This is a genomic window from Cytobacillus firmus, assembly GCF_023715565.1.
GTDB classification, from domain to species: domain Bacteria; phylum Bacillota; class Bacilli; order Bacillales; family Cytobacillaceae; genus Cytobacillus; species Cytobacillus firmus_C.
In genome coordinates this window covers 1-57,671 of sequence record NZ_JAMBOJ010000015.1, presented here as the reverse complement: position 1 = coordinate 57,671, position 57,671 = coordinate 1, and the positions used below count along the sequence as shown (strand labels likewise).

Annotated in this window: 54 protein-coding genes, 1 pseudogene and 1 riboswitch (1 of these 56 running past the window's edge); of the genes and pseudogenes, 8 read left to right on the top strand and 47 right to left on the bottom strand. The window is 41.9% G+C overall.

What is annotated here, in order from left to right; all coding sequences use genetic code 11:
* The 4 genes from M3205_RS08100 to M3205_RS08085 all read right to left on the bottom strand — a co-directional run.
* Positions 1-435, bottom strand: the 5' portion of a protein-coding gene (locus M3205_RS08100; RefSeq protein ID WP_159863065.1) for a hypothetical protein. Its footprint begins 258 nt before the window's first position; the window shows 435 of its 693 coding nt (coding positions 1-435); its start codon is at positions 433-435; its stop codon lies off the left edge, out of view.
* Between the two features lie 65 nt (positions 436-500).
* Positions 501-1,784 carry an ABC transporter substrate-binding protein gene (locus M3205_RS08095; RefSeq protein ID WP_159863066.1) on the bottom strand — a complete coding sequence of 428 codons (1,284 nt, stop codon included), beginning with the start codon at positions 1,782-1,784 and terminating at the stop codon, positions 501-503.
* A gap of 101 nt (positions 1,785-1,885) precedes the next feature.
* Positions 1,886-2,587 carry a response regulator transcription factor gene (locus M3205_RS08090; protein ID WP_159863067.1) on the bottom strand — a complete coding sequence of 234 codons (702 nt, stop codon included), beginning with the start codon at positions 2,585-2,587 and terminating at the stop codon, positions 1,886-1,888.
* Complete coding sequence (locus M3205_RS08085) at positions 2,565-4,400, bottom strand: sensor histidine kinase (RefSeq protein ID WP_159863068.1); 1,836 nt, start codon at positions 4,398-4,400, stop codon at positions 2,565-2,567. Before M3205_RS08085 ends, M3205_RS08090 begins: the two co-directional genes overlap by 23 nt.
* 319 nt (positions 4,401-4,719) lie before the next feature.
* Here M3205_RS08085 and M3205_RS08080 point away from each other — a divergent pair, with 319 nt between their 5' ends.
* Positions 4,720-5,004 (top strand): hypothetical protein, encoded by a 285-nt coding sequence (locus M3205_RS08080; RefSeq protein WP_159863069.1) that lies wholly within the window; start codon positions 4,720-4,722, stop codon positions 5,002-5,004.
* Between the two features lie 252 nt (positions 5,005-5,256).
* Here the strand turns inward: M3205_RS08080 and M3205_RS08075 are convergent, their stop codons facing one another.
* From M3205_RS08075 to M3205_RS08065, 3 genes are all read right to left on the bottom strand, one after another.
* Positions 5,257-5,487: a hypothetical protein gene (locus M3205_RS08075; RefSeq protein WP_159863070.1), complete on the bottom strand. Its 231-nt coding sequence runs from the start codon at positions 5,485-5,487 to the stop codon at positions 5,257-5,259.
* A gap of 46 nt (positions 5,488-5,533) precedes the next feature.
* Entirely contained in the window at positions 5,534-6,421 is an 888-nt protein-coding gene (locus M3205_RS08070; RefSeq protein WP_159863071.1) for a helix-turn-helix domain-containing protein, read from the bottom strand.
* A gap of 302 nt (positions 6,422-6,723) precedes the next feature.
* Positions 6,724-6,876: a hypothetical protein gene (locus M3205_RS08065; RefSeq protein ID WP_159863072.1), complete on the bottom strand. Its 153-nt coding sequence runs from the start codon at positions 6,874-6,876 to the stop codon at positions 6,724-6,726.
* Positions 6,877-7,199: 323 nt separating this feature from the next.
* Between M3205_RS08065 and M3205_RS08060 the strand changes: the two genes are divergently transcribed.
* The 3 genes from M3205_RS08060 to M3205_RS08050 all read left to right on the top strand — a co-directional run bounded on the left by M3205_RS08060 (position 7,200) and on the right by M3205_RS08050 (position 9,672).
* On the top strand, positions 7,200-8,078 hold the full coding sequence (locus tag M3205_RS08060) for a helix-turn-helix domain-containing protein (protein ID WP_159863073.1): 879 nt from the start codon (positions 7,200-7,202) through the stop codon (positions 8,076-8,078).
* A gap of 144 nt (positions 8,079-8,222) precedes the next feature.
* Positions 8,223-9,272, top strand: coding sequence for a C40 family peptidase (locus M3205_RS08055; RefSeq protein WP_251169443.1), 1,050 nt, complete (start codon positions 8,223-8,225; stop codon positions 9,270-9,272).
* Positions 9,273-9,372: 100 nt separating this feature from the next.
* A complete protein-coding gene (locus M3205_RS08050; RefSeq protein WP_159863075.1) occupies positions 9,373-9,672 on the top strand; it encodes a hypothetical protein in 300 nt (99 codons plus the stop codon).
* A gap of 39 nt (positions 9,673-9,711) precedes the next feature.
* Here the strand turns inward: M3205_RS08050 and M3205_RS08045 are convergent, their stop codons facing one another.
* From M3205_RS08045 to M3205_RS07935, 23 genes are all read right to left on the bottom strand, one after another.
* Positions 9,712-10,926 (bottom strand): efflux RND transporter periplasmic adaptor subunit, encoded by a 1,215-nt coding sequence (locus tag M3205_RS08045; RefSeq protein ID WP_159863076.1) that lies wholly within the window; start codon positions 10,924-10,926, stop codon positions 9,712-9,714.
* A gap of 14 nt (positions 10,927-10,940) precedes the next feature.
* Positions 10,941-11,603, bottom strand: coding sequence for a hypothetical protein (locus M3205_RS08040; RefSeq protein ID WP_159863077.1), 663 nt, complete (start codon positions 11,601-11,603; stop codon positions 10,941-10,943).
* A gap of 512 nt (positions 11,604-12,115) precedes the next feature.
* Complete coding sequence (locus M3205_RS08035) at positions 12,116-13,333, bottom strand: hypothetical protein (RefSeq protein WP_251169442.1); 1,218 nt, start codon at positions 13,331-13,333, stop codon at positions 12,116-12,118.
* Between the two features lie 137 nt (positions 13,334-13,470).
* Positions 13,471-14,577 carry a tartrate dehydrogenase gene (locus tag M3205_RS08030; protein WP_159863079.1) on the bottom strand — a complete coding sequence of 369 codons (1,107 nt, stop codon included), beginning with the start codon at positions 14,575-14,577 and terminating at the stop codon, positions 13,471-13,473.
* Between the two features lie 11 nt (positions 14,578-14,588).
* Complete coding sequence (fabG, locus tag M3205_RS08025; protein ID WP_251169441.1) at positions 14,589-15,350, bottom strand: 3-oxoacyl-ACP reductase FabG; 762 nt, start codon at positions 15,348-15,350, stop codon at positions 14,589-14,591.
* An 11-nt stretch (positions 15,351-15,361) separates the two neighbouring features.
* Positions 15,362-16,324 (bottom strand): NAD(P)H-dependent flavin oxidoreductase, encoded by a 963-nt coding sequence (locus M3205_RS08020; protein ID WP_251169440.1) that lies wholly within the window; start codon positions 16,322-16,324, stop codon positions 15,362-15,364.
* Positions 16,321-16,734: a PaaI family thioesterase gene (locus M3205_RS08015; RefSeq protein ID WP_251169439.1), complete on the bottom strand. Its 414-nt coding sequence runs from the start codon at positions 16,732-16,734 to the stop codon at positions 16,321-16,323. Before M3205_RS08015 ends, M3205_RS08020 begins: the two co-directional genes overlap by 4 nt.
* A 5-nt stretch (positions 16,735-16,739) precedes the next feature.
* Positions 16,740-17,741 carry a hydroxyacid dehydrogenase gene (locus M3205_RS08010; protein WP_251169438.1) on the bottom strand — a complete coding sequence of 334 codons (1,002 nt, stop codon included), beginning with the start codon at positions 17,739-17,741 and terminating at the stop codon, positions 16,740-16,742.
* A gap of 21 nt (positions 17,742-17,762) precedes the next feature.
* The gene (locus M3205_RS08005) at positions 17,763-18,956 is read right to left on the bottom strand and encodes a thiolase family protein (protein WP_251169437.1); all 1,194 of its coding nucleotides are present in this window, start codon (positions 18,954-18,956) and stop codon (positions 17,763-17,765) included.
* Positions 18,957-18,959: 3 nt separating this feature from the next.
* Positions 18,960-20,120: an acyl-CoA dehydrogenase family protein gene (locus M3205_RS08000; RefSeq protein ID WP_251169436.1), complete on the bottom strand. Its 1,161-nt coding sequence runs from the start codon at positions 20,118-20,120 to the stop codon at positions 18,960-18,962.
* Positions 20,121-20,133: 13 nt separating this feature from the next.
* Positions 20,134-20,913: an enoyl-CoA hydratase/isomerase family protein gene (locus M3205_RS07995; protein ID WP_251169435.1), complete on the bottom strand. Its 780-nt coding sequence runs from the start codon at positions 20,911-20,913 to the stop codon at positions 20,134-20,136.
* Between the two features lie 11 nt (positions 20,914-20,924).
* Entirely contained in the window at positions 20,925-21,770 is an 846-nt protein-coding gene (locus M3205_RS07990; protein ID WP_251169434.1) for a 3-hydroxyacyl-CoA dehydrogenase, read from the bottom strand.
* Positions 21,771-21,781: 11 nt separating this feature from the next.
* A complete protein-coding gene (locus tag M3205_RS07985) occupies positions 21,782-23,749 on the bottom strand; it encodes a TRAP transporter permease (RefSeq protein ID WP_251169433.1) in 1,968 nt (655 codons plus the stop codon).
* A 30-nt stretch (positions 23,750-23,779) separates the two neighbouring features.
* Complete coding sequence (locus tag M3205_RS07980) at positions 23,780-24,778, bottom strand: TAXI family TRAP transporter solute-binding subunit (RefSeq protein ID WP_159863087.1); 999 nt, start codon at positions 24,776-24,778, stop codon at positions 23,780-23,782.
* Between the two features lie 13 nt (positions 24,779-24,791).
* Complete coding sequence (locus tag M3205_RS07975) at positions 24,792-25,448, bottom strand: 3-oxoacid CoA-transferase subunit B (protein WP_159863088.1); 657 nt, start codon at positions 25,446-25,448, stop codon at positions 24,792-24,794.
* Positions 25,435-26,121 carry a CoA transferase subunit A gene (locus M3205_RS07970; protein ID WP_159863089.1) on the bottom strand — a complete coding sequence of 229 codons (687 nt, stop codon included), beginning with the start codon at positions 26,119-26,121 and terminating at the stop codon, positions 25,435-25,437. The genes M3205_RS07975 and M3205_RS07970 overlap by 14 nt, the downstream gene beginning before the upstream one ends.
* A complete protein-coding gene (locus M3205_RS07965) occupies positions 26,096-27,514 on the bottom strand; it encodes a CoA-binding protein (RefSeq protein ID WP_251169432.1) in 1,419 nt (472 codons plus the stop codon). The genes M3205_RS07970 and M3205_RS07965 overlap by 26 nt, the downstream gene beginning before the upstream one ends.
* Positions 27,511-29,550 carry a sigma 54-interacting transcriptional regulator gene (locus M3205_RS07960; RefSeq protein WP_251169431.1) on the bottom strand — a complete coding sequence of 680 codons (2,040 nt, stop codon included), beginning with the start codon at positions 29,548-29,550 and terminating at the stop codon, positions 27,511-27,513. Before M3205_RS07960 ends, M3205_RS07965 begins: the two co-directional genes overlap by 4 nt.
* A 382-nt stretch (positions 29,551-29,932) precedes the next feature.
* Positions 29,933-31,195, bottom strand: coding sequence for a PTS ascorbate transporter subunit IIC (locus M3205_RS07955; RefSeq protein WP_251169430.1), 1,263 nt, complete (start codon positions 31,193-31,195; stop codon positions 29,933-29,935).
* A 409-nt stretch (positions 31,196-31,604) separates the two neighbouring features.
* Positions 31,605-31,874, bottom strand: coding sequence for a PTS sugar transporter subunit IIB (locus tag M3205_RS07950; protein WP_251169429.1), 270 nt, complete (start codon positions 31,872-31,874; stop codon positions 31,605-31,607).
* Positions 31,875-31,887: 13 nt separating this feature from the next.
* A complete protein-coding gene (locus M3205_RS07945; RefSeq protein ID WP_251169428.1) occupies positions 31,888-33,750 on the bottom strand; it encodes a BglG family transcription antiterminator in 1,863 nt (620 codons plus the stop codon).
* Positions 33,656-33,949 (bottom strand): HTH domain-containing protein, encoded by a 294-nt coding sequence (locus M3205_RS07940; RefSeq protein ID WP_251169427.1) that lies wholly within the window; start codon positions 33,947-33,949, stop codon positions 33,656-33,658. Before M3205_RS07940 ends, M3205_RS07945 begins: the two co-directional genes overlap by 95 nt.
* 201 nt (positions 33,950-34,150) lie before the next feature.
* Positions 34,151-34,714: a hypothetical protein gene (locus M3205_RS07935; protein ID WP_251169426.1), complete on the bottom strand. Its 564-nt coding sequence runs from the start codon at positions 34,712-34,714 to the stop codon at positions 34,151-34,153.
* A 131-nt stretch (positions 34,715-34,845) separates the two neighbouring features.
* Here M3205_RS07935 and M3205_RS07930 point away from each other — a divergent pair.
* Positions 34,846-35,069 (top strand): annotated as a pseudogene (locus tag M3205_RS07930) (transposase-like zinc-binding domain-containing protein); the annotation flags it as partial.
* 55 nt (positions 35,070-35,124) lie between these two features.
* Here the strand turns inward: M3205_RS07930 and M3205_RS07925 are convergent.
* The 3 genes from M3205_RS07925 to M3205_RS07915 form a co-directional block, all read right to left on the bottom strand.
* Positions 35,125-35,520: a DUF5412 domain-containing protein gene (locus M3205_RS07925; protein ID WP_396105366.1), complete on the bottom strand. Its 396-nt coding sequence runs from the start codon at positions 35,518-35,520 to the stop codon at positions 35,125-35,127.
* Positions 35,521-35,653: 133 nt separating this feature from the next.
* Positions 35,654-35,830 (bottom strand): hypothetical protein, encoded by a 177-nt coding sequence (locus M3205_RS07920; RefSeq protein ID WP_251169425.1) that lies wholly within the window; start codon positions 35,828-35,830, stop codon positions 35,654-35,656.
* 11 nt (positions 35,831-35,841) lie between these two features.
* Entirely contained in the window at positions 35,842-37,068 is a 1,227-nt protein-coding gene (locus M3205_RS07915; RefSeq protein WP_251169424.1) for a YHYH domain-containing protein, read from the bottom strand.
* Between the two features lie 455 nt (positions 37,069-37,523).
* Here M3205_RS07915 and M3205_RS07910 point away from each other — a divergent pair, with 455 nt between their 5' ends.
* The 3 genes from M3205_RS07910 (at position 37,524) to M3205_RS07900 (ending at position 39,073) form a co-directional block, all read left to right on the top strand.
* Complete coding sequence (locus M3205_RS07910) at positions 37,524-38,489, top strand: nuclease-related domain-containing protein (RefSeq protein ID WP_251169423.1); 966 nt, start codon at positions 37,524-37,526, stop codon at positions 38,487-38,489.
* Positions 38,490-38,552: 63 nt separating this feature from the next.
* On the top strand, positions 38,553-38,813 hold the full coding sequence (locus tag M3205_RS07905; protein WP_251169422.1) for a CGCGG family putative rSAM-modified RiPP protein: 261 nt from the start codon (positions 38,553-38,555) through the stop codon (positions 38,811-38,813).
* Complete coding sequence (locus M3205_RS07900) at positions 38,798-39,073, top strand: hypothetical protein (RefSeq protein WP_251169421.1); 276 nt, start codon at positions 38,798-38,800, stop codon at positions 39,071-39,073. The genes M3205_RS07905 and M3205_RS07900 overlap by 16 nt, the downstream gene beginning before the upstream one ends.
* Positions 39,074-39,432: 359 nt before the next feature.
* Here the strand turns inward: M3205_RS07900 and M3205_RS07895 are convergent, their stop codons facing one another.
* The 14 genes from M3205_RS07895 to M3205_RS07830 form a co-directional block, all read right to left on the bottom strand.
* Positions 39,433-39,597, bottom strand: coding sequence for a hypothetical protein (locus M3205_RS07895; protein ID WP_251169420.1), 165 nt, complete (start codon positions 39,595-39,597; stop codon positions 39,433-39,435).
* 63 nt (positions 39,598-39,660) lie between these two features.
* On the bottom strand, positions 39,661-40,053 hold the full coding sequence (locus M3205_RS07890) for a hypothetical protein (protein WP_251169419.1): 393 nt from the start codon (positions 40,051-40,053) through the stop codon (positions 39,661-39,663).
* A gap of 226 nt (positions 40,054-40,279) precedes the next feature.
* Entirely contained in the window at positions 40,280-42,280 is a 2,001-nt protein-coding gene (locus M3205_RS07885) for a methyl-accepting chemotaxis protein (protein WP_251169418.1), read from the bottom strand.
* Positions 42,281-42,297: 17 nt separating this feature from the next.
* Positions 42,298-43,266: a methyl-accepting chemotaxis protein gene (locus M3205_RS07880; RefSeq protein WP_251169417.1), complete on the bottom strand. Its 969-nt coding sequence runs from the start codon at positions 43,264-43,266 to the stop codon at positions 42,298-42,300.
* Between the two features lie 193 nt (positions 43,267-43,459).
* A complete protein-coding gene (locus tag M3205_RS07875) occupies positions 43,460-44,917 on the bottom strand; it encodes a CoA-acylating methylmalonate-semialdehyde dehydrogenase (RefSeq protein WP_251169416.1) in 1,458 nt (485 codons plus the stop codon).
* Between the two features lie 21 nt (positions 44,918-44,938).
* Positions 44,939-46,288 (bottom strand): GntP family permease, encoded by a 1,350-nt coding sequence (locus M3205_RS07870; protein WP_251169415.1) that lies wholly within the window; start codon positions 46,286-46,288, stop codon positions 44,939-44,941.
* A gap of 15 nt (positions 46,289-46,303) precedes the next feature.
* On the bottom strand, positions 46,304-47,500 hold the full coding sequence (locus tag M3205_RS07865) for an iron-containing alcohol dehydrogenase (RefSeq protein WP_251169414.1): 1,197 nt from the start codon (positions 47,498-47,500) through the stop codon (positions 46,304-46,306).
* A gap of 152 nt (positions 47,501-47,652) precedes the next feature.
* Complete coding sequence (locus M3205_RS07860) at positions 47,653-49,452, bottom strand: sigma 54-interacting transcriptional regulator (RefSeq protein ID WP_251169413.1); 1,800 nt, start codon at positions 49,450-49,452, stop codon at positions 47,653-47,655.
* Positions 49,453-49,863: 411 nt separating this feature from the next.
* A complete protein-coding gene (locus tag M3205_RS07855) occupies positions 49,864-51,285 on the bottom strand; it encodes a YfcC family protein (RefSeq protein WP_251169412.1) in 1,422 nt (473 codons plus the stop codon).
* Positions 51,286-51,297: 12 nt separating this feature from the next.
* Complete coding sequence (locus M3205_RS07850) at positions 51,298-52,413, bottom strand: mandelate racemase/muconate lactonizing enzyme family protein (RefSeq protein WP_251169411.1); 1,116 nt, start codon at positions 52,411-52,413, stop codon at positions 51,298-51,300.
* Positions 52,414-52,507: 94 nt separating this feature from the next.
* Positions 52,508-53,788, bottom strand: coding sequence for a hypothetical protein (locus M3205_RS07845; protein ID WP_251169410.1), 1,281 nt, complete (start codon positions 53,786-53,788; stop codon positions 52,508-52,510).
* Between the two features lie 561 nt (positions 53,789-54,349).
* Entirely contained in the window at positions 54,350-55,174 is an 825-nt protein-coding gene (locus M3205_RS07840; protein WP_251169409.1) for a MetQ/NlpA family ABC transporter substrate-binding protein, read from the bottom strand.
* Positions 55,175-55,197: 23 nt separating this feature from the next.
* Positions 55,198-55,863, bottom strand: coding sequence for a methionine ABC transporter permease (locus M3205_RS07835; RefSeq protein WP_251169459.1), 666 nt, complete (start codon positions 55,861-55,863; stop codon positions 55,198-55,200).
* Positions 55,853-56,866, bottom strand: a complete 1,014-nt coding sequence (locus M3205_RS07830; RefSeq protein WP_251169408.1) for a methionine ABC transporter ATP-binding protein — start codon at positions 56,864-56,866, stop codon at positions 55,853-55,855. The genes M3205_RS07835 and M3205_RS07830 overlap by 11 nt, the downstream gene beginning before the upstream one ends.
* An 80-nt stretch (positions 56,867-56,946) precedes the next feature.
* Positions 56,947-57,051, bottom strand: a riboswitch (SAM riboswitch).
* Between the last annotated feature and the right edge of the window lie 620 nt (positions 57,052-57,671).

Below are 57,671 nucleotides of genomic sequence, written 5' to 3'. Positions count from 1 at the left end.
AAGCGCAGTTATATCCAGAGACTTTAACTGCCCCATCTTCTCAATATCGTAATCTGATGAGATGGCAAAGGTTTTTTCCATACCGGCAAGCTTCATCATCCAGCTTGGCATGTGGTGAGCATAGATTGAAAAATAATTGAATCCAGCTTGAGAGAGCAGGTTCAATTCACTTTGTTTGATTTCCTCAAAAGAGCCACCAGGTACAATTCCAAGCGGACCGGTATATTCCGATCGTATTTGCCGGAATACTTCCATATAAGATTCTGTCGGGCGGAACATATTACCTGAAGCACGATGATTCACATTTACATGCATTTTCACAGCATCTGCACCTTCACTTAATGCAGCCTGTGCCAATTCGAGATTATTCTCAGGCAAGCTCACAATTAGCGTAACTTCTTTCTCACTAAGATAACTGCTTAAAGAAGAATTCATACTATCACCTCTTATGAATAGGCAAGCGGTTAAGCCTAATGAGGATTAACCGCCTGCTAAACAGTTTATTTCAAAATCGGATCGATTTTTTTATCCATTCCATCGAGAATTTCTTCTGGTTTCTTTAACTGTCCAAACAGTTCATCGAATCCGAATTGAATTGCGTTATCAATTTTCTGCCATTCCATATGGCCTTCCTGCAGTCTTGCATTGTCCATCTCATCAATAACAGCACGCTGAATACTTTCAGCCGGCGGATTGTTAGGCTGATTTACAAACTCATCAGAACTTAGGACAGACTCACGCGGCGGTACAAAGAAGGTAGATGAAGCCGTGATTCCCTCTTGACTCGTTAAAAACTTTAGGAGTTCCTTGGCTTCTTCAGGATGCTTGGACCCTGCAAACATCGTGTAGCCAGCCTGGCCCAGCATTGGGAATCTTCCCTCAGGGCCTTCCGGCAGAGGTGCGATATCCCATTTGAAATCTTTTACTTCGCGGGCACGTGATACATAGCTGTAGACATCAAAGAACATTCCAATTTTGCCGGATTCAAAGCTTACTTGTTCACCAGCTTTCGGATGAGACTTGTCTTTAAACATCATGCGATCGAGCATTTCCAGTGTTTCAACCCCTTGTGGGCTGTTCCACGTAAACTCAGTTGTTTCTTCATTAAATAGGCTTCCTCCGTTGCTCCACGTGTGTGAAAGCAATGCAATCCAAGTATTCCAGTCACGGAAGAAATTAGCTCCATATGTGCCGCTTGCTGAGATTGCTTTTGCGGATTTTTCAAATTGCTCCCAGTTCCATGTTCCAGCTTCCATATGTTCATTTGGTGTCTTTTCACCTGCTTTTACAAACAGGTCCTCGTTATAGAAAAGAACCATAGGAGGCGTTGAAAACGGGAGACCGTATAACTTTCCGTCCTTTTCAAACAGCTCTAAAGTAGATGGAAAGAAATCATCCATGTTATATTCTTTATCTTCTTTAAAAGAAGATACATCTTCTAAAATACCATTTTCTATAAATTGAGGGACCATCCGTTCAGCTGCCCAGCCGATATCAGGCAATTCTCTGCCCGCTGCTAAAACGGTTATTTTTTGCTGGTAATCCGGAAATGGCACACTCTCTAAATTCACCTTGATGTTAGGGTGGGTCTCATAGAATTTTTCAAGGAGCTTATTATACATCTCCTGATGAGCTTCGTTTCCCCATATCATAAAGGTAAGTTCTACTGGTTTATCATTCTTTTTCGAATCTCCGCCTGAGCTGGATGGTTCTGCTTTATTGCTGCAGGCAAATGTAAACGTTGTCATTAAGAAAATTAAAAAAATCACACCTAGCTTCTTCATCTTTTTCCCCCTCTCCTTTGACTCTAATTGTAGAAGGAATAACTCATTCAAAATATCCCTTTGTTCAAAGAAAAAGTATGATTTTAATAGTTGTTGGAATCTTAAGATAACTTTCTGTACTCTTTAGGTGTTACCCCGACTTCCTGTTTAAAAAGTGCCATAAAATGCTTGGGGCTCTTATAACCTGAGAGCTGAGCTACTTCATATACCTTTAAGTTGGTGTTCTTCAGCAGATTTTTCGCTCTTTTTAAACGTTCATCCGTTAAATAGTCTGTAAAAGTCTGATTTAATTCGGCTTTAAACAATTGCCCTATGTATTGGGGATGGAGAAACATATGATCAGCAATGTGTTTAAGTGTTACTTCCTGACCAATATGATCGTGAACGTACTGAAGAATTTTTTGAAACTGTCCGGATACATCTGTATAGGTCTCTTCTTTATCTTTAAAAATACTGGTAATTATAGTAGATAGCTCAACCCGATTAACCGGTTTAAGCAAGTAATCCGTAACACCATATTTAAGAGCTGCTCTTGCATATTCAAAATCACTGTGCCCGCTCAGGATAATAACGGGTACATTCTCAGAGACTTGCCTTACCTTTGAAATAAAGGCTAACCCATCCATTCCTCCCATACGTATATCCGTAACAATTAAATGCGGGATCTGCTGCCGAACCCGCATCAGGCCTTCCTCACCGCTTTTTGCTTCCCATACTTGAATCTCTCCGCTTATGGCCTCTAGTAATACCTTCAACCCTTGTCTAATAATTGATTCATCTTCAACCACTAATACGTTTTTCATCCCATTTTTCCTCCTCCCAATATAGCGGTAAAGAAACAGAGACAGAAAACCCTTTATGCTCTTCACTTTGGATATCCAAGCCGAAATCACTTCCATACAGCAGCTGAATCCGTTCATGTATATTCGGCAATGCCACACCATGATGTGATTCGTTGGAAAGGCTTGGTTTCCGAGCTGTAATAATTTGTTTTAATTCTCTTAATTCCTCTTTATCCATACCCGCTCCATTATCCGAAATGATTATTTTTAATTGTTCACCTATTTTAGAAGCCTGTATTTTTATCTTTCCCCCTGTATTGCGTAATCCGTGGACAATTGCATTTTCAATAATGGGCTGAAGGATTAGCTTGGGTATGACTGCATCCCTTAATGAATCTGGAATGTCCTCAATATAATGCAGTTTCTCTCCTATTCTTACTTTTTGAATGGTGATATAAGAGCTAACGAATGCCGCCTCTTCCTCTAGCCTGACAATTTTCGCTTTGTTGTCCACCGTATACCTGAGCAGCTTACCTAATGAAGCGACCATATCCGATACTTCAAAATTCCCCCTGGTAATCGCCAGCATATTAATAGACTCTAACGTGTTATAGAGGAAATGAGGATTCATCTGGCTTTGCAGAGCCCTAAGCTCCGCATCCTTCTCTCTCAGATTCGTTCGATAGACTTCGGTAACCAAACGGTCAATTTCACTAACCATTAAATTGAACCCTTTCCCAAGATCACCAATTTCGTCATTTGATTGAACCATTACCCGCTGGGAGAAATTCCCCTTTTTGACTCCCTCCATTGCTTCTCTCAGTCTATGAATGGAGCCAACAAGAGGCTTTGATAATATAAAACCTAAAATGAATGCTATTAAAATACCGGCCATAATCACAACGAGAAGTACTTTCCGAAGATAGTTCACTTCGCTAAAAATTTCAGATTTGGGTATGAGCATAACAATATTCAGTCCCGAGTACTCAGATTGATTATAAACCATCATATAATCTACACCTTCAATCGGGATATTGGTATAATTATTAACTTTTATATTTTCAATTTTGGGCAATATGCTGGGAGAAATATCATTTTCCTCACTGTTTGGATAAATGATTTCCTGTTGGTTGTTTACAATGAAAATTTGGCTCTTTGTCTTTGTATTCTTAACCATCTCCTGGATCAGCTCTTGCTTCAAATCTATTTTAATAATACCAAGCGGTGTTTGATCTGATGGATCCCTTATTAATCTAGCGACCGAAAAGACAGCTGTATCCTTATTTAAGTAATAGTTCGGATAATGCAGCGGAAGAATCACATGTTCACCATCTGCTTCTACTATTCTTTGAAGCCACTCGTTATTTTGTTCAAATACTTGAAGCATAATGGTATTGGAATCGAGATTACTGAATATATTCCCATCATTGGCCAGGATGTGTATACCACGAATTTCGTTTCTCATATGAACAAAACTCGAAATATATCGCCAGATTTTTATTCTCTCATTTGCTGGCGGAAAGGGGGCCGCTACCTCTGAAGCCTGGTGATTCTTTAATATATTTATTACTTCTTGATCATATAAAGGGGATAAAGAAATGATCTGCATTTCTTTAATATACCGGTCCAGATTCCGATTGATTTGATCAGCAAGCTGTATAGAATATTCTTCTGCGTTCCTTTGGCTTGCTCCGCCAAATTGATAGTAGATGATACTGCCAAGAATTGAGGCGGTCAGTAAGATTAAGAAGGAGAAAACCAGAATGAGCTTAATGCGGTAAGGAAGAGAGAGCAGCTTTGCTTTACAGGATTTTCTTATTGTTTTTAGATTCATGAAGATTCCCCTTTGTCTGGAACTTTTGCTCTATAGGGAGATGTTCTTCTTTTCTTTCATAAATCCTTCTTTCATTTTAAATGCAACTTTTGTCTTAGCCTTAAATAGAAAAGGACAGAAAAATTCTGCCCTTGAATGAAACTGTTCCTTATTATCAAGCCAAAAAAGAAAATATTAAGGTAAAATAAGTAAAATTTAGAAAAAAATCAAAAATACCCTAGTTTACTCTCGCGCTATTAGGTATAATATCATAGTAATTATTACTTATTTTTCCCGATGATAAGATGCTATTTTTAATTAAAAGTTTGGAGGTGAAATTATGGCTAAAGTAAAGTTGAAAAATCAAGGTGGAGTGGTGAAAGAATTAAAGGTCGGATTCTCGTGGACTACTTTCTTCTTCGGCGGCTGGGTCGCAATGTTTAGGGGGCAGTGGGGAGAAGTAGCAAAATGGTTCTTTTTAAATCCTATTACTCTTGGAATTTGGGGATTAGCACAGTGCTGGACTGCCAATAAAAAAACTGTAATCAGTTATATTGAAAAAGGATACGAGCCTGTTAGTGACAACGATAAAACATTATTGGTGCAGAAACAAATTGTTGCCTGATCCGCATTAATTGATTTCTATATTAATAGATTTACAGACAAAGGATTAATCCATACATATTGGCAATAAAATCCTATTCTTTGAATAGGATTTTTGCTATCTTACATAATAAAAATTCAACAAGATTCTAATAATACATTTTTCCTTTTTTGTGGAAAAAAGTTTAACTTATACCAATATTTTAGCTGGGTTATTTTTAAGCATAACGCAAAACAAAAAAAAGCGGGGATATCCCCCGCTTGTAAATCAATTTTAATGCTCTGACGGAATACCCGTTGTAGAAAATGCAGGACTATGTTCTGAAGGAATACCGGCTAACTCAATCGTTTTGCCAACACTATGTTCTGATGGAATGCCTGCCAACTCTACAGGTGTGACAACACTATGCTCTGATGGAATGCCTGCCTCCTGGTTCCCAGCAAAAGATGCTCCAGCTCCAATTACCCCTAATGCCAATGCTCCAGCTAAAACTAATTTTTTCATGACATTGACTCCTCTCTTATTCAAAATTTATTGAATTATTTTTATACTAACATTTATTGAGTAATTTTTCCATTTCGGATTCTACAATTTGGATAAATTTTTTATTATTTTGCAGTTTCAGTATATAAATAGCTTTTTGAAGAAACTCTACTCCGTTTTCTTTATCGCCTAGTTTTATATAATTCTCCCCAGTTTGATAATGTAAATTGGCAAACAGATATTGGATTTCTTCATGGATGCAAATATCAATTCCCTTTTGGCAATAAATGAGGGATTCCTGGAACTCCCCAATCTCTGTCAAGGCCTGGGATAACCCAAATAGGATCCTGACTTTCCCCCTGCTTTCAAGGATATGCGGCAGCTTTTCCAAATCATTAAGTGCCTTTTTGAACATCGAGATGGCTTCATGGTAATGGTTTTTATCTTTATATAAAATAGCGATACTTGCTAATATTTCGACTTCTCTTTCCGATAAGTTTACTCTTTTTTCGTTGGTAAGATCTAAGGCAGCATGCAATATCTGGATTGCTTTATCAAAATCCTTCTCAAGATAAAAAACACAGATTCCCTGATGCCAAATTAAGAATTGCTTCAGCATGACAGGCTGAAAAATGGGATTATCCAGTTCCTTTTGCACAATCTCGTATATGGCCTGATAATTCCAATTCCGCTTGTGCTTATTAATAATCTGCATAACAGCTGTAGAATAATTTATGGTGGATTTCGAGGCAATATTAAAGAAGTACGTAAGATCAATATTCATTTTATTTGCTAATTGGTTCAGTGTTTCCAGACTTGGATACGCTTTCTCTCTTTCAAAAGAAATAAGATCATCCTCAGAACATATGCCCTCTGCCAACTCCTTAACACTTAACCCTTTATACTGACGAAAAGATTGTAAGCTGTCGCCAATTAAATACTCACTTAAATTCATCAGCTTTCCCTCACTTAGTATGATTAATAGTATTACTTTACCACAAAAAGTATAATAAAGTTTTAATAAAGATTCAGGCGTGTACAGGAACAGAATCAGTTTCAGGCGATGCATTGGATGTTCCAATATATATATTCGATAGTTCCAGCAAATATCCTTTTATTTATAAAAAATTTGTAATCACTTTTTCCTAAAATCAGATTCTTTACTGCCATTCATTCAGCAGTAATTTACGCAAAATAAAAACCCTGCTAAAAAGAGGGTTAATCTAACATTATTAGTCTATTTAATGGTTTCTGCGTTTAATTACCCACTAATTTTCTTAAGTCATTTTCAATCTCTGATAGAAGCTTATTAACGCTCATTTCTTTTTCGCCAACACCAATTTCATATACCTTTGTAAGCATCTCCAAAAAAAGTGCATTTATTGTCTTATGATCTTCATTATCCAGCAACTTTGTAACTCCTCCTATTTTCCTATTCATTCCTATGACATTATTCTATTTCCTTTTTGGTTATTTGACAATATTTTTCCAATAAAAAAGAACCGCCTCCTGCTATGGAAAGCGGCTAAAATTGGAGATTTAAAAGGATGTTCCATTCGTGCAAATAGGGTTATTGCCTGATGCACTTCCTATTTTTATTAAAGCATTATTACGGAATCTATGCTTTCTTGATTATTTATCGTTTTCCATTGGTTTCAAAGTGAATCCTCTTGTTTATAAAGATTTTTAATAGTAAATATAACTATAAGAATATTTTTTCAGGAGGATTTCAATTGGACTTTTCTGCTATAGGTAAAAAAATACGAGAGCTGAGAAAATCAGCAGGCCTTTCTCAAAAGGATCTTGCTAAGGATATATGTACTCAGGCGCAAATAAGCAAAATTGAAAAAGGGGATGTCCTCCCTTTGGCGTCTACTTTATATTTCATCTCTCAAAAGCTAGGGGTTGATATTAATTATTTTTTCGAGCATGGAACAACACCGAGGCTTGATTATATACAGGAAGTTAATAACCAGCTTAGGATAGCGAGGCGCAGACTTGATTACCCCCTCATAAAAGAGATTGTGGAAACGGAAGAACGGAATCCGCTTTTTACATCCAATAAGAGAAATTACCAGATCCTTCTCTGGCATAAAGGGATTTACAAATATCATGTCGATCAACTGCTTGAAGAAGCTCTTCTATATATGGATAGAGCCATCGATTTGACACTCGAGAAAGTGTGGAGTGAAAAGGAAATTGAGATTTTGAACAGTAAAGGAATTCTACTATATGAAGTTGGGAGATACAAGGAGGCTATTGATGTATTCCTTCATGCCTTAAATCATTTAGGAGGGATCATTTATTTAAATGATGAAACAGTCCGCATCAGGCTCCTTTATAACACGGCCAAAGCCTATACAGATATTAAGAACTATGACCACTCTACAAAGCTCTGTCATGAGGCAATTGAAAGCTGTTTAGAAAAGGATCAGTTATTTCTATTGGGCCATCTCCATTATCATGTTGGCTATAATTATGAGCTCAAAGAACAGTTTATTTTAGCTAAAAAGTATATGGAGGAAGCTCTTGATATTTTTCGGTTGCAGCGGGATGAACGATATAATGACTTTATTCGCGAGAAAATTACATTCTTTGACAAAATTCTCTAATAGTCATCACGACATAAGTCGACAGTCCCTTATTATTGTAAAATAATAGTTAGTTTTTTGTATATTCATGTAAAAATATGATCTTTTTGGACGATATATATGATAAAATAGTACGAAAATACGTCCAAGGAGTGATTCGGAAAAGTGAAAAAACAGATGGTTACAATTGCTGCTGCAGCAATGCTTTCTTCTGCCTTTGCCTCTCAGGCTTCCGCCGATACATACACAGTAAAAAAAGGGGATACCCTGTTTCATCTGGCTATTAAATACAAAACGACTGTTACAGATATTAAAAAAATCAATAACTTAAATTCCGATTTTCTATCAATCAATCAAAAACTTGAAATACCAGGGGCAGCAGCAGAGAAGCCTGCAGCCAATCAGCCTTCAGGCAGCACCACAGCACCTGCTAATACAGCAAAAACCTATACCGTTAAAAGCGGGGATACTCTATCTAAAATTGCCTTGAATCATAATATAAGTTTAAAAGATTTAATGAGCTGGAATGGCCTTAGCACACATTTGATCTATCCTGGACAAGTCTTTAAGGTTTCAAATTCTGCTGGAAACACTTCGGGAGATACTCAAGGCCAGACAGGTTCCACTCCAGCACCTTCCAATGACAGCAGTCCAGAGGTATATACAGTTAAAAGCGGGGATACGCTAAGCGCCATTGCTGCTAGATATAAGACTACTGTTCAACAGATTAAAACATGGAATAAATTAAGCTCTGATTTAATCTTGATTGGACAAAAGCTTAACTTAAGTGCAAGCAAGGATTCAAATGAATCTGTTTCCAGCAGTAAGCCAGGAAATAATGAGCAGACAAGCGGAGCTGCAGCATCGGTTTTGGCTGAAGCCCAAAAGCATGTTGGTGTTCCTTACCTATGGGGCGGCCAAACTCCTTCAGGTTTTGACTGCAGCGGGTTCATTTATTATGTCTTAAAGCAGACAGGCTCTAATATGGCACGCTACTCTTCTGAAGGATACTACAGCCGTTCTTTTTACGTGAATACGCCACAGCCTGGCGATTTAGTATTTTTTGAGAATACATATAAGCAAGGCATTTCACACTTAGGCTTCTATGTTGGAAATAATAAATTTATTCATGCCGGCTCATCAGGCGTTGAAATCTCCAGTCTGGATAATTCGTATTGGAAGCAACATTTTGATGGATTTAAGAGATTTTACTAGGACACCTATTTACAGGTGTCTTTTTTTCATATTTTGGAAGGAATATACATATATCTCGAAGAATACTATATAAGTAGCGGGGTCTAAAGGAGGAGCTCAAATGGAGATCGTAGGCATTATTACATTTTTGTCCTTATCTTTATTATTGATGAGTCTTCTTTTAATTTATTCCAAATTCCATCATCAGACGCCGGGCAAGCTGGCTGGGATTATCCTATTTTTCCTTTTGACTGCCTTACCCCTTGTTTATATTGTCAATACCGAACAAAGCATGAATTATGCGAGCAACTACTTTACACTTGGCTCTGCCTTTATGTTTGTGTGGGTGGTTACCACTGTACTCCTGCTTTTTGGCATCCTTTTCAGGTTTCGGTCCGGCGAGGAAGATTCTTTTTATTAGACATAAACAGACCCAGCAGCTCTATGTGCTGCTGGGTTTCTATCTGGAAAGAAAACCTCTTGATGCGTATTTCAGCATGTCTTTCTTTCTTAACTCTGTAAAGTTTTTCTTTTTTAGCTTTGACACTTCAAATGGTGTGATGAATGGAAATCCGCTTTTGAGAAATGGCGGCCGGTCGAGAAGAACCAGTTCCCCTTTCACCACCCCTTCTTTCACTTCCTGGGTCTTTCCAATTTTCAGCCCTGTTTCTATTGTCCTTCTTTCCAGCTTTCCGTTTTGCTGAATTGCATATGTATACGCCCCTTTTTTCACCATCTTTACCGCTTGGACCGGGACCGTCAGGGTATTCTCCACTTCATTCGTTACAATCCGCAAATCGACGTGCTCTCCATGAAAGCTTTCGAATTCCGGTGCTTCGTTCATAGCAATCGTAAACTCATAGCGGCTTTCAGTTTCCGCATGTGGTTCTGATGTTGGATAGTTCAAGATTTTTTCAAGGGTTCCGTCTATTTTTTTGTTGCTGCCTTTTGGGATGATATATACTTTCATTCCCTCTGTAGCTTTATGAATTTCCTGCTCGGTAAAAACCCCTTCGACCTTTTGCTCGTTTGAGATTATGGTTACAACCGGATTTGTGAGGTCATTCTTAATGCTTTTGACTGTTCCCGCTATTTCACTTTCAACTGTTAAATTGGACAGGCTTTCATCGGCAGCATAAATCATATCATCATACTTTTGGATTTCACTTTCAAGTCTGCTGATCTGCAGCTCCTTTTCTGCGATATCGCGTTCAATCGTTTGAATCATATATGCGTTTAGATTGGGTTCATCTTCTTCTGCAGGCGTTAGATCAAGCGTTCTCTTCGTGCTTTCCAAATCTCTGATATGACTTTCTATGCTAATTTGTTCACGTTCCAGTTTTTCTTTTTCTATCTGAAAATTTTCCTTCGTCACGGCTATGTCATCCGGTGAGTATTCGAATAAGCCTGTCCCCGGCTGGACCTCGTCCCCCTTTTCTACTAGAAAGGACTTAAACGTGCCTGTAGTATTTTCATAGTATAAGTGCTGCTCTTCCTTTGGAGCCATAACACCTTTGGCCGGCATAGTTTCAAGAAGATCCTGCTTTTTCACAGCAGACCATTCATCAATATAATAGGTTCTGCTGATCTTATCGCTTTTCCAAAAAATCAGAGCAATATTGCAAGCCAGGAATAGGGCCACACCAACAATCAGCAATCTCACTTTCCACGTCATAGAAGATCCCTCACTTAAATTAACTTTTCCAATTGAATGGATGAGAGTAAAGCTGAAACAATCACGAAAAACAGATGCGTTCCGATCAGCATGAATATAAGAAAACGAGGGCTTCTTTCGGAAACGGCTCGTAAATACTTATATTGCAGGACAACTGTCCAAATTTTGAAAAGTGTAATGGCAGAAAACGTATAGACCAACAAATCTGGAAGTGAGGCAGCCTGAGCCATAATGCCAAGTGAAAATATGGATGATTCATTGTTTAGTCCGAGAAAAAGAAAGAGTGGAATGTTTATTGCTTTTTCTATTAGAAGAATTAGCATAACCATCAGCTGAATGCTGATCAATTTTTGATATTCAACGTCTACCAATGTCCAAAATAACAGAGATGGCAGAAAAATGATTATGGCCGCATAGATGATACTATAAACGACTTGTCCGCCGCCAAAGAACAGCTTGTATAGTTCATACTCACTTCTGGACATATCCGTCAGGCTTTTTGATGCCTGCTCACTTCCAATGCCAAAATAAGCACTAAGTCCAAATACCAGTGCACTCATCAGCATGATCAGCAGAATCTGCTTCCATAACCCTGATAGTCTCTCCTCTTTTCTCAGCTGATGTGAGATCATATAAGGTTCCTTTAACCCTCTAAGCAGCGGTACCCGATAGCCCATAAAGTATCCCCCAATAAAATATCTATTATTCTTTTATTTTAACTTAAAATCAAAATATTGGGAAATAGGTAGAATTGTGGAGAAACGGGTCCAATAACGGATCAATTTATAGCAAAATACCTTCAAGTGCACATCTTTCCTGATAGTTAGTCCTTATTCTACAAAAGTAAGTGTCGGAATTTGCAAAAACTTTTGTTGTTTCAAGTGACCAGAAAGGCGGTATAGTTAAGTAAGAATTTTACAACTATGTCCTTGTCACGAGAGAATTAAAAATCGAGGAGGGCTTACTAATGAAAATAAAAGCTGGAAACTGGACAATGCTGAGTGAGCAGGAGAAATTATTTATTTTGGAAGCTGTCAGCTTTTTTCAGTCTAGAACAAAGAAGAAGTTATAAAATTTATGGGAATCTGTATCTTACAAATTAATAGCAGTTAAAACGGCACCTTTGTATTTGAATACGAAAGGTGCCTAAATTTTTGTGGCTTAGCCGGCTCCACACTCCACATCACTGCTAGAGCCAATTCAATACATAAACATAAATAAAGGCCAGCGCCGTTACAGAAAGAAAGTATGCCCCATTCCATCTGAATGCAACGGTCAGCCCGTTTTTTTGAACACATTGGCTGATGATGATATTCATGGCATTTAGTGGTGAAATGGAAGAAGAGAGCATCCAGGTGAAAATGCACATAAATGCCACACTGACTACCGTAATGTCAGGCATTTCCGCAAAGTTCAGCGAGGTTAGGATCAGCGGGATGACTATGATTTGATGGACTCCAAGAAAGGCCATACACGTTACAAAAAGAATGATGAAGGAGAATAAAATTCCGATAGACTGCTGTGCTGACCAATGCATGGACCGCTCCAGCAGCTGTTTTACTGGTGTATGTGAGACTGCGTTGCCAAATAGGCCCGCGCTTAAAAAGAGGCAAATCTCCATCTTCTGTGCGAGTATTTTACTCTTATATAGAGAAATCTCTTCCTTTACAGCCTTCTTTTGATTCCGCAGGATCATCCAGCATGCCGGCACAATACAACAGACGATACTTACCAGTAAAAGCATCGACTTTTGAGTAACCTGCTCCATAACGATCAACAGGAGCACCAGCCCAAAAACAAAGCCCGCAAGAGTATACAAATCCCTTTTTACAGGCATTGAGTCTCCCTCTTCTCTCTCCAGTGCCGCCGCTGTCTCCACAACCCCAGCCGGACGGAACAGTATCATCCCCACAGCCATCTGCAAAACGGCAAAAACTACACCAAACGCTACATAAGAAAGATACGTGATGTCTAAGTAAAATAACACAATGCCTACTGAAGCAAAGAATGGCGACCATATAATAGCCGGTGTAAATCCTACATAGTAAGACCTTGATAATAACCTGGATGGAATTTTGATATTTTCCACAAAGCCGTGTACAATCCTTAAGGCTCCCATGTTCAAGATGGGAGCCAGAGTCAGCATAAATGAACTTATGCCATAAAAAGTATGGGAGGGGCTGTTCTTCAGCTCATTTAAATACGCAATCACTGTGTCAATAATTCCTTCCCTTCTTAAGGGAATAGACAGAAGCGGTGCCAGAATGAGAATAGCCAGCAGAGCCATGTTCTGAGTTATGCCCTCGATCAGGAGCATGCCCCTGTCTCCGACTGCATAATGAATGCTGATCCCCGCAGAGAATAGGCCCAGTGTAAATATCCTGCCCTTCCTATCCAACAAAGGCATTATGGTGAAAAATACCGCTGCAGCGGCCATATTGAAAATGAAGCTAATGTACATATGGGGTACAAATGCCTCAAGTATATAAAGAAAACACATGCTTAATACGAGAGAAAACCGTATCATAGGAACCCTTCTCTCTATTAGTTAACTCCACTGGAAGGACTTTTAACCGTAACCGGAGCATGACTGCTTAAAAGATTCAAAAATTCATTGCCAAGCTGATCCGTTGAAGCTTTTCCGCCAAGATCCGGAGTTAGTGCACTCTTATGCTGAAGCAGTTCTTTCATCGTTTTCAGGATGGCGTTTCCCCAAGCCGGTTCACCAAAATGATCCATCATCTGGCTTACGGACCAAATGGCAGCAAGAGGGTTGGCAAGACCTTTCCCGGCAATGTCCGGTGCGGATCCGTGAATAGGCTCAAACATGGATGGAAACTCCCTTTCAGGATTGATATTCGCTCCCGCAGCCAGTCCGAGTCCACCTGTAATCGCAGCCCCAAGATCGGTTAGAATATCCCCGAATAAATTAGAGGTAACGACAACCTCAAATCTTTCCGGCTGCTGTACAAAGTAGAGGCTTGCTGCATCCACCAAATAGGAGTAAGTTTTGACATCCGGATATTCTTTCCCTACTTCAATGAACACCTCATCCCAGAACACCATGGAATAATTCAGTGCATTTGCTTTACTGATGCTTGTTAAGGTCTTTTTCTGTTTGCGGGCTTCTTCATATGCGTAGCGAATAATGCGTTCTGTTCCTTTCCTTGAAAACACACCGGTCTGCAGGACGACTTCCTCAGGCTTTCCTTTAAATAGCCAATCTCCTGCCCCGGCGTACTCCCCTTCACTATTCTCCCGTATCACCAAAAAGTCGATCTCTTTTTCCCCTTTGTTTTTAAGCGGTGTCAGCTCCGGGTGCAGAAGTTTAATAGGACGAATGTTTACATACTGATCAAACTCCTTCCGGATCTTCAAAAGCAGGTCCCACAGTGAAATATGGTCAGGCACACCAGGATAGCCTACTGCTCCTAAATAGATGGCATCAAATTCTTTTAATTTTTCAATCCCGTCATCAGCCATCATCTTTCCGTTATCCAAATAATACTCGCAGCCCCATGGGAACTCCGTAAACGAGAAGGATAGACCGGGATCCAGTTCCTCAATTTTTTTTAACACTTTTACTCCTTCTGCCACAACCTCCGGACCTATTCCATCCCCAGGGATCAGGGCAATTTTCCAATGCTTCATCTCATAACCTCCTATGCTTTTGGGCCACCGGCAACATATAAGACCTGACCGCTTATAAAAGAGGATGCCGGACTTGCAAAAAAGCTTGCTGCCTGTGCGATATCCTCCGGAGTGCCTGCTCTATTAACCGGAATTTGCTTTACTTTGGATTCAATTAATTCCTGAAAGGAAATGCCAAGCCGCTCTGCGACTGCTTTTGTCATATCTGTCATAATAAACCCGGGCGCAATGGCATTCACTGTTATATTGTATTTTCCCAGTTCAATAGCCAGGGTCTTCGTAAATCCCTGGATACCAGCCTTTGCCGCTGCATAATTGGCCTGCCCCCTGCTTCCGAGGGCTGATACGGAAGAAAGATTGATGATTCTTCCATATTTGTTCTGAACCATTAATCTCTGGGCGTATTTACTGCAGAGGAAAGTACCCTTCAAGTGAACATTCATGACACTGTCCCAATCATCTTCATTCATTTTAAATATCAGGTTATCCCGGATGATTCCGGCGTTATTAACTAGAATATCTACCCTGCCATGCCTTTCCTCTATATAAGAAAAAAGCCTTTCCACTTCCTCTTTATTGGTGATATCCGCCTTGATCATTTCTGCAGCAAAGCCTTTTTCCCGCAGTTCATGCCTGGTCACATTTAATACTTCCTCATTTATGTCCACTAAATAAACGTATGCACCTTCCGAGGCGAGTCTTCCGGCTATTTCCCTGCCTATCCCCCTGCTTGCGCCAGTGACAACAGCTACCTGGTCTTCTTGACTAAACAATAGCTTCGCTCCTATCTATTAAAATTCCTGTACAAATATTCAAGCTGCTGTTCGTATTCCTGCACTATATCCTTGATAATGTCTTCTGTCTTTTTAATTTCATCTATTAATCCAATGGTCTGCCCTAATGAGATGACACCGGAATGTTCGTTGCCATTTTTAATTAGTTCCATATAGGATTCACCGCTTATATATGGAAAAATCTCCTCTAAAGCTGCTCCGTCTTCTTCCTTTTTCAGCAATTCCATCGCACGTTCTGTTTTCATTACTCTCATGGCTTTCCCGATTGATTTTTTCACAAGCACGGTATCTGTTTCCTGAAGCTGCATCAATTTATCTTTGATCGACTCATGGAGTGCCGTTTCCCTGGAAGCCAAGAACCTTGTACCCATCTGCACTGCTTGTGCCCCTAAAGCAAAAGCAGCAAGAGCTGATTTTCCTGTTGAAAACCCTCCTGCTGCAATGACAGGTATCGAAAGCTCCTTAACAGCCTTTTGTATCAAGGTAAGACTGGTTACATCCTCTTTGCCCGGATGGCCCCCGCATTCGTATCCAACCACGACCACTGCATCGCAGCCAATTGATTCTGCTTTTCTGGCAAATCTTACAGAGGGCACGACATGAACGACTTTTATTCCGTTAGCTTTAAGGCTCTCCATATATTTCTCGGGGTTATTTCCGGAGGTGAACACTATGGGTACACGGGCTTCGATCGCCCCTTCCACATATTCATCCATCGGCTTGCGGATTCCAAGAGCGATATTTACGCCAAAGGGTTTGGATGTGAGCTTTCTTGCCGACTCAATATCCTCCAGCATTTCTTCCTTGGAGGAAAAGCTTCCGGCTGTTATAAGACCGAGTCCGCCTGCATTCGATACGGCGGACACAAGCGGTGATGTTCCAAGCCCTTGAAGCCCCCCTTGGATAATGGGATAGCGGATACCAAACATCTCTGTGACAGCTGTTTGCATCATCCCTTTTCACCTTTAGACAGCTTAAAGGTTCCGGTGCAATGTCCAATCAGTTCACCGTCTTCATTCATCAGCCTGCTTTCGATTAATACCGTGCTGCGGTTCTGATGAATAATCTCTGCTTCGGAGTTTACCGTTCCTTCCATCACAGATTTAAGGTATTGAATGTTTAGATGGATTGTCGCAACCTCATCATATCCCAGCGACCTGCCTGCCATGCCCATTGCTGTATCCATTACCGATGCATAGATGCCCCCATGCACAGAATTTCTTACATTTATGAAATCCTTCTGTATGGGCAGCGCCAGCAAAACATAGCCTTCTCTTAATTCTCTTAATTCCAATCCGATAAAGTTCCAGAATGGGCTGCTTTCAAAATCTGTTTTCACTTTCTGCAGATGTTCTGCTGTCATGAAAATTACCCCTTCCCTGCTTCGTTCAGCTCAGCTTGATTAGCTATGACAGAAAGCTTTTGACCTTGAATGGCAAGTATTAGGTTCTCTGCAATCAGCATGGAGGTTTTCCTTGCCGCCTCAAGACTGATTCCGCCAATGTGCGGACTCATAGTTACTTGCTTAAGTTGAAAAAAGGGATGATCAGGAGGCGGAGGCTCATCGGCAAAAACATCGATCCCTGCACCAAGAATTCGATTCTGTTTCAATGCCTCTGCCAAATCTTCCTCGTTGATCACGCCGCCCCGGGCAGTGTTTATCAGGACCGCTGTTTCTTTCATAAGCGAAAGCAAATGATAATCTACCAGTTTATCTGTTTCTATGGTTAATGGGATATGTAAGCTTACAACATCACTTATTGAAAAAAGATTTTCTAAAGAAGTCGTTAATTCCACTCCTATACTGTCAGCCGCTTGCTGTTTTTCTGAATTGATTGTCCTGACATACGCGATAGCTTTCATTCCAAAGCCATGGACTAAAATCCTGGCAACTTTTTGCGCAATACTCCCAAAACCAACAAGCCCCAGCTGCTTTCCTTCCAATTCAAAAGTAAATTCACCATCCCTTGACTGAAAGTTCCCACTCCTGGTTTCCCTGTCAAAATAGGCCGTTTTCTTCATTACCGCTAAGAGCAGGCTCACTGCGTGTTCTGCTGTTGCCGTACTATTGAGCTTCGGAGCATGTAAAATGGGGATTCCCTTCTTTGTTGCATATTCTACATCTATATTATCAAGACCTACTCCAGCTCCAGAAATAGCCTTTACTTGATGGCAGCTGTCCAAAATGGCAGGAGTAATCCTTGCCGGGGCCCGGAGGATGATTGCATCAACTTTATTATTCTGAAGGTAGGTGCAAATCTCTGATTCGTTAAATTCGATGAATTTCTTCACTTCAGCATGTCTGTTCAGTACAGCCTCCCCATCTTCATGATACATGGGGAGAATCTGAACAATATGAGGTCTGGTCATCTCAACACTCCTTCATGGATATTATGAAACTTGAAGGTTTTCAATTATGGTGGTAATTCCCTGGCCGCCGCCAATACAAAGAGTGACCAGACCATATTTTTCGCCTCTCCGCTCCATTTCGTGAAGTAGCTTTGTCATCAGAATGGCTCCTGTTGCTCCAATAGGATGTCCTAAAGCAATGGCTCCGCCGTTTACATTCACCTTATTAATATCCATTCCGGATTCACGGATGACTGAAAGTGCCTGAGCTGCAAATGCTTCATTCAACTCTATCAGTCCAATGTCACCCATCGATAAACCACATTGCTTTAACGCTTTAAATGTAGAGGTTACAGGACCAATCCCCATAATTTCCGGAGATACTCCACTCACAGCCCGGGCAATGATTTTCGCTTTTGGCTTTAAGCCATATTCATTTACCTTCGCTTCATTCATCATCAAAAGGACGGAAGCACCGTCATTGCGGCCGCTGGCATTGCCTGCTGTCACGGTTCCATTTTCCTTAAAGACGGCCTTAAGCTTCGAGAGCTTCCCGATATCTGTACTGCGCGGATGCTCATCCACACTAAAAAGCTGTGTTTCTCTTTTTTGCTTATATTCAACCGGGATGATTTCCTTTTCAAAACGGCCAGATTCAATGGCTGCATGCGCAAGCTCCTGGCTGCGAAGCGCAAATTCATCCTGCTCTTCCCTTGAAATACCATACTTCTCAGCCAGGTTTTCAGCGGTTAATCCCATTGTCAGATTCCCATATTTTTCAATTGGCTGGGAACAAGGCTGGCTTTCGGTATTCGGGTCCAGAATTTGCGAATTTCCAGCCTGAAAACCGTAGCGCGCGTTCCGGATATAGTATGGGGCTGTGCTCATGCTTTCAGCTCCACCGGCCACAATTACATCAGAGTATCCAAGCCTGATTTGCATATCGGCATTATTGATGGCCTGAAGACCGGATCCGCATTGGCGGTGAACTGTATAGCCTGTAACCTCAATAGGCAACTCAGCTCTTAAAGCAGCGAGCCGTGCAAGATTCGAAGTATCTGCACTTTGCTTGGCCTGGCCAAGAATCACTTCATCTACTTGGACGCCGGAATGAGAGCGATTCAGTACCTCCCGAATAACTTTCTCTGCCAGATGATCAACTGGAACGTCTTTTATTGTTCCGCCCATTCTGCCAATAGCTGTCCGGACTGATTCGACAATATATGCTTGATTCATGCCTTACACCCCCACATATGAGGATTCCCGCTTAAGCTCATTCGCAATGATATTGCGCTGTATCTCAGAGGTTCCTTCGTAGATTTTTGTAATTCTTGCATCTCTGAAGTAGCGTTCAATCGGATAGTCTCTCATATAGCCGATTCCGCCGTGGATTTGCACCGCTAAGTCTGCCACTTTGTTATATACTTCTGACGCAAATAGCTTTGCGATAGCAGCCTCTTTGACAACTCTCATTTTTTGATCGGTCATCCAGGCAACCCGGTACGTCATGGATCTAAGCACTTCGATTTGCATGCTGATGTCAGCCAGCATATGCTGAACAGCCTGCACTTCGATGATCGGCTTGCCAAATTGCTCCCGTTCCTGAGTATATTGCAGGCAGTGCTCAAGAAGCTTTTCACAGGAGCCAAGGTTTCTGGCAGCCAGGCCAGCACGCCCATTGGCCAGGATTTTCAGTGCATTGATATATCCCTGTCCTTCTGTACCAAGAACGTTCTCGGCGGGAACCTCCATATTTTCAAAGAAAAGCTCTGCCGAATGGGAGCCTCTTAATCCCATTTTTTGTTCGACACTCCCAAGTACAAAGCCGGGGAAGTCTTTTTCAACTATAAAGGAGGTAATTCCTTTCGCCCCTTTTGCCCGGTCCGTTACTGCCATTACGGTAAAGACGTGCCCGTCAACCGCATTCGTAATATAATGCTTGGATCCATTTAAAATATATTTATCACCTTTTCTGACTGCAGTCGTTTTCAGTGCCGCAGCGTTCGAGCCAGCGCTCGGCTCGGTTAAAGCAAAAGCGCCGATCCATTCCCCGGTTGCCATTTTCGGCAGGTATTTTTGCTTTTGCTCTTCTGTTCCAAGCTCCACTATTCCGACAGAGCCGATTCCCGTATGTGCCCCTATTAAAGTGGTATAGCCATTATGTGTTTTGCCAAGCTCTTCGTAAATGGCGCACTTTCCGACCATGTCAAGGCCGAGCCCGCCATATTCTTCCGGAATGCTTAATCCGAATAAGCCCATTTCCTTAGACATCTCCACCAGCTTTTCTGGTATCATATCTTTTTCTTCAATTTCCATCGCCAATGGTTCTGCTTCTTCTTTTACAAATTTACGCACATTTTCTCTTAAAAAATTTATATCTTCTGAAAAATTAAAGTCCATTTCTATCTCTCCCTTATTGGTTAGTAAATTCTGCCGTTCTTTTTTCCAGGAATGCTGCCGTACCTTCTCTTTTATCCTCTGTCCCAAAAGCTACAGCCTGTGAAAGCTTCTCAATCAGCATGGCTGTCTCCAGGTCAATATCAAAACCTTTGTGGACAGCAAGCTTTGCCAGCTTAATTGCAACCGGGCCTTTTTTAAGAATTTGAGAGGCAACCTCCTCTGCTTTCTCCTCCAATTCATCATCGGCTGCAAGGTATGTAACCAGACCGATTCTTTCAGCTTCTTCTCCATCTATAATTTTGCCTGTCAAGATCATATCAAGTGCCCTTCCCTTGCCAACCACCCTGGATAGGCGCTGTGTTCCGCCTGCTCCAGGAATGATGCCCAGGTTAAGCTCCGGCAAGCCGAATTTTGCTTTTTTCGCTGCTATTCGAATGTCACAGGCAAGGGCCAGCTCGCACCCTCCACCCAGTGCATATCCCTTTACAGCCGCAATCGTTACTTTGCCCGATTGTTCGATTTTTTTGTAGAGCCCCTGCATGCCCGGAATCAATGCCTCAAGCATTTTTCTATCATGAAGCTGCTTTATATCCGCTCCTGCTGCAAAGGATTTTCCCCCTGCTCCCTGGATGATGATGCATATCACCTCATCATTTGCTTCCGCCCAGCTAAAGGCATCTTCAAGCTCCTGGAGTGTCTCCTGATTTAAAGCATTACGCTGTTCAGGACGGTTAATGGTCAGCCACATAATCCCCTGTTCGATTTGAACAAGCAGCTTTTCGTATTGATGCATGTTCTCACCCCTTAAGAATATTGATAGAATCCTCTTCCACTCTTTTTCCCCAGCCGTCCGGCTTTTACATATTTGATAAGCAGCGGACAAGGACGGTACTTCTCCCCAAGCGTCTGGTATAGATACTCCATATTGCGCAGCCGGGTATCCAAGCCTACTAAATCTGCCAGTGCGAGCGGGCCCATCGGGTGGTTAAGCCCCAGCTTCAAGGCTTTATCGATGTCTTCAGCAGAGGCTACTCCTTCCATCAGCATATTCATCGCCTCATTGCCGATCAGGCAATTCATCCGGGAAGTGACGAATCCCGGAAATTCGTTCACTTCAACGGTTTCCTTCTTAAGCTTTTCACCGACTTCTTTCACCATGCGGACCGTGCCATCAGATGTTTCCAGTCCACGGATAATTTCAATCAGCTTCATTTTGTGGACCGGATTAAAGAAGTGCATGGCCACCACTTTATCGGGCCGTGATGTTTGTGCCCCAATTTCCGTTGGGCTCATTGTTGAAGTATTTGTGGCCAGAATGGTTTCCGGGGAACAGATGCTGTCCAGCTTTTTAAAAATATCAATCTTCAATTCTATCTTTTCCAGAACTGCTTCAATGACAAGGTCCGCATTTTTCGCAGCAGTCTCTAAATCTGTTTCAAAATGAAGCCGGTCTTTTGCTTTCCCATATTGTTCTTCAGAAATAAATCCTTTTTGAAGACTGCCTTCCAATAAGCTATAAATATCGTTTTTGGCTTTATCTACTATTTCCTGATTAATGTCATTCAAGTAAACTTCAAATCCCGAAACGGCACAGGTATAAGCAATCCCTTTTCCCATAACACCTGAACCTACTACTGTGATAGTGTTCATTCTGTTCCCCCTTAGTTTGATAATGTATTAACCACTGTATTTCTAGGTACGAACTTCTGATATAAAAACATTGCCGCCAGGATCGCAAAGCCAATGATGTCTGACAAAAACCCCGGGTTGACCATCAGGAGAGCCCCGATAAAAAGAACGGCTCTTTCATACCAATAAGAATGTCTGAACAGCCATCCTTCTGCAGCCCAGGCAATCCCGATAATTCCAATGATGGAGGTTGCAACAGATAGAATAATATCCGGAGCGTCTCCAACAAGAAGCAACGTTTCCCCATATACAAACATATAAGGGACAATAAATGCTGCGAGGCCAAGCTTTACTGCGGTTAGGCCTGTTTTCATCGGATCGGAACCAGCAAGCCCTGCCGCTGCAAATGCAGCCAGAGCTACCGGTGGTGTTATGGCAGATAACGCTGCAAAATAGAAAACAAACATATGGGCTGCAAGCGGGGACACACCCAGCTCAATTAATGCAGGAATGGTAAGCGGAACCTGTACGATGTATGCCGCAACGGTAGGCAGTCCCATTCCAAGAATGATACTCGTGATCATTGTGAATACAAGCGTAATAATTAAAATTCCGCCTGATAAATCAATGATCAGGCTGCTGAATTTAAGGCCTATCCCGGTAAGCCCAATAATTCCGATGATAAAACCGGATGCCGCACAGGCAATAGCTGTCTCAATGGCAGCTCTGGCTCCTAGATCCAATGCCTTGAAGATCTTAGAAAAAGATAATCTTGTTGCCCCTTTTAACGCGGCAACCAATATCGTCACCCCGATAGAGTAAAGACCGGCCTTCATTGGTGAAGAGCCAGATGCAAGCATGAACACAATCACTACTAAGGGGATAAAGAAAATGAATCCCGTTTTCAATACACTCGAAACCTTTGGAAGGTCCTCTTTCTTTAGACCAACAAGACCCAAACGCCTTGCCCTCATATCCACCTGGAAATACAGGCAGCAGTAATAAAGAACTGCGGGTATTATGGCAGCGATGGCTACGTCCATATAAGGAACACCTAAATAGGAAGCAATGATGAAAGCCGAAGCTCCCATGATTGGCGGCATGATCTGGCCGCCCGTAGAGGAAACTGCTTCCACCGCAGCTGCAAAGTGGCTCTTATAGCCGGTTTTTTTCATTAATGGAATCGTAAAAGCACCCGTTGTTACTGTGTTAGCAACCGCACTTCCTGAAATGGTTCCCAAAATGGAGCTTGCGACGATCGCCGTTTTGGCAGGACCTCCGCGATATTTGCCCATCCCGGCTACTGATAAATCGATGAAAAATTGACCTGCACCCGAAACCTCTAAAAACTTACCGAAAAGGATAAAAAGGAAGATAAAGGTTGCGGATACCCCAAGAGGAGTACTAAAAATACCAGTCACCGTATAAAAGAGGTGATCAATAATCCACATCATGGTAAATTCACGGTGGGAAAGTGAGCCCGTAATCAGATGACCCCAAACTCCATAAACAATGCAAATGAAGATAATAATCACCAGTGTATTTCCAATCACGCGGCGCGTTGCTTCAATCAGCAGCAAGCCGGATATGATTCCTATTGCAATTTCCAGTGCTGTCAGCGGCTCAATATAGCTCATCCGCGATGAAATGACCTGGGAATTCATCACATAATAGGAATAACAAGCAATGGACAGAACCATAAACAACCAATCATACCAGGGGATGCTTTCATTTTTTACCGCTTTTTTGGAAGGCTTATAAATGGCAAATGTTAATGCCAGTGCAAACGCCAGATGTGCCGACCGCTGCAGGATGGATTCAAATACCCCAAATAATGCTGTATACAGATGAAAAAGAGACATTAAAACGGCAATAATAGAAATGATCCTGCCAGCCGTGCCCTTTAATAGGCGCAGTTTGCTGTTCAGATTACCATCTTCGTCATATTCCGCAATCATTTTTGAAGCTTCCGCTTCCGTAACGTCGTGTTTTGACATCATTTCACCTTCTTTTTAAAGGATTATTTTGGTTTATTTAAGTGCCCCGACTTCCTTGTAATATTTCTCTGCACCCGGGTGCAGCTTGCCCACGTTGTTTTGCACTGAATACTCTGCATTAAAGTCTTTCATAATCGGGGATAATGTTGTCCATGTATCTTTTTCTTCTACCATCATTTTAGTCAGCTTATAAACCGACTCTTCATCCATTAGATCATCATTCACCAGCAGAACCGTATAGCCGGCAACTGTTTTTACATCTTCTTTCACATTCGAATATGTGCCGCCTTCAATGTCATATTCCAAATATCCTTCATTTAACTCATTCAGGCCTTTAACTGTTTCATCATCCAAAGGAATCAGGCGGATTCCGAGGGTCGTGTCCAGCTCCTGGAAAGTGGAAACCGGTGCAGAAACCATTCCTACAATGGCATCGATATGTCCGTCACGCAGAAGATCGGCTCCATCTGCCGTTCCGATATATTCAATGCTGCCCAGATCGTCATAGCTCATGTCATTCAGCTTTAAAATATCCAGGAATGCCAACTCTCCACTGTATCCTTTAATTCCCGGGCTTACCTTCTTTCCCTTTAAATCTTTTACTGACTTAATATCAGAATCTGCGCGAACAACGATATGGAATACATTTGGATAAAGGGTTGCAACCGTGCTGACGTTATCGACTTTTTCTTTAAAAGCATTGATTCCGTTCAATGCCTCAGGTACGGTTTGGCCATTACTGAATCCAAGAGCAAATGTCCCCTGGCTTAAGCCCAAAAGGTTGGAAACAGATCCGCCCTCTACAACCGTAACGGAGGAATCCGGGTAAACCTTCTTCATTTTCTCTCCCATTGCCCCTGACAATGTGTACCAGAAACCGCCTACTGTTGCAGAACCAAAAGCCATATCCCGCGGGGCTCCCTCTGCTCCTCCGTCTCCGCTTGCTTTACCGCTCGTTCCCGCCTCATCCGAAGAACAAGCTGCCAATACGACTAACATAAAAGCCATTAATACTGCCATTATTTTTTTCACGTTATTTTCCCCCTTAATTTGTTTTCATTTTGTTTTTTTCGAGCACATGAAATTCCGCATCTGTCATCTCCCGCAACGCTTCAATCGAAATATCAGAGAGCATTTCTATGAGGTACATTTTTCCTTCGAGAAATTTAAATACAGCATGTTCGGTGACAATCATGTCTGCTTTTCTTGTACCGCTGCTTGGGAACGATAATTTTTTCACAATTTTTGGACTTCCGTCTTTAGACAGGTGCATGGAAGCAATAATCATCCGCCTGGCTCCCGCAACTAAATCCATGGCTCCTCCAACTCCAAGAATTGTTTCTCCGGGTACTGCCCAATTGGCAACTTCTCCCGATTCATCGACCTGCAAAGCACCCAATACTGCTGTATCGATATGCCCACCGCGAATCATCAGGAAAGAATCCGAACTATCAAAGAGGGATGCCCCTGGGTCCATGGAAACAGGCTTCTTGCTGGCACTGATCAAGTCCATATCAATGTCTTCATCACACGGAGTAGGACCCATCCCAAGAAGTCCGTTTTCTGATTGAAGGTAAACCTTTTTATCATCGAGATAATCCGGAATAATGGTTGGAATCCCGACCCCGAGATTGACGATTTCTCCTTCCTTCAATTCCTTTGCTACCCTTTTGGCGATTTTAATTCTGTCAGATAGACTCAACGTATCTCCCTCCTTTTTTTACATATTGATTGATTACGACATAATCTACGTATAAGTGAGGAGTTACCACTTCTTCCGGTGCAAATGATCCAGCTTCCACAATCTCATCCACTTCAGCTATAACCACCTTCGCAGCCGTTGCCATAACCGGATTGAAATTCCTCGCTGTTTTGTCATAAATCAAATTTCCCAGTGTATCAGCTTTAAGGGCTTTAATAATGGCCACATCCCCTTTGATTGCTTTTTCAAATATGTAGGTTTCGCCATCGATCACTTTCTCTTCTTTCCCTTCAGCAAGCTTGGTCCCGGCGCCTGTCTTCGTATAGAATCCTCCGATGCCTGCCCCGCCGCACCGGATGGCTTCTGCCATAGTGCCCTGAGGAATTAATTCAATCTCCAGTTCACCTTTTGACCAGGCTTTAACCGCATCACGATTAGTGGTAAAGTAAGAGCCTTTCGCCTTTTTCAGCTTTCCTGCCACCAGCAGTTTTCCAAGCCCCTTCCCTTCCTCGCCTAAATTGTTGCTGATGACTGTGAGGTTATCTTTATCGGAATTCACCAGCTCATCAATTAAGGTAAGCGGTGTTCCCGAAAGGCCGAACCCCCCGACAAGCAATGTATCACCGCTTTTAATGTACTGCATTGCATCAGCAGGATTTAATTGTTTTTTCATTATGTTCCTCCTCTTGTCTCTGGGTTTCCGAGTAATTTATATAAGCAGACAATGATTTAATAGCTGTATTTTCATGAAAGAAGTAAGGTTTCTTTGTCTCCTTTAATATGTCAATGGCCAGCTCCCCCTGGTATCCCTGGGACATGAAAATCGGAATAAAAATACTATCTTTTTCCTCCATCAGCTTTTTCATTTGTTCCGAGAGAATTTCATTTTGATAGTCTACCTGGAATGGAAAAGGAACAATGATATTATCGAAATCACCCGATTTATGAAGCACTTCCAGACAGGTTGTTAATTTTGACAAGTCATCGTATACAACTGTGGTCAAATCTAATGGATTCATGAATGACTTCTCTACACCTGTAATCGTTTTCATTTTTTGCTGAAGTTCTGATGATAGAGGCTGAAGCGGAATCCCGTATTTATCGCATAAATCCGCCAGATAAATGGAAGTAGCTCCTGCCCAGGAAAAGATAGCTGTCCGCTTTCCTGCTGCCTTTTTGTATGTATCAAACAGCCATGAAAGGGCAACAACTTCATCAATGCTTTCAGCTTTTACCAGTCCCGGGTGATTGACCATATCCCATGGAATAGAGTAACCATCGTTTCTTCCAAGGTGATATTTAACGGCGATTCTTGAAATCTTCGAATGGCCGATTGGCAGCAGGATCACCGGCTTCTGTTTGATATAGGCCTGGTGCAGCAGCCGAAAAAAACGCTCTTCCTCTGAAATGGATTCAATGATTAATAGAATAGTTTCTGTTGATGGATCATTAATTAAAAATTCAAAGCAGTCATTAATCGTTATATCCATCTCATTTCCAGGTGATAGCCAATAGGAAAATCCGAGGCCTTTTTCATTCGCATCAAGTACTGCCCGGCCTAAACTTCCTCCATGACTGATCAATCCAACAGATCCTTTATGAAAATTCATAGGTTCAAAACGGGGTGAAAAAGAGATTCCCCAGTTTCCTATAAAATGATATAACCCTGGAGAGTTTGGTCCGTAAACCGCCGTTTCTGTACCTTTAACAATTTCCTTTAGCTCTTCTTCCCGGTTTATTCCATCCGGACCGCTCTCAGAAAAACCGGAGCTGATAATAATGACACTCTTCACTTGTTTTTTTACACATTCTCTTAAGATGTCTGGGGTATGTTTGAAAGGAACGATTACACAGGCCAAATCGACTTCTTCTCTGATCTCGAGCACACTCGGATAGCAGTGAATTCCCGAAATGGTGTCATAGTTTGGGTTTACTAGATAGATCTCCCCGGAAAATTTTGATTTTTGAAGATTGACCATGACACGTCCCGCATTTTGATGAAATTTTTCCGAAGCTCCTATTATGGCAATGCTTTTAGGGGAAACAAGCGTCTGCATTGATCTCATGATTTTAATAATCCCCCTTCTAATTTTTTCACCTTTCGAACAATGGTTGAAGGATTCACTTCAAGCACACGGGCAATGGCCCTGTAGGATTTTTCAGACTGTGACGCTTTATAAATCAGCTCTCTTTCAAGCAGGTTTACAGCCTCTTTGAGCGGTAATAACTGATTTACGACAATGGCTTGATCATGGCTCATTCCCTGATTATCGCCTTTGCTGAATAAAGAAAGAACCTCTTGCTCCCCCACTTCCAGGTTTGAAGCTGTTACGTATATTCTTTCTATCATATTGACAAGTTCCCTTACATTCCCTGGCCACTGATAATTAGTAAGAACCTGTATGGCTTTCTTGGTGAATTTGAGATGTTTGTGATATTTTGCTGCGAACATTCTTGCATACGCATCAATCAGGATTGGAATATCCTCGACTCTTCTTCTTAAAGGCGGAATTGATATGGGTATAACATTCAGCCTATAAAATAAGTCCTCCCGAAAACTGCCTTCCAAGACTAATTCTTTAAGATCTCTGTTTGTAGCGGCAATTACACGCACATCAATCTTTGTCGTTTGGGCTGATCCTACCCGGGTAATCTCCATTTCCTGCAATACCCGCAGCAGCTTGACTTGCAGGTGGTTTGGGATTTCCCCAATCTCGTCCAGAAAAATAGTTCCCTTATTCGCTTTTTCAAATAAACCGGCTTTTCCCTTTTTCAGGGCACCTGTAAAGGCACCGCCCTCGTATCCAAAAAGCTCAGATTCCATTAATGATTCAGGAATAGCCCCACAATTCACTTTAATAAATGGCTCTTTTGACCTTGGACTCGACTGTTGAATAAGCTTGGCAATTTCCTCTTTTCCCACTCCCGACTCACCTGATAATAGAACCGTGACATCCACTTTTGCCACTTGCTGAACGGTCTCAAGCAGTTTTTCCATTTCGGGTGATTTCGCTATGAATGTCTCCGATCTTTCGGAAAGGTGCATATGTTCAAGTATTGACTTTGTTTTTGCCAGCTCACTTCTAAGTGCATCGAATTCAGTCATGTCCTTCACATTGAGAACAACTCTTTCAATTTGATTGCTGCTGTTCTTGATCGGATTTGCCGTTATAATTAAGGAATTTTTATTGTCTTTGCTTGTTTCCATGATGTTATGAGATCTGCCCTTAGCTTCTACCTGCCGGACTATATCTTTTATGTAGTCAGGAGTCTCTTTCTCTACATCAAATAGCTGCCGAAAACTCTGGTTGCATTTGATAATGGTTCCTGACCCATCTGTAATACAAATGCCGTCGGTTGAGTTATCCAGGATCGTTTCCTGTTCTTTTACTAGCTGCTTGACTGATTCAAGTTCACTTGATACAAATTCTATTTCTGAAATGTCCTGAAAGACGCCCACCGCTCCTACTAGAGTCTCGCCATCATAAAGCGGTGTTCGATGAGTTAAATATTTTCTTTTTCCTACCCGGTATTTTTCTGTATGTCCCCTGCCTGTACGGATAACATTTAATAACCCGCTTGGAGTGACAACATCAGTTAAAAACTTTCCAATAGCTTTCTCCTTAGTTGTCATAGCCATTTCTTCTGCCGGAGGATTCATTGATGTAATCCTACCCTCCATATCGATGGAAAGAATCCCATTATGTGCCGAATTAAAAATAGCATCCATACGGCTGAGCTCCACCTGAGAACTTCTGGCATAGGCCTCCAGATACTGTTCTTTTGTCAGGAAGCCTGTGATTTCCCCATTTTTATTTAGAATTGGCCAGATTTCCTGGTCAACGGACTTTATATTTTTTAATTCGTCCGTTTCATTAAGGAAACAAAAGTCAGTCTGGTACATTTCTGATAGTGTCTTATTTTCATTTAACAAACCTTCTAATAGATCATGCTCTGTAAAGCATCCCGCCAGCTCATCTCTTACGTTATAGACCAGCCCGCCTTTCATATGGGATTCCAGCAGGGTCTTTGCTGCCTCTTTGATGTAATCGTTCTCAAAAAATTTAATAGAAGTACGAGTCATCGCATCTTTTACTAACAAATTTCCCGCTCCCTCTGAGTGATTCACTCACAATTTATAGTAGTGCAAGAAGTGTGCCAACATTTGAAATTTTTAAAAATGCTGATATTTCCCGCTTTTTGTAATATTTTAACTATATATTTTGCTGAAAAATGTTGCAATAGTGCAACAGGTGTTGCAGCATCGCATTAAAGGGTGAAAAAAACAAGCTTTCAACAAGAAAAACATCCATTCTTCCTGTTTCTTTATTTCATAGTGTTGCGTTTTTGCAACATATTTTGAATTCAGGCAAGAGAACGGAATACAATAAGGGACTCCGCAAAAGGTGACAGGCACCACCCGAAATTTGTCGAAATACCAAAAAGGGACTCCACATCAAAGTGAAGTCCCCATAATAAGCAGATTAAGAAAAAATTTTAATAAGGAAGCTCAATAAAATCCCCACAACCCCAAAGTCCGAGTCTCCAAAGGTAGTGCCTTCAAATCCTAGTGATCCCAAAACTGGAAGCAATAAGGCCGGAAGGAATGAAATTAATAGACCGTTCGCGAATGATCCGATCATCGCTCCCCGTCTGCCTCCAGTCGCATTTCCGAATACCCCAGCCGCCGCACCTGTGAAGAAGTGCGGAATCAGTCCTGGCACAATTATCTTCAGGCCGAATAATGGAAGCAGGAACATGGAAAGCAAACCAGCTACGAAGCTGAATAGGAATCCGATAATAACTGCATTGGGCGCAAAGGGAAACACTGCCGGACAATCAAGGGCAGGCTTCGCATCTTTTACCACTTTATCAGCGATTCCTTTAAAAGCTGGAACAATTTCGGCTATCAGCATCCGCACACCGGCAAGGACAACATATACACCAGCGGCAAACGTAATGGCCTGCATGAGCGAGAATACAAGGAAGTTCACTCCGCCGCTCAATTCAGATTCTACATAGCCTTTACCAGCGATCGGCGCCACAACCAGGAAGAGAATCGTCATGGTCAGAGACATTGCAACAGATGTATCGCGCAGGAAGCCAAGTGATTTCGGCACTTTGATATCCTCCGTTGATTTGGTTTTATCCCCTACACGCTTTCCGATAAAGCCGGAAACAAAGTAGCCGAAAGATCCAAAGTGGCCGACCGCAATGCTGTCATTGCCTGTGATTTCGCGTACATATGGCTGTATAAGCGCAGGCAAGAATACCATTAATAACCCCAGAATAATAGACCCGATAATAATCAGCGGAAGCCCTGTCACTCCGCCGGTTGCAAACACAGCAGAGATCAGGCAGGCCATGAATAAAGTATGATGGCCGGTTAGGAATATATATTTAAACGGTGTAAAACGAGCAATTAAAATGTTCATAACCATCCCGAAAAGCATGATCATCGCTGTTTCTTTCCCAAATGTCTGCTGGGCGATCGCAACGATGGCCTCGTTGTTCGGAATGACCCCCTGAATATGGAAGGCCTTTTCAAACATTTTTCCGAAAATATCAAGTGAGCCTATTAAGATGCTTGCTCCTCCATTCAGGATGAGAAAGCCCATGATCGTTTTAAGCGTGCCTGATATGACATCTGCAATACCTTTCTTCTGCAGAAGCAAGCCAAACAAGGCGAATAAGCCAACCAGGATGGCGGGTGTGCCCAATATATCATTCATGATGAAATCAAACATGTTAACCCCTCCTTTTAAATCCTCTGTGTCTATCTTTCTTCTAATCTTTTTTCAGGTTATACTGTATGTGTTCTTTTTATTTTTTAGCGGGCATCCTATCGCCTGCTCTTTTTTTCTCTAGGCTCTTTTCGTATAAATTGTTGTTTTTCCCTTATTAATGTTGTCCGTTGATTGCAGCGAGAGGATGCTCAGCGAACCACGGGGCGGGCGGTGAGCATCCTCGACGCTGCACTTCTGTGGGGTCTCACCTGTCCCACTGCTCCCGTAGGACGTTGAATAGGCTACCTTGAGTAAACACCGCACGAAGAAAATGCGAATGCATTTTCGAGGATCTCGCACCTTCCGCTCCAATCAACTCAGTAAATATAATATAAATAGCAACAAACTTTGCGAAGACAGCCTTTCTCTATTAGGATAAATGTGATTCCAATGCGGCTTTTAGCTCATTTTGATCCAGGATGTTTGTCAAACCAATGATTGTTCTTGTTCCGTCATCCAAAGTGGAAATCAGGTCTTTAGATCCCAGGTAAATATCTGCATTCTCTGACTTCGCCGTTGTTAAGTCTGTATGTGAAACATCAGCTTCCACACCCAGCTGGCCTAAAACTGTTTTTACGTTCATTTCTACGATAAAGCTGCTTCCAAGTCCGTTTCCGCATACTACTAGAATTTTTTTCATTATTATTTCCTCCTTAGTCTTGTGAATATTGATTAATAATGTCTAAAACGTCAGCAGTTGCTTCAGCATTCTGCAGTTTTTCAAGGTTATCGCTGTCAGACAGCATTTTGGACAGCTGGGATAGTGCTTTTAAATGGGTTTCATTATCGATGGCTGCCAGCACAAAGAATAATCTTACCTGATGCTCCGGCTTTTCCGAAAAAGCACAGCTTTTCTTTAATTGCAGAAAGCTCATTCCCAGCTTGTTCACACCAGCTTCAGGGCGGGCATGAGGAAGGGCGATTCCAGGCGCGATGACGATATATGGCCCCATTTCATTCACGTTTTTAATCATGGCATCGATGTAACTCTGGCTGATGGATTGATCGGCCAATAGTGGCTGCGATGCCATTTGCAGTGCTTCCTGCCAGCTTGCAGCCGAATCTGCAAATTGAATTTTATCGGCGTTGAGAACTTCATTTAACATGGGCTTTTGATCCACCTCATTTTTTGCTTCTTTATTTGATTGATAGTAGATTTTTAATTCCTGGATCAGCATGCTCTCGTCTTTTATATCTGCATGCTTCCGGATTATGTCCATCAATGCGTCTATGTTTTCTAATTTCGGCCTTTTTTCTGATGCCTGCACCTGCTTAAGCAGGGATTCCTTCTCAGACGGGTTTAGAATTGGTTTTACAATAAACACCGGTACATGCTTCCGGGATACTGGCGTGGTCGAAATGACAAAGTCCAAATCAGCCAGGGACGCTTTCTCATATTCACGAACAGTGTATACATTCGCCACATCGACAAACGGCATGAGATCTTCAATTTGTTTCTGAAGAATTCGGGACGTGCCGATTCCGCTGGCACACACCACAGCCGCTTTTTTGCGGGCTTCCACTCTGACGCCTTCTTTATCAATCCAGCCTCCAAAGTGCATCGCAATATAGGCCGCTTCATCATCCGATACTCTTTTGCCAAGCACGTATTCAAAATGATGAACCACTTTTTTGGTTAGAATAAACAGATCCTGATAAGACTCCTGTACAGATTTTGATAAAGGATTCTCCAGTTCGATCCCATATTTGTTCCGGAAATATGCGGGTTTTAAATGAATCAATAGATTCCGTTCAAGTTCCTTCCGGTTTTGAAAAAATACACAGGCATACTTTTGAAAATCATCGACCATTCTTACCGCTATTGATTTAAGGACATCAAGATCCTGATTGTCCAGCTCACGTGCATCATAGTCGCTTACTTTTGCCCCTAACAGGTAAGTTGCAAGATAGCACGCTTCATCATCAGGAACCTCCAGCAGGAAATCGCTTTCAATTTTCCGGCAAATAAATTGAGCAGCCGTGTACTCTTTCGTTTCTTTAATGACCTGCTTTTCAACAGGGTCCATCTTAATGTATTTTTCCTGGTTAAATCTTTTGATGAGCATAAATATATGGGCGCTTAGCGTCTCCATCACTTCATCTGTGTATTGAACGCCCGAAAATGATTCACTTGCATTCAGAATCTGATAAATTGTTTCTAAATCAGCACGCTGAAACATTTTAGGTGACAGTTCAGGTGGGCCCTGGATGGTTAACTGGACTTCTGATAATAGATCATTCCAGCCGCGATTGGTTAAAACCTGTGATAGGAAGTGTATCAGCATTTTCCGCTTATCCTGTTCTTCGCCTGCAATATAGTAGCCTGAAGGTTTTTGGAAATTCAACTGAACCTGGAACTGGCTTAGCTGTTTTTTTAATTCCTTGATATCTGCCAGAAGCGTACTCCTGCTGACACCCAGCTTATCCATCAGATCCTGCAGATAAATAGTTTTCTCGCGGGTCAGCTTTATCAAACGAATGCAGTCGCTGTTTAATCTGCTGCTTTTCTTCTTCATCGAGAAAAAATCCCGCAGCACGAACATATTTCAACTCATTCAAACCCTGGTCTTTCAGCCAGCTATTAATTTTATCAACATCATAATAAACAGTCCGCTTGGAAACCTGTAATTCTTCCATAAGCTCCTGCGGAGAAACATGTGTAGGCGCATGGACTATTTTCGTCAAAATCGTCATGCAGCGCTGGTCAAGAATCATCGGGAGCGCTCCCTCCTTTACCTGATTCTAAATAGTGAGTTTGCAAAAGTCAGACCCTAAATTCATCGAATTGTCTGCTTACTGTGTATTATACTCCTGTATTGCCCAAACTAAAGTCCGAATTCTGTAAGGGGGTTTTTGCAAAGGCTGGACTCAAGGAACAAAAAAACTTCCTAATAGAATAGGAAGTGGGGGTTATACTTATTCATTTCCCTTAACAAGGTGGCCTTCTGCATCATAAACTGTAACCTCAACTGGCAATTTAATTTCGTCTTTCTCGAAAACAGCATACCAAACCCACAGGTTATTCCGAACCCAAAAGCGGGATGGCTGAATATTCCCTTCACTGTTAATTACGATGGTCTTCGCATCATCCTCCGCAAATCCATAGATGATGGAAAAACCCTTCTCTGACTTTTTATCTGCCCGCCAGTCAATTGGTCCCCTATCTGTTTTTTCCTCGCTGAACTCCTGGAAATCCATCATCGGATAGATGAAGTTCTTAAACTCTGTAAACTCCTGATTGGTCTTTACAGGCACAATTCCCGAATTGGTTTCTGCAAAAACCAGGCGTGAATAGGGGTCAAACAAAAGAATCTGCTGGCAACCCTCGCCAAATTGTTCTGAAACTCTTTCGCAGACGCTCTTTTCCAGGGAAACAGCAGGGATAACCGGCTTTACTGGTTCTTCGGTACGTATAGATAGTAAATAAATAACACCGAATATTAATCCTAAGCTGAGTACTGCTAGTATACTTTTTTTCATATCACTCCCCCCTGATATTATTCTATTATTCTTTATGGGAAGAGTACTAATCTAAATTGGTTTTAAAAAGATGGCTGTTTTCGTATAGATCTACTAATGGGTTGATTAATGCGGTTAGGAGGCGTTCAATTATGTGGTTAAATGTATATGAAGATTTCAGTGAATTAACTAAATCTGAACAGTTAGCGTTGTTTAATGTAATGAAACAGGGCCTGCTTCCCGATGAACCAGATAAAATTACGTAAAAGCATTCGTGAAGCACGATTTTGGTTTAGGTTGTGTTCATTGTGATAGCACATTGGTTAAACGCGACGGTAAATATCGTTCAAGACAACGCTATCTGTGTAATGATTGCTAAAAATCGTGGAACTGCAAAAAAATACCTCAACAAAAGAGGTGAGGTATTTCAATCATTGATTTCTAAAGTCGAATTTTTCTTTAGGAACATTTAGTCTACGTCCATTAATTACTACTGTGTCATCATCTATCCATTCAATTTTTGCTGTGGATTCTCGATCATTCCAGTAGATATTTTTTGTTTTACCATTACGCTCATTAAAAATTAATTCACCTCTTACAGCATCAGCACTTAAACTTGGACTGGATACATAGGCTTTTAAAGTGTAAGTGCCATTAGGAGAGGTTTCTTCCGTAATATATTTTCCTGTCGGTAATCTATTCATATCAAAGAATGCCCAATACACTCCATAACCTATGATACCGCTTAATAATATTCCAATCACAAGCATAGTTCTAAGTATCTTGTTTCCCTTTTTCTTATTATTTTTCACTATATTGGTTGCCAAAAATTTATACCCCTTCAACGCACTATTTAACTATCAACATAATTGTATCAGATGAATTTATTGTAAAAACAACAGTTACTAAAATAGCAAAAAAATTAACGCTTGAGACACCATCCCTAAGCGTTAATTATGTTTAGACGTTCTTTGTTGTTCTTGGAACTCTAGCTTCTTTCCTTTGTAGCCGTGTCATTTCTTTTTCATTTCTATAATTGCTAACTTTTGCTTTTACCTCAGCAGGATCCAATTTCTTTGCTATAGCTTTAACTAATAAATCTTCAACTTTATAACAGATGTTTTGGTATATTCCCATTCCTATCCCCCTTAACGGATCATTTTCCTAGCAACATAAAGCCTTCTCCCTAACCAACTAAGTGCAAAAACTCCTGCCCCTCCAGCTGCCGTAGCCTGATTTTGTTTTTGTTCCTCTTCATATTGCTGATAACCTTTTTTATAGTAATGTTTATAGATTACTTCAGCCTTTTCATACTTGGACGGTATAGAATACTCGTCACCATTTTCTCCTGAAGATTTGGCAGAGTTTTGGATCTCAACTATTTCTTCATTTGAGTCAAATCCATCATTGTACCACTGAGTAAATTTGTCATTAGTTAGATTAGGATCTTTGTATTTCAACATTGTAAAGGCCGCCTCATATCCCATATCAAAATACTCTTGTTTCAGCTCATTCTGCGCGATTTCGTAACCTTCTTGATATGCCTTTACGAAGAGGTCATTAACTTTTTCAGGAGGTGAATGAGAATCCTTTTTACCATCTTTGTAACCTAAGTCTTGGTATTCTTTTTTCATAATCTCGATTCGCTCTTGTAAAGCCTGATTAAAACCACTTTTAAAAGAGGCTTTTAGGCCAGGGTGCTTTAAATAACTCTCGGGAATTGCCATTTCATCTTGTTTCTTCCCTTGAGCAATTCCTTCAGTTTTAGCCTTCAATTTTTCAGCTTCTATCTTTTTCTGTCCTTCTTCATACCCTTTGTTATAGCCAGAAGAATAGCCTGATGTGTATGCATTTGAGCCTTCGGAAGTGGAATCGTCAGCACCTGACTCTTCATACCCATCCTTTAGCCCCTGGGCATGTCCATTTTCCTCTCCTCTTTTTGTATCAGCTTGTTCTTGCTTAAAATGGACCTGTTCTGGACTATTGTTGATTTTTGTTTTATCGTAATTACCCGGAGCTTCACAAGGAATTCCATCATCTACTTGGCCGGTGCCCCAACCATCTAAGTTCTCTGGGTCATAAGTTGCAGAGTACCCCTTTGAATTCCAATATTCTACGACTTCATCATAAGTGGCAAAGTCAGAACAGTCCTTATCGCTGCTGGCTGCCGGCTTACTGGTTGTTGATGTTGAACTTCCAGAGGAAGAACTGCCTCCATTATGGTAGTGATATCCCGAACATAACCCCTTTGCCTGTGATTTTGGACTGCAATTATGTCCGCCATTAGAATCTGTCCGGCCACTATGAGCATATGCGCTTGCACCCAAAAGTAAACTAGTAGATAAAACAATAAATAATACTTTTTTAACCATCATTTCCTCCATTTGGATGTTTTATAAGTATATTATAGTATTAATGGTAAAAAATGATAGAGTTATATTTTTCCATTATATAAAAAAAGCGAGCCCCAGAAGGCTCACTTTCAAATCAAAGCTCAAAATTATCAAATTCCCGCGCGTACGGTCTCTTTCATTAGTGACAGGCACCACCCGAATTTTGTCGAATGTGAACTCTGCAAATTGAGTGGGGAAGGTTGCAAATAGATCGTTGATTTTGCAAATGGGAAGGGATTTTGTGCAAATAGAACAGTGATAATTGCAAATAGCCGCTTGATTTCTGCAAATAGAATATATGAGGAAAAGCCACTCGCAAATAGGGTGCCAGTTTCTGCAAATTGAGCACGAAAAGCTGCAAAAGAAGTCAATCTAAAAGAGGTATATAGACATTTATATCGAAAATAACAAAGTAAACACAGAAAGGAGAGCTATACTTGATTAGTAAAAGCTTGAAAGTCCCCGAATTGAACCTCCAGCTTGAAGCATTGGTAAGAAGAATCCCCGAACAGCACCCCGCACGTGAGAAAGTGATCTCTGAATATAAAAAGAGATGCGCAGGATATAAGGGAGAAGAAAGATTATCCTATTACTTAAGCTTTCTTGAACCTAAAAAGTATTGGATTTTTCATGATTTGCGGTTATCAAACGGATCGCAATTCTTCCAAATCGACGTATTGCTGCTCACTGCAAACTTCGGACTCATACTAGAAGTTAAAAATTGGACAGGCACCTTGTTTTTCAACCCTCACTTCCAGCAGGTCATCCGCATTCAAAACGATAAAGAAGAAGGATTTCCTGACCCCATTTCACAAGCCCTTCATCAGACAAACCAATTTAGAAACTGGCTTGGACTTAATGGTTTTCCTTGCATTCCGCTTGATTTTTTAGTTATAATCAGCCATCCTTCCACCATTATTAAGGCAGAGACAGACCCGCTGCAAATATCTAAGAAAGTACTACACTCTCATCACCTTTTGTCCAAAATGAATGACATTGAAAATAAGTATCCTCAAGAAAAAACTGACTCTAAGGAGATTCGGAAGCTATCCCGGACTTTGTTAAAAAAACACACTCCTGTACAATCCGAGATTCTCGAGCAATTCGATGTCTCAGTTGAAGAAATTCTAACTGGTGTCAGCTGTCCTAAATGCACATCCCTTCCGATGATTTTCCATTGGGGGAAATGGCACTGTCCAATGTGTTCCTTTTCCTCTCCCTTAGCCCATGAGTCTGCAGTCCAGGACTACTTTCGGCTTATTAAGCCGTCAATTACCAACTCGGAATTCCGCTCATTCACCCATATCCCTTCCCCCTATGCTGCTTCAAGATTACTCTCCAGGATGAACCTTTCATTTAAAAGAAATAAAAGACACCGTATATACGAAAAATCCCCTGAATAGTGATTCAACTCACAAATTTCTCTATTGAATTAATTTATAATTAGGCTGAATTGAGGTGCTAATATGGAAAAGAACTGGTCAATTTCACTTGAGCATGGCAATTACGCTAGTGATGTGGAACTTCTGATCAACGATGCGATGGCGGCAGTCAGCCAGACAGCTAAAGGGTATTATGTCAATATAGTTACACCAGCTGAATTAGGAAATCCCGATAACTACCTAACTGAAGCACTGCTCATATACTTCGGAAATAAAGTGGACACTCAATTCATCGATCAATGCGGATGCGGGGGGTATGTTTTGAGGGTATGGAAAAACAAGTGAGAGATCTGACTATTTTGTGTGATTACAAGAACCGGCATGTTATTTTAAATTACTATTATGAAGACGAACTTATCGATCGGGATGGAATTAGTTTTAATAAGATTTATGTCCATCATGGGAAGATCTACTTTATCAAAAATAAAAAACGAATTGTAACCCTCAACTCGAAGAATTATTGTGACATAATGATAGGCGAGGGTTTTCAAAATTACTATATTATGCGGAGAGATAAGAATCGTCTTGATATCTATTTTCCTTAAACGGAGCTGCAAAAGCGTTTGGATGCGCTTTTGCGGCTTTTATTATTTTTGGGGAGTGATCTCTATTTGCAGGATTCGTCCGTCTATTTGCAATTTTTTGGTTCTATTTGTAAACTCTATTACTCTATTTGCAAGTTGATTATCGTAAAGGGTTGCCGGATCTCATGCCGCTCGTCTATTTGCAGGAATCAGCTTGCTATTTGCAATTTTAAATTTCTATTTGCAGAAAGTTGCCTGTTATTTGCAGCTTACTCCATTCTATTTGCAGATTGCTCGGTTCTATTTGCAATTCTGCTATGGGCCGGTTCCCGTTCAATATACGGTTCTTCTTTTTGCAGAATCCAGGCTGCTATTTGCAGCTACCTCCGGTCTATTTGCTGATTCCCCGGTACTTTTTGCAAATCTACCATGTGGGCCGTTTCCCATTCAGTATGCGGTTCGTCTTTTTGCAGAATCCAGGCTGCTATTTGCAACTTACTCCGGTCTATTTGCTGATTCCCCGGTTCTTTTTGCAAATCTACCATGTGGGCCGGTTCCCGTTCAATATACGGTTCTTCTTTTTGCAGAATCCAGGCTGCTATTAGCAGCTACCTCCGGTCTATTTGCTGATTCCCCGGTTCTTTTTGCAAATCCACTATGTGCGCCGGTTCCTGTTCAATATACAGTTCTTCTTTTTGCAGAATCCAGACTGCTATTGGCTGCTTACTCCATTCTATTTGCTGATTCCCCGGTTCTTTTTGCAAATCTACCATGTGCGCCGGTTCCCGTTCAATATACAGTTCTTCTTTTTGCAGAATCCAGACTGCTATTGGCAGCTTACTCCGGTCTATTTGCTGATTCCCCGGTTCTTTTTGCAAATCTACCATGTGCGCCGGTTCCCATTCAGTATGCGGTTCGTCTATTTGCAGAATCCAAGCTGCTATTTGCAACTTACTCCATTCTATTTGCTGATTCCCCGGTTCTTTTTGCAAATCCACCATGTGCGCCGGTTCCCCTTCAGTATACGGTTCGTCTATTTGCAGAATCCAGCTGTCTATTTGCACTTTACCGGTTCTATTTGCTGATTCCCTAGCCCTATTTGCAGTTTAAAGCATCTATTTGCAAGTTTCCGCAATCTATTTGCAGAGTTCACATTTTGAACCCGCCCACCAGCGGATCAGCGGCCACATAAAAATAGACCCGCCAATCCTGGCGGGTCCCTCACATTTACTCCACTTTAAACCTCTTAATAGAATCCAGCAGTTCCTCTGCCATCCCTGAAAGTGATGCAGCGGATGCCGCAATTTCTTCCATGGACGCCAGCTGCTCTTCTGTAGCAGCGGATACGTCCTGGCTTTCGGCTGTTGTGACTGCGGCAATTTCTTCGATGGCGCTGACGAGTTCCACTACCTGGTCGGCACCTTCGGCCATGTCCCTGATGGATGATGATACTTCTGCGATCTGGCCCGAAACGGTGTCGGCAAATTGCTGGATGTGGCTGAAGGCATCTCCGGCATTGTTCACCAGGTCGATTCCTTTTTCCACTTCAGCTGTTCCTTTTTCCATGGAAGAGATGGCTTTGTTTGTATCCGTCTGGATGGTTGAGATCAGTTCGCGGATGCTTTCGGTTGATTTGGATGATTGTTCTGCGAGCTTGCGGACTTCATCAGCCACAACGGCGAAGCCTCTTCCGTGTTCGCCTGCTCTTGCAGCTTCAATGGCTGCGTTTAGGGCGAGCAGGTTCGTCTGGTCGGCAATGGCAGAGATCACATTAACAATCTGGCCAATTTCCTCCGAACGCTTCCCTAATGTATGAACAATGGAACCCAGTTCTGAGACTGTTACATTAATATTTTTCATCTGGTTGGTTGAAAGGTCGATGGCTTCATTTCCTTTTACCACGACTTCATTTGTCTCATTCGCCGTTTCCGCCACAATATTTGTATTACGCATAATTTGCTGAATGCGGCCTGACATTTCTGTGACGACAGAGGTGCTTTCTTTCACTTTTTCTGTCTGCTGTTCAGTTGCAGAAGCGACTTCCTGGATGGAGTTGGCCACCTGCTCTGTTGCCATGTTGTTCTGCTCAGAGCTTGCTGTCAGCTGTTCTGATGATGATGCCAGGTGGACCGCTTTTTCGCTCACCTGGTTGATCAGCTGCTGCAGTGATAGGACCATCTTATTAAAGCTGACACCCAGTTTGCTGATTTCATCTTTGTTCTTGACAATAAACTTCTGGGTCAAATCTCCTTCGCTGACTTTATCGGTTGCCGCGATCAGCTGATTGAGCGGACGTGTTATCGAACGGACAATAATATAGGAAACAAGTGCACCCACAAGTACGAAGATGGCTATAAATATGATGGTCGACACTAAGATAGGATGAACGGATGCCGAAATTTCCTCCAGGTTCATTGTGCCAAGAACCTTCATGCCTGTCAGTCCATTGGTAGTGTAGTGCATCTCTTTTTTCACACCATCAAGCGTATATACCACTTGACCTTTGTCCTTTTCCAGGACTTCCGGCAGCCAGCTGCCTTCTGCCTCTGTGCCAGGTTTCTCCTTCGGGTGTACTAAAAAGCTTCCCTCCGCACTTAAAATGGCAGGATAGCCCTCTTTTCCAATTTTGATATTATTGGATATCTCACCAAGAGCAGAGAGACTTAAGTCAATTCCAATAACACCTGAGCTGTCGCCTAGCTTTTGTGCTACAGTAATTAAGATGTTTCCGCTGACAGCGTCAACATACGGCTCTGTGATGAAAGCTTTTCCCTTTGCCTCCATGGCTCCCTTATACCATGGGCGGGTGGTGGCATCAAAGTCAGCTGGCAGATCTGCACGCGGGTAGATGACTAAATCGCCATTTTCAGAACCGGCATAAATAGCCACTGCCTCCGAATGAAGCTCTTTATACTGACTAAAGGCCTTTAGTGTATCCTCCAGTTCATCCTCTGTATAGAAATCCTTTTTGATCCTTTTGGAAAAGTAATTCGTATCAGCCATCTTAGGCTTTATAAAATTGATGATAAATTGATCAAGGATCTTAACATTCTCATCTGCACTCATGGAAATTTGGTTTTTTATCTCATCATGCGCCTTCTGATAGGATATGTAGCCGATTGAGATAGAAGGAATTAATAGAATAATAATAAATGATAGTAATAATTTCTTTCTAATCGTAAACGAAAACAGCGACCCACTTTTTTTCTGTTTTTTCTTTTTCATCATTTGGCCCCTTTAAAAACTTAGTAATTTACTGCCTTCACCTGCGAAATGGCGCCTTCAAGCTTCTCGTCAACGACCATGGCATCGTCTATATGCCTCTGGATCAGTTCATTCACTTCGTCAAAAACAGACTTGGTATCCGCAATCTCACCTGCAACCTCTTGGGAATACCCCTTCTGGATATTAATCATTTCCATCACTTCACTGACTTCTGATTCAACTGCATGGATCAGGTTTGTGATCGAATCAATTTTGCTGGTGGTCTGGCCGCTCAGGGACATGCCGTCTTTAATTAATTCTGCGCTTGCAACAGTTGAGTTCAGCGTGGCTTCAATATCGTCCTGAATATTTTTCGTCAGGGAGCTGATATTTGCCGTGCTTGTCGCTGTGCTTTCGGCCAGTTTCCGGACCTCATCCGCTACAACTGCAAATCCTTTTCCCTGTTCGCCGGCACGTGCCGCTTCGATGGATGCATTCAAGGCCAGAAGGTTCGTTTGCTCTGCAATATCTTTGATGACCTGAACAATCATCTCGATTTCTCTTGACCGTTTGCTCAGTGCCTCCATTTTCTGGGAGTTCACTTCCAGCTGTTCTCCCAGTTGCTTTATCAGCTGTTCAGACTTGCTGACGGATCCGCGGCCTTCCTCCGAGCTTTTCACCATTTCTTTTGCAGATTGAATCAGATTTCCCCCTTTATCTGATAATGTGAGGCTGTTTGAAAAAGTTGCTTCGCTATGTTTTTTTACATTTTCAAAACCGCTTTTTATTTTCAGAACCAGGTCGCCCAGCATATAATGCTGTCCATTGACTATTTCATGCTGGTTTACTGTTGTTGTCAAATCTTCATTAAATGATTGAATCAGTGTCTGATAATAATTTTCCCTGCGCTGAAACTCTTCTTCAGCAAACTGGAGTTTGGCCTCGAGTTCCCGTTTTTCCTCTTCCAGCTGCTTCAACTTTCCTTTTCCGAACATCATTGATCTCCCCATCTCTTATATACTCCTTTTATTATATCGACAGAAAACGGAAAATTTTGTGACCTTTTGCACTCTTTTTTTAAAATATATAGGTCTATGTATACAAAAAAGAGACACCCGCCTATTATTATGGCAGGTGTCTCAATGGGACAGTTTGACTGTCCCCCATGGCATTCGGGACAAGGAACCTGTCCCCTCGTCCCGCTTACCAGCGTGCAGTCAGCATCTTTCTTCTTGTATAGAATTCCACTCCATCCGTTCCGTTTGCGTGAAGGTCTCCGTAGAAGGAGTTTTTCCAGCCGGAGAATGGGAAGAAGGCCATCGGCGCCGGTACGCCGATGTTCACTCCGAGCATGCCGACTTCAATATTTTCTCTGAAGTAGCGGACGCTGCTTCCGCTGTCAGTGAATAGGCATGCACCGTTTCCAAAATCGGATTTGTTCGTAAGCTCGATCGCTTCTTCCAGATTTTTCACACGTACAACTGAAAGTACCGGTGCGAAAATTTCTTCTTTCCAGATTTTCATTGATGGTTCTACATTATCAAAAATCGTTGGTCCAATGAAGTAGCCATTTTCGTGGTATGCTTCGTCTTTGCGGCCATCACGGACAAGTTTTGCTCCTTCTTTTTCGCCAATTTCAATGTAATTGCTTGTGCGTTCCTTGTTTTCCTGGCGGATGACTGGGCCAAGGAATACATTTTCATCCAAACCGTTTCCGATTGTCAGCTGACTCGCCTGTTCATTTAATCTAGCAACCAGCTCGTCGGCAATGGAATCCACGGCTACTACTACAGAGCAGGCCATGCACCTTTCGCCTGCTGAACCGTACGCAGCAGCGATGATTTCCTTAACCGCTCCATCAAGGTCTGCATCAGGCAGCACGATGGAGTGGTTCTTGGCACCAGCAAGCGCCTGGACTCGTTTGCCTTTTGCTGTAGCTGATTTGTAAATGTACTCGGCAACAGGCTGGGAGCCAACGAATGAAATTGCCGGTACATCCTTATGGTCGATCAGACTGTTTACCACATCATGTGCGCCATGAACTATATTGAATACGCCAGCTGGAAGGCCTGCTTCTGTGAACAGCTCTGCCAGACGGTTAGCAAGGATAGGCGTTCTCTCAGATGGCTTTAATACAAATGTATTACCGCAGGCAATCGCGAGCGGGAACATCCAGCAGGGAACCATCATCGGGAAGTTGAAAGGCGTGATGCCGCCAATGACACCAACCGGGTAGCGGTACATGCCTGATTCAATGTTTGTCGCAATATCCGGAAGCTGCTTGCCCATCATGAGGGATGGAGCACCTGCAGCGAATTCCACACATTCAATTCCACGCTGAACCTCACCATACGCTTCTTTAAAGTTTTTGCCGTTTTCCTGTGTGATCAGCTTTGCCAGCTCGTCCCAGTTATCGATTAAAAGCTGCTGGTATTTAAATAGAATTCTCGCTCTTTTTGGCACCGGCGTTTTGCTCCAGGTTTTAAAAGCTTCCTTGGCTGCCTGAACAGCAATATCGACATCTTCCCGTGTGGAAATCGGTGTGCGGGCAAGCTCCTCGCCTGTCGCCGGATTTGGCACCACTTCAAATTTATCTGTATTAGCCTCCACCCATTCACCATTGATAAAGTTTTTTAATGCTGTAGTTGTTGTCACTGTCATAGTAATAATCCCCTTTCGAAATTAAAAGATTGAATATAAGAATATTGCCAGGAATAGTATAGCCGTTGGCATTGCTACACTTAGAATGAAAATTGGCCAATAGGAGCGTTTATGGGTTTCTCCGCATATCGCCCGGATTGTTGTCACAACATAGCCATTATGCGGGAGTGAGTCCAATCCGCCGGAGGCAAGCGCAGAAATTCGATGCATGGCACCCGGGTCCAGCCCTTGTGACATATACATTGGCGCCAGAATCGGCAGCGCAATGCCCAAGCCGCCCGATGCCGACCCGGTAATACCGCATATCAGCGTAACGGCAATCCCCAGTCCTAATAATGGCGGCCCCGGGATATTTACCAGTGCATCCACAAAAGTATCAAACGCCGCAACCTGAGCCGCAACACTTCCAAATCCTACAACCGCACATGTATTGGCTGCTGCGACTAAGGCATCCTGGGCACCCTTGGCCAGCGCCTCCCAGAATCCGACTAAGTATTTCATCATCAATACACATGCCAGAACGATACCGCTGGTCAAAGAGATCAATGCGGCCGCCGTCGAGGAAGTAAAGTTGGCTGCCGTATTTAAAATTGCAATTACGGCGGCCAGCGGTAAAATGGCCATGATCACATGCGGATAGTCTTTCCCTGCAGGAGCGGCATTTGGCCTTTGCATTTCCAGTTCTGATTCAAGAGCTGCTGCCGACTCATTGGCACCGGACGGCTGGTTTGGCAATGAGAAGACCTCGCCATTTTTGACCGCCTTTTTCACCATTCTGCTAAGTAAAATACCACCAATAACCATGATCAAAAGGGCCATTAGCACCCCGATTATCCCGCCTGCTGTCGGCTTTGTTCCAAAAAACTCTGTTGGAATCAAGTTTTGGATTTCCGGTGAGCCCGGTGCTGTCATCGTAAAGGATATCGATCCAAACACCAATGCCGCCGGGATGAAACGATGCGGCAGATTGGCCACTCTAAATAGAGACACAGCAATTGGATAAACGGCGAAGCCTACCACAAACAAGCTAACGCCTCCGTAAGTCATGATGGCTGCTGCCGCCACGACTGCAAATACCGCTCTTGATGGCCCAAGTGTATCCTTGACCCAATTCGCAATGCTGTCAGCCGCCTTGGTTACCTGCATAATCTTTCCGAATATGGCACCCAATAAAAAGATGAGAAACCATGAGTAAAAATATCCGGTAAACCCTGTCATATAATGCTCTGTCATAGCTGTTTCAAGATTTAGCCCTCCTGTCAGAGCCACAACAACTGCACTGATGATCGCGGCGATAATAATATTTACGCCTTTCATAGTTAAATACATTAATAGAAGCAGTGAAGCGATTAACCCCAGCATCCCAATCATCTGTATGTCCCCCTGTTACACTTTCTCTGTCTCAGAAGAAAACTGATACCCATAACAAACATGGTATAGCTCTTCGAGTTCGTTTTTATCCGGAACTCTTGGGTTGTTGCCAGGACTGCCGCTGTCGATGGCGTCGTCTGCCATTTTACTAACCGCGTTCTTAAACGCTTCCTCGTCAATTCCCCATCCTCTTAAGTTAGGAATATTCAATTTCCGGCAAAGCTCTTTGACGGATTGAACAGCCACTTCTGCAGCTTCGTCATTGGTAAGGCTTTCATTATCAGGCTGAAAAATTCTTCCTATGTCCGCTAGGCGGTCCACACATGCTTCCTGGCTGAACTCCATCACTGCAGGCAGCAACATGGCATTCGAGATTCCATGAGGAACATGGAATAATGCGCCAATCGGACGGCTCATACCATGCACAAGGCATACCGATGCGTTCGAGAACGCCATTCCAGCCTGCAGGGATCCAAGGCTCATCGCCTCCCGGGCATCGATATTGCCCCCTTCATTGTAAGCGGTTAAAATATTCTCCACGATCAGTTTCATGGCCGATATGGCCATTGTGTCTGTCATAGGGTGTGCCTTTTTGGATAGATATGCTTCAACCGCATGGCTTAGGGCGTCAACCCCGGTTGCCGATGTTACATTTTTCGGTGATGAAAGGGTAAGCAGCGGATCCACAATCGCCACGCTCGGCATAAATGCGGGCTGTTTGATCATCATTTTGACATCATTGGATGAGTTTGTGATGACGGTTACATCTGTCGCCTCAGAGCCTGTCCCGGCTGTTGTCGGAATCGCTATGTGAGGAACCGGTGCATTCTGTGCCAGTTTCTTTCCTCCCATATATTCGCCGATATAACCGCCATTTGTGGCTAAAACCGCTATGGCTTTTGCCGTATCGATACAGCTGCCGCCGCCTACTGAAATAACCAGGTCACATTGCTGTTTTTGAAATAACTCGAGTGCTTCTGCCACATACTCGTCAGTCGGCTCTGATGCAACTCCCAGATAGACCTCACTTTGAACGCCCGCCTCCTGAAGATAGGTTCTGCATTCACTTACATATCCAAGCTGATCCATTATTTTATCACTGATTATTAATGCGTTTTTCCCTCTGAGCGCTGCCTCTTCCCCAACTTTTTCGGAAGATCCCCTCCCATAAAAAATTGCTTCCGGCACCCGGAAAACTGCTGGTTTCTCCATTGGACTTTCCACCCCTTTTGTTCTATTACTACTTATACTTGCAAGGAGCGTGCCAACTTTGAATCCCAGTAATATTAGCGTTTTCTTTCTGTAGAAGTGTAGTCACTACACTACAGTTGTAGATTTTTTGTAGTGTGATCACTACATTACAATCAGGTTATTCCATGTTTTTTCAGCTTTTGGTAGAGAGTTGTCCGATGAATCCCAAGCAATTCGGCAGCTCTCGATTTATTTCCGCCTGCTCTTCTTAAGGCATCCAGAATAATTTCAGACTCTCTTTGGCTGCCCAGTAACTTAGCTTCCTCTATAGACCCAGCGACCCGATCCGCATTTTTCAGAGTGGATTCCGGCCTTTTCAGCATTTCCGGCAAATGATGATAGTCAATGACCTTTCCATCAACTAAGGTCACCAGCTGTTCCACCGTATTCACCATCTCACGAATATTCCCTCTCCACGGATGCTGAACAAAAGCATTCACCGCCTCAGATGTAAATAGTTTTCCAGGCATCTCGTACCGATCACAGATTTCCTTCAGGTAATGGACCAGCAGGACAGGAATATCCTTTTTCCGTTCCCGCAGCGGAGGGATATGGAGCTGAATGATGTTCAGCCGGTAATAAAGATCCTCCCGGAATTCCCCGGTTTCAACCATTTGCATAAGGTTACGGTTTGTCGCGGCAATAACTCTTACATTAATCTGATACTTTTTCACACCGCCGACACGTTCAGCTTCCTTTTCCTGCAGAACCCGCAGCAGCTTTGTCTGCATAACAAGCGGCATCTCCCCGATTTCGTCGAGAAAAATCGTGCCGTTGTCTGCAAGCTCAAACTTTCCGGGCTTGCCTCCCTTTTTCGCCCCGGTAAAAGCGCCCTCTTCATAGCCAAACAATTCAGACTCGAATAAATGCTCTGGAATGGCCCCGCAGTTAACACTGATAAAAGGCCCGGTGGAAACGGGGCTGAGATGATGGATGCTCTTGGCGAACATTTCTTTCCCTGTCCCGCTTTCCCCCGTAACGAGGACAGTGGCGGCAGTCCTTGCAGCCTTCCTTGCCAGCCGTTTCACTTCCATAATCCCTTCACTTGTCCCAATAATTTGATCAAGGGTAACACGGCTGTCATTTTCCTTTTTCTTTGTGAAAAGATCAGGCTTAGTATCTTGATTTTCCTGCAGCTTTTCATAGATTTTATAAACTTCTGTTACTCCCTCGAAAATCAGCATTCCAATGGCCCCGGCAATTCGGCCTTCCCTCCAGAGCGGGATCCGGTGCACCACCATATCATGACCTTGGATGTTCTGCAGAACCCCGCGTTCGGCTATCCCTGTCTTAACCGTTTCGTGAAGATGTGTGTTATCAATGACCTCAGTGACATGCCTGCCAATGGCATCCTCCCGCTTAATGCCGGTAAAACGGCTGTAAGCTTCGTTAAACTCCTGCAGAATGCCGTTCTCATCGACAACCGCTATTCCCTCATAGGCACTTTCCAAAATGGCGCCAAGTGCACCGTCGGAATTATGCTGCTGCCTTAGCTTATACAAGTATTTTGAGAGTCCATCCAGGATATCCCGGACTGTCAGGATGCCAAGCAATTTGCCATCCTCACCCGTGACAGGAAGCTGATCATATGGAAGCGACATGATATCAAGAATGGAATCATCCGGCCGGACAGCTGCCTGATTCGATTTGGGAATGCTGCCAATTAAAGCATCAGCCGGATTGCCCTGGGCAAAGTAATTAAGCAGCTTCCTGGACGTGATCATGCCAACTAAGCGATTGCTTTCATCTGCGACAGGCAGACTTTCCAGATGAAGATTCGCCATCATTTTTGCAGCTTCTGCCAGCGTCTGCCCCGGCTGAATACAAAACGGGCTGGGTGTCATCCAGTTTTTCACTTTTAGGTGCTCATCATTAAGTAAGTTCTCTTTCTTATCAAAATTGGATTGAGGCATACGGACCCCTCCAGTAATTATAATTTTTTAAATTATAACACTATTTCATTCAGCAAGTTGGATTGTCATTTGAGAGGATAATTTACGGGAAATATCAGTCATTGGGCTATTTGGATTTGGCTTTTACCAGCCAGAATAAATATCTAATGATATTTACAGCCAGAACCATAGGGGTTAGACAAAGAGGGAGAATTACGGAGAGGTGAGGAAACTACCAGGATTGGCCACCTATTACTTCTATATATTGTTGAATACTTTTAATACATCTGGAACTTAATTGTATAATTTACCAGAATACTAGATTCTTTGGTTGAAGCAGGTAAGAAACCGTATTTTGCTAATAACGTTTTTGGGCTGGAAGAAAAAGTTGAAGGGAGACCCAGACTCTGGTGCCTCCCTTTTATTACTGGCTTACTGAACCCCTATAAGCACGGCCGCAACTAATGCAAGTGTACCAATCATCAGCCACCCCATGATAAGTTTCCAAATAAATTTCACCCATCGCTCATATGGAATACCCGCAACGGCTAAGTAACCCATCAGTGCTGCAGATGTAGGAATGATGGAATTTGTGATACCGTCCCCATATTGAAAGGCGAGTACCGCTACCTGGCGCTCGATTCCCAGCAGGTCAGCAAGCGGAGCCATGATTGGCATGGTTGTTGCTGCTTGTCCGCTTCCCGAAGGAATAAAGAAGTTGATCACTACTTGAACAAAGAACATGCCAACAGCATTTAATGTATTTGGGAGCGTGCTAATGGCCGATGCAAGCCCATTAATCATCGTATCAATGATTAGTCCATTTTCCATTACAACCAGAATAGCCCTGGCAAATCCAACAATCAGTGCTCCAAATGCCACAAGCTTCATCCCGTCAACAAAGGCATCAAACATACGATTGATTCCAATGCCGCCAACAATGCCTGATGCAAAACCGATAATAATAAAGGATGCAGTCAGCTCTGTTAAATACCAGCCCCACTCAAAAACGCCATACATATTAAAAGCAAGTCCCACTGCAATGAACAGGAGAACTAAAGCATGACGAAAGTTGAATTCCTCAAATTGTCCCGCAGGCCGGTCCCTTAGCTTTTCTTTTTCCTTCATCTCAATATCATACATCACGCCCTTTTCAGGGTTATTTTTCACCTTTGCTGCATACCTCATGACATAAAAAATCGCCAGTGAAAGTATAAAAATATAAACAGCAAATCGGAAGCCGATTCCGCTGAAAAGAGGAACTTCTGCAATGGATTGGGCAACCCCCACCGTAAATGGATTCATCATCCCTCCGATGAAACCGCTGGCTGCCCCGATGCTGATCATGGCTGTTCCGGTGATAGCATCATATCCCATTGCTCTTGCAATGGCGATGCCGATTGGAACAAAAATAATACTTTCTTCTGCCATACCCGTCGTTGCTCCAGCGATTGAAAAAATAATCATGGTGATGGGTATGAGCAGTTTTTCTCTCTTCTCCAGTTTTATTACTGCCTTATGAATCCCTGCTTCAATCGTTCCGGTTTCACGGATAATTCCGAAAGCACCGCCTACCAGGAAAATATAAAAGATAATGGTAGAACCTTTAGACATGCCCTCCGGAATGGCTTTAAACAACTCAAAAAAACTAATAGGATTTGATTCAACGACCTGATAGCTATCCTGAACTACTATTGTTCTTCCATCCTGCTCCACTCTTTCAAACTGTCCTGCCGGCACAAGATAGGTGGCGATGGCTGCCAGAATAATGATGGCAAAGATGATCGCATACGTATGAGGAATTTTCCTTTTCTTTTCAGCCACAACCTCCTGCTCGGGTAATTCAACTTTCATCCCGGTTCCTCCTTATCCTTTTTCAATAGAATCGTATTGAATGGTTAACTCCTTTAAAATTTCTTCATTAACCGTAACACCAAGTCCAGGCTTATCACTCAAATGAACAAACGGAATCTCATACTTCAAATCACCAATGTCTTTACTGAATAGTAATGGCCCTGTCAGTTCGGTACTGATAATATTCCTTCTCGAAATAGCTGCATGATAGCCTGCTGCTGAACCGATTGAAGACTCTACCATCGAACCAATCTGGCATTCGATTCCCGCATATTCAGCTGCTTTCGCCATATGGATAGCTGGATAAATACCGCCGCACTTCATGAGCTTTATATTAATTTTATCTGCGGCCTGATACCGGATGATTTCAACTAGATCTTCACCGGAATGGATGCTCTCATCCGCCATTAAAGGTGTGCTTGTTTTTTGCCTGATTTCCCCGAGACCATGAATATCACCCATCTTAATCGGCTGTTCAATCCAGGAGATATTGAGATGCTCCAGCAGTTTAATCGCCTGAAGCGAAGTAGAAACATTTTTCCAGCCCTGATTGACATCGACTCTGATAAGAACTTCCATTCCAACCTGTTCACGTACATAGGCGATACGCTTGCAGTCTTCTAGATAATTTTTGCCTACTTTCAGTTTCAAAGACTGATAGCCTTGTTCTATTGCTGCTTTTGCTTTATTTGCCATCACTGAAGGTTCTTCAATACTGAGCACCTTGGGGTAAGTAAGTGTCTCGTGATGCTTGCCCCCAAGCAGGTTATAGATGGGCTCCTGCTTGTATTTTCCCAGAAGATCATAGCATGCGATATCAATGGCAGCTTTTGCAGATGGATTAAAGCTGATAAGCTCATTCATCATTTGATGGAGTTTTTCCATGTTAAATGGTGAAAATCCGATGATAGCAGGCAAAAGTGTATGCTTCAGCAAAGAAGATGTGCTGTGCAAGGATTCTCCTGTTACATGTTCATCCGGAACCGCTTCCCCATAACCCACTAATCCGTTATCTGTTACAAGCCGAACAATTATGGATGGCATATAATCGTAGGTTGCATAAGAGATAATAAATGGTTCTTTTAAAGGTAAGTGGATTCCGTAGATTTCAGCTTTTACTATTTTCATAAATTCATCCCTCTTTATTTGTCGTTAAGGTGTCGTTAAATAGATATGTTTATAATATACTGAAAATTCAGTAACAGTCAAGAGCTACTTGGCTTTACCTTAGCACTTTTAATTTGCTGCCAGCTTGATATAATGACCGCGGCCTGCCTTGCTCGTACGGCTGTTCCTCTCCTGCTACCTGCAGTAATTCCTGATCCAAAAGCTTTTTTATCATTCTTTCAGCCGATCTTCTGCTGATGCTGAAATAATCGGATAGCTCATGTGATGAAAATGGCCTAAATTCATTTACCTGCAGAAAATAAAGAAATCTAGAAAGGTTTTTGCTGCTCATTTTTAGCTCCCTGCTTAATTTCTTCACCAATGGATCTTCATTTTTCAAGGAATATCGTTCTTCTTTTTGAAATAGGGGACCAGTCAGCTTTTTTTCCTCATCCAATAAATAGACTGCTCCTTCACCAGGTTTCTTATCAGCAAAGTCCAATGCGGTGATAGCGTGAGATTCTGCCTCTTTCACCGTGTATCCATACCCAATCCCAATAGAGGATTCTCTATTAATCGTTGTCATTTCTTTAAACCAGCCTGAAAGCCTTTGATTCAGTATTAATGTCTGCAGTACTCCCCGATTGGAAAGAACAAGCTGATCTCCTGAATCACTTGTAACTATCTTTGCTTGGATGGATTTTACAAACTTATCAATCTTTTCATTTTCAATGTTAGTAAAACAAACCGCAGCCACCTGCGAGTTTTTGGATTGGCTCAGCTCTGCAAGTGTAATGGCCTTTTCTAGTCCTTCCTTTAATGTTGGAATCGATTGGACCATAAACATGGAGGGAATTCCTTTTTCTTGAAGCTGATCATAAACCGCATGAATGCTAGTTAAGGCAAAAGCAGTTTTCCTCTGCTCATATAAATTAGTGTGAAATATGACGAATTCTTCTATCGATAATTCTTTTTCTTCCTGAAAATCATAAATCCAAGGATACTCTTTTACATAGATTGCACTCTCTTCTATTCCAGCCTCACTTAAAACCCCCTCCAAGAATTCTTCTCTCGGCAAATCGATGGATACCTCACTCAGCTTAAGAGAATGATGGTAATGAATAGAGAGCAATGATAACGCTACCATATTTTCATTAAAAGAAAGATAGCTGGACCCTATAGGGTACCGGTTTAAACTTTTCTTGACATAATGATACGGAATGATGCCTGAAAACATCAAAAAATTACACTCTTTAACCGCACACTCTATCAGAGCATCTAACTCCCTGGGAGAAGTGTATGTATAAGAAACTATATTAAAAGTTGAATAAAGCCTATAGTATTTGCTAATTTCATCAATAAAATGCTGGGAACCCACAATACCGATTGATAACAAATAAATCACCTTCTTTGCCTATATCGATATTTTGATATTATCACATATTTCAATTACCTTATAACCCTGCTTTCCTTTTGGTATGGAATTTTTCCCAATGCTAACACCTTAAGAAAATGCGATAGCATTTTCTTAAGGTGTTTACTCAAGGTAGCCTATTCAACGTCCTATTGGAGTAGCGGGACAGGTGAGACCCCACAGACGCGTAGCGTCGAGGAGGCTCACCGCCCGCCCCGTGGTTTGCTGAGCATCCTCTCACTGCAATCAACGGACAACATTGATAAGCGAAAAACAACAATTTATACGAAAAGAGCCTTTATTTATCTATCTTTTTAGTATTTAGGTCTTGTGTAACAAGCAAGCTGGACGCTGTGATAATTGTGGTAACTCACATTTAAAATCTAAAGTGGGTAATGGTGAACTTCTTAGGGAATGCAGCAAATGTGAAATGAAGAAGTCTATCTAACTATTCTTCACTAATAATAGATTGTATTCAATTTATGGCCTGATAAATAAAAAAATACGCCAGAAGATCCGGCGCATTCTCATATTAATATTTTTTTATTGCATCCACTCCGGCTTACCGAAGCCTTTAAACTGTTCATCAATAACCTTTTCAAATTCATCAGATTCAACAGCTGCCTTTAAGTCCTTGGCTAGTTGTGTATCCGTATTTTTCGTGTCAATTACGACTCGATTTCGGTATTTATCTGGCATGTTCTCTAATTGCAGTGCATCGAGCAGGTCCATCTTTGCAGCGAGGGCAAAGTTTCCTGGTACAGCTGATAAATCAACACTGTCCACGGCACGAGGCAGCTGGGCAGCTTCAATTGGCTTAAACTGCAGATTCTTGACATTGTCTTCTACATCTTTTTCAGAAATAGTAAGTGGATCAGCTTCTGCGTTTATTGTGATAAGTCCTGCATCCTCAAGGATTAGAAAAGCGCGCGCCGCATTCGTTGGATCATTTGGTATGGCAATAGCAGAACCCTCTTTGATTTCTTCTAATGAAGCAAATTTTTTTGAATAGATGCCCATTGGAGCAGTTGGTACGGTAATCACTTCTGACAGCTCAATATTATGCTCTTTTGCAAAAGTTTCCATATAAATTTTATGCTGGAAAAGGTTAGCATCCAGGTCTCCTTTTGAAAGGGCAAGGTTAGGCTGGATATAGTCACTAAATTCTACTACTTTTACTTTATAGCCCTTATCTTCAAGAATTGGCTTTATTGCTTTGCTGACCATGTCGCTGTATGGACCTGAAGTAGCTCCAATGCTGATATCTTTCTTTTCACCGCTCACCTCAGAAGATGAGTTCTCACTTCCGCACGCCGCAAGTACAGCAAATGTAAGCATAAGTATGAATGCTAAGGTTATCTTTTTCATTTTATTTCCCCCTGATGATATTTTTATCTTTTATCAACTAATCTGGCGATCCGGTCCCCGGCAAATTGGAAAATCTGGACTAGGCAAATTAGAATAATAACAGTTGTAAACATGACTGTATTGTCATAACGGTAATAACCAAAGCGTATTGCAAGGTCACCGACTCCACCGCCTCCAACAATACCTGCCATTGCAGAGTATGCTACTAGACTGATGACCGTAATGGTGATTCCCTGAACAATCCCCGGCTTTGCCTCAGGTACGAGGACATCCTTTACAATCATCCACGGTGTAGCCCCAACTGCTACAGCAGCCTCAATGACACCTTTATCAATCTCTCTTAAAGACTGTTCTACAACCCTCGCAAAAAACGGAATAGCAGCAACTGAGAGTGAAACCGATGCAGCAGTAGGTCCAATGGTCGTTCCAGTAATCAAATTAGCTAATGGCAAAAGGGCAATTAGCAGAATAATGAACGGAATGGAACGGATCATATTGACGATGAAGCCTACAATGTTTTTAAAAATGCTATTTTCCAAAAATAGACCCTTATCGGTTACAAAAAGCAAAACACCTGTTGGCAGACCAAGAATGATGGCTACTGCAACGGATATTCCGACCATATAGATGGTCTCTAAAAATGCTTTATTCAGTTCCGGCAGTATAGCTATTAAACTTTCAAGCTGCATCACGAATCACCTCCAAATTCCTTGTCCGGTCTGTAATATATTGAATGGCTCTTTCAATTTCAAGCACAGGACCTGTTATCTCCATTACAAAAATCCCAAGCGGTTTTTCCTGAATGTATTCGATTTTCCCATGAAGGATATTCCCCTTCACTTTGAATTGCTGAAACACCTCAGAAATAACAGACTCCTCTGCAATACTTCCCTGGAAGTACACTTTAATAATCTTGCCATCACGTTCCTTTAAAAGCTTCTCAGGCAGGTCAAATTGAAGAACGCTATTAATGAACTTTTTGGTCAGCGCTTCTCTCGGGCTGGCGAACAAATTATAGACCTTGCCTTCTTCAATTACTTTTCCATCCTGCATGACAGCCATTCTGTCACATATTTCTTTAACAACTTCCATTTCATGTGTAATTAGTACAATGGTCAGATTTAATTCTTTATTAATCTTCTTCAGGAGAGACAAAATGGACTTGGTAGTGCTTGGATCAAGTGCAGATGTAGCCTCATCACACAAAAGAACAGATGGATTGTTTGCAAGTGCACGGGCAATCCCAACACGCTGTTTTTGCCCGCCGCTAAGCTGTGATGGGTAGACATCCCTCTTATCCGTTAATCCGACCATATCAAGCAATTCAAGAACTCGTGCTTCTATTTCAGTCTTGGTTTTGTTTGCTGCTTTTAAAGCAAATGCAATATTTTCGTATACGGTTTTCGAACTAACCAAATGAAAATGCTGAAATATCATGCCAATTTTTAAACGCGCCTGGCGAAGATCTTTCTTGCTTAAAGACGTTAAAGATAATCCATCAATAAGGATTTCTCCGGAATTGGGCTTCTCCAATAAATTTAAACACCTCAGCAAAGAGCTTTTGCCTGCTCCACTGTATCCAACGATTCCAAAAATCTCCCCTTTTTCAATCTTAAGCGATACATGATCAACACCAGTCACTTTACCTTTCTTAGTTTCATAGACTTTTACAAGTTCTTTAATTTCTATCATGCAGATCCCCCCAGTTTCATTACCCCTTTTCAAACAAAAAACCTCTTTCCATTCGGGAAAGAGGCATCGTTATATATCACGACTTATCTTTCAGAATGAAATCATTCTGCAGGAAGTGGCACCGTTCCATTATGGAGGTTGCCGGACGTCATAGGGCCTGATCCCTCAGTCACTCTTGATAAGTAAATTATTTAGTTGATAGTAAAAATAATATAATTATAATAATAAATTGTCAATAAGTTTTTAATTTTCCATCATTACAGGAACCACATTCGTTATAGCATGAGATATAAAAATACTTTATTAGTATATCTTTTGTTACCCCCCTTGGGTTTAAATGTAAAATAACTTAAATAGGAAGTTGCTACGGCAGGTTAGTAGAAGATATGTTAAGGGGAATTTTCAGGTAAAGGGAATAATGATAAGATTAAAGAAAGTATTATTGTAAATACAAGGTGGGATTTTTTGATTTGGTTTATATTAGGTATTCTATTTGTGATATACGTAATTTTTAGTCTTTCAACAATAAAATATCAGTTAAGATTAATTATTACACACCTTAACATTAATTAAGAACCCGCTAAAGTACCTGATGAAGAAATTGAAAGAGAATTAGAAGAAGACAAAAGGGGTAGTTTAAAACGTTAAGGATGACTAAAAATATGTTTGTGAAGAGATGTACTGTGCGAAACGTTTCCTTATAAGTGTATAAACACGAAATAGGAGGATTGCTAAAAAGCAATCACAACTGATTAATTGAAACTTGGAATGAGGGCCGTCATGTTGAGCTGAAACGAGTTATCTG

What these genes read in the sequence shown, in the direction of transcription:
- M3205_RS07870 (WP_251169415.1), bottom strand. Translation starts at nt 46,288, where the DNA reads ATGATTGGGATGCTGGGGTTAATCGCTTCACTGCTTCTATTAATGTAT.
- M3205_RS08020 (WP_251169440.1), bottom strand. Translation starts at nt 16,324, where the DNA reads ATGATGCAAACAGCTGTCACAGAGATGTTTGGTATCCGCTATCCCATT.
- M3205_RS07875 (WP_251169416.1), bottom strand. Translation starts at nt 44,917, where the DNA reads ATGACAGTGACAACAACTACAGCATTAAAAAACTTTATCAATGGTGAA.
- M3205_RS08045 (WP_159863076.1), bottom strand. Translation starts at nt 10,926, where the DNA reads ATGACGTGGAAAGTGAGATTGCTGATTGTTGGTGTGGCCCTATTCCTG.
- M3205_RS08010 (WP_251169438.1), bottom strand. Translation starts at nt 17,741, where the DNA reads ATGACCAGACCTCATATTGTTCAGATTCTCCCCATGTATCATGAAGAT.
- M3205_RS08075 (WP_159863070.1), bottom strand. Translation starts at nt 5,487, where the DNA reads ATGAAAAAATTAGTTTTAGCTGGAGCATTGGCATTAGGGGTAATTGGA.
- M3205_RS07995 (WP_251169435.1), bottom strand. Translation starts at nt 20,913, where the DNA reads ATGCATCAATACGAAAAGCTGCTTGTTCAAATCGAACAGGGGATTATG.
- M3205_RS08030 (WP_159863079.1), bottom strand. Translation starts at nt 14,577, where the DNA reads ATGAAGCATTGGAAAATTGCCCTGATCCCTGGGGATGGAATAGGTCCG.
- M3205_RS07890 (WP_251169419.1), bottom strand. Translation starts at nt 40,053, where the DNA reads ATGGTGGATTTGCAAAAAGAACCGGGGAATCAGCAAATAGAATGGAGT.
- M3205_RS08000 (WP_251169436.1), bottom strand. Translation starts at nt 20,120, where the DNA reads ATGGACTTTAATTTTTCAGAAGATATAAATTTTTTAAGAGAAAATGTG.
- M3205_RS08015 (WP_251169439.1), bottom strand. Translation starts at nt 16,734, where the DNA reads ATGACAGCAGAACATCTGCAGAAAGTGAAAACAGATTTTGAAAGCAGC.
- M3205_RS08090 (WP_159863067.1), bottom strand. Translation starts at nt 2,587, where the DNA reads ATGAAAAACGTATTAGTGGTTGAAGATGAATCAATTATTAGACAAGGG.
- M3205_RS07855 (WP_251169412.1), bottom strand. Translation starts at nt 51,285, where the DNA reads ATGAAAGTTGAATTACCCGAGCAGGAGGTTGTGGCTGAAAAGAAAAGG.
- M3205_RS07830 (WP_251169408.1), bottom strand. Translation starts at nt 56,866, where the DNA reads ATGATAGAAATTAAAGAACTTGTAAAAGTCTATGAAACTAAGAAAGGT.
- M3205_RS07865 (WP_251169414.1), bottom strand. Translation starts at nt 47,500, where the DNA reads ATGGAGAAACCAGCAGTTTTCCGGGTGCCGGAAGCAATTTTTTATGGG.
- M3205_RS08005 (WP_251169437.1), bottom strand. Translation starts at nt 18,956, where the DNA reads ATGAATCAAGCATATATTGTCGAATCAGTCCGGACAGCTATTGGCAGA.
- M3205_RS07915 (WP_251169424.1), bottom strand. Translation starts at nt 37,068, where the DNA reads ATGATGGTTAAAAAAGTATTATTTATTGTTTTATCTACTAGTTTACTT.
- M3205_RS08085 (WP_159863068.1), bottom strand. Translation starts at nt 4,400, where the DNA reads ATGAATCTAAAAACAATAAGAAAATCCTGTAAAGCAAAGCTGCTCTCT.
- M3205_RS07860 (WP_251169413.1), bottom strand. Translation starts at nt 49,452, where the DNA reads ATGCCTCAATCCAATTTTGATAAGAAAGAGAACTTACTTAATGATGAG.
- M3205_RS07850 (WP_251169411.1), bottom strand. Translation starts at nt 52,413, where the DNA reads ATGAAAATAGTAAAAGCTGAAATCTACGGAATCCACTTACCTTTAAAA.
- M3205_RS08080 (WP_159863069.1), top strand. Translation starts at nt 4,720, where the DNA reads ATGGCTAAAGTAAAGTTGAAAAATCAAGGTGGAGTGGTGAAAGAATTA.
- M3205_RS07945 (WP_251169428.1), bottom strand. Translation starts at nt 33,750, where the DNA reads ATGAAGAAGAAAAGCAGCAGATTAAACAGCGACTGCATTCGTTTGATA.
- M3205_RS07840 (WP_251169409.1), bottom strand. Translation starts at nt 55,174, where the DNA reads ATGAAAAAGATAACCTTAGCATTCATACTTATGCTTACATTTGCTGTA.
- M3205_RS07885 (WP_251169418.1), bottom strand. Translation starts at nt 42,280, where the DNA reads ATGATGAAAAAGAAAAAACAGAAAAAAAGTGGGTCGCTGTTTTCGTTT.
- M3205_RS07900 (WP_251169421.1), top strand. Translation starts at nt 38,798, where the DNA reads ATGGAAAAACAAGTGAGAGATCTGACTATTTTGTGTGATTACAAGAAC.
- M3205_RS07985 (WP_251169433.1), bottom strand. Translation starts at nt 23,749, where the DNA reads ATGATGTCAAAACACGACGTTACGGAAGCGGAAGCTTCAAAAATGATT.
- M3205_RS07905 (WP_251169422.1), top strand. Translation starts at nt 38,553, where the DNA reads ATGGAAAAGAACTGGTCAATTTCACTTGAGCATGGCAATTACGCTAGT.
- M3205_RS07935 (WP_251169426.1), bottom strand. Translation starts at nt 34,714, where the DNA reads ATGAAAAAAAGTATACTAGCAGTACTCAGCTTAGGATTAATATTCGGT.
- M3205_RS07970 (WP_159863089.1), bottom strand. Translation starts at nt 26,121, where the DNA reads ATGAAAAAACAATTAAATCCTGCTGATGCAATGCAGTACATTAAAAGC.
- M3205_RS07950 (WP_251169429.1), bottom strand. Translation starts at nt 31,874, where the DNA reads ATGAAAAAAATTCTAGTAGTATGCGGAAACGGACTTGGAAGCAGCTTT.
- M3205_RS07940 (WP_251169427.1), bottom strand. Translation starts at nt 33,949, where the DNA reads ATGATTCTTGACCAGCGCTGCATGACGATTTTGACGAAAATAGTCCAT.
- M3205_RS07880 (WP_251169417.1), bottom strand. Translation starts at nt 43,266, where the DNA reads ATGGGGAGATCAATGATGTTCGGAAAAGGAAAGTTGAAGCAGCTGGAA.
- M3205_RS08095 (WP_159863066.1), bottom strand. Translation starts at nt 1,784, where the DNA reads ATGAAGAAGCTAGGTGTGATTTTTTTAATTTTCTTAATGACAACGTTT.
- M3205_RS08070 (WP_159863071.1), bottom strand. Translation starts at nt 6,421, where the DNA reads ATGAATTTAAGTGAGTATTTAATTGGCGACAGCTTACAATCTTTTCGT.
- M3205_RS07895 (WP_251169420.1), bottom strand. Translation starts at nt 39,597, where the DNA reads ATGGTAGATTTGCAAAAAGAACCGGGGAATCAGCAAATAGACCGGAGT.
- M3205_RS07990 (WP_251169434.1), bottom strand. Translation starts at nt 21,770, where the DNA reads ATGAACACTATCACAGTAGTAGGTTCAGGTGTTATGGGAAAAGGGATT.
- M3205_RS08035 (WP_251169442.1), bottom strand. Translation starts at nt 13,333, where the DNA reads ATGCCTTTGTTGGATAGGAAGGGCAGGATATTTACACTGGGCCTATTC.
- M3205_RS07955 (WP_251169430.1), bottom strand. Translation starts at nt 31,195, where the DNA reads ATGTTTGATTTCATCATGAATGATATATTGGGCACACCCGCCATCCTG.
- M3205_RS08050 (WP_159863075.1), top strand. Translation starts at nt 9,373, where the DNA reads ATGGAGATCGTAGGCATTATTACATTTTTGTCCTTATCTTTATTATTG.
- M3205_RS08040 (WP_159863077.1), bottom strand. Translation starts at nt 11,603, where the DNA reads ATGGGCTATCGGGTACCGCTGCTTAGAGGGTTAAAGGAACCTTATATG.
- M3205_RS07835 (WP_251169459.1), bottom strand. Translation starts at nt 55,863, where the DNA reads ATGCAGCTTGAAAGTTTAATAGCTATACTGCCGGAACTGAATAAAGCA.
- M3205_RS07965 (WP_251169432.1), bottom strand. Translation starts at nt 27,514, where the DNA reads ATGAGATCAATGCAGACGCTTGTTTCCCCTAAAAGCATTGCCATAATA.
- M3205_RS07920 (WP_251169425.1), bottom strand. Translation starts at nt 35,830, where the DNA reads ATGGGAATATACCAAAACATCTGTTATAAAGTTGAAGATTTATTAGTT.